Origin of the sequence: Actinacidiphila acidipaludis, from assembly GCF_019890725.1 — a bacterium.
Lineage (GTDB): Bacteria > Actinomycetota > Actinomycetes > Streptomycetales > Streptomycetaceae > Actinacidiphila > Actinacidiphila acidipaludis.
The window spans coordinates 1-57671 of sequence record NZ_JAINZZ010000013.1; the positions used below are offsets into that span (position 1 = coordinate 1).

At 71.5% G+C, this 57671-nt stretch carries 45 protein-coding genes (1 of these 45 running past the window's edge); 33 read left to right on the forward strand and 12 right to left on the reverse strand.

The genetic code is table 11. The annotated features are described in order from the left end of the window. Nucleotides 1-2: 2 nt before the first annotated feature. On the reverse strand, nt 3-272 hold the full coding sequence (locus tag K7862_RS38205; RefSeq protein WP_222962779.1) for a barstar family protein: 270 nt from the start codon (nt 270-272) through the stop codon (nt 3-5). Nucleotides 273-374: 102 nt separating this feature from the next. Here K7862_RS38205 and K7862_RS38210 point away from each other — a divergent pair, with 102 nt between their 5' ends. Continuing rightward, nucleotides 375-947 (forward strand): hypothetical protein, encoded by a 573-nt coding sequence (locus tag K7862_RS38210; protein WP_222962780.1) that lies wholly within the window; start codon nt 375-377, stop codon nt 945-947. A 1268-nt stretch (nt 948-2215) separates the two neighbouring features. Here K7862_RS38210 and K7862_RS13450 read toward each other — a convergent pair. Continuing rightward, nucleotides 2216-2767 (reverse strand): RICIN domain-containing protein, encoded by a 552-nt coding sequence (locus K7862_RS13450; protein ID WP_222962781.1) that lies wholly within the window; start codon nt 2765-2767, stop codon nt 2216-2218. Nucleotides 2768-3465: 698 nt separating this feature from the next. Here K7862_RS13450 and K7862_RS38465 point away from each other — a divergent pair. From K7862_RS38465 to hflX, 4 genes are all read left to right on the forward strand, one after another. Further along, nucleotides 3466-4158 carry a hypothetical protein gene (locus K7862_RS38465; protein ID WP_372461571.1) on the forward strand — a complete coding sequence of 231 codons (693 nt, stop codon included), beginning with the start codon at nt 3466-3468 and terminating at the stop codon, nt 4156-4158. 107 nt (nt 4159-4265) lie between these two features. Next, nucleotides 4266-5180, forward strand: a complete 915-nt coding sequence (gene dapF / locus K7862_RS13460; RefSeq protein WP_222962782.1) for a diaminopimelate epimerase — start codon at nt 4266-4268, stop codon at nt 5178-5180. 264 nt (nt 5181-5444) lie between these two features. Then, complete coding sequence (locus K7862_RS13465; protein WP_222962783.1) at nt 5445-7658, forward strand: RelA/SpoT family protein; 2214 nt, start codon at nt 5445-5447, stop codon at nt 7656-7658. A 255-nt stretch (nt 7659-7913) separates the two neighbouring features. Beyond that, nucleotides 7914-9410, forward strand: coding sequence for a GTPase HflX (gene hflX / locus K7862_RS13470; protein WP_222962784.1), 1497 nt, complete (start codon nt 7914-7916; stop codon nt 9408-9410). 81 nt (nt 9411-9491) lie between these two features. Here hflX and K7862_RS13475 read toward each other — a convergent pair whose 3' ends face one another. Beyond that, the gene (locus K7862_RS13475; RefSeq protein ID WP_222962785.1) at nt 9492-10670 is read right to left on the reverse strand and encodes a trypsin-like serine peptidase; all 1179 of its coding nucleotides are present in this window, start codon (nt 10668-10670) and stop codon (nt 9492-9494) included. A 196-nt stretch (nt 10671-10866) separates the two neighbouring features. Between K7862_RS13475 and K7862_RS13480 the strand changes: the two genes are divergently transcribed. The 5 genes from K7862_RS13480 (at nt 10867) to K7862_RS13495 (ending at nt 17943) form a co-directional block, all read left to right on the forward strand. Further along, a complete protein-coding gene (locus tag K7862_RS13480; protein WP_308011978.1) occupies nt 10867-12273 on the forward strand; it encodes a diaminobutyrate--2-oxoglutarate transaminase family protein in 1407 nt (468 codons plus the stop codon). A gap of 56 nt (nt 12274-12329) precedes the next feature. After that, a complete protein-coding gene (locus K7862_RS37525) occupies nt 12330-14645 on the forward strand; it encodes an IucA/IucC family protein (RefSeq protein ID WP_262413094.1) in 2316 nt (771 codons plus the stop codon). Beyond that, a complete protein-coding gene (locus K7862_RS37530; protein WP_262413104.1) occupies nt 14642-15391 on the forward strand; it encodes a GNAT family N-acetyltransferase in 750 nt (249 codons plus the stop codon). Before K7862_RS37525 ends, K7862_RS37530 begins: the two co-directional genes overlap by 4 nt. Nucleotides 15392-15483: 92 nt before the next feature. Then, nucleotides 15484-17274: an IucA/IucC family protein gene (locus K7862_RS13490; RefSeq protein ID WP_372461573.1), complete on the forward strand. Its 1791-nt coding sequence runs from the start codon at nt 15484-15486 to the stop codon at nt 17272-17274. A 114-nt stretch (nt 17275-17388) separates the two neighbouring features. Then, entirely contained in the window at nt 17389-17943 is a 555-nt protein-coding gene (locus K7862_RS13495; RefSeq protein WP_222962786.1) for an FHA domain-containing protein, read from the forward strand. Between the two features lie 13 nt (nt 17944-17956). On the opposite strand, the gene K7862_RS13500 is transcribed toward K7862_RS13495, so the two are convergent. Together K7862_RS13500 and K7862_RS13505 are read right to left on the reverse strand one after the other, a co-directional pair. Beyond that, nucleotides 17957-19171 carry a serine/threonine-protein kinase gene (locus K7862_RS13500; protein WP_222962787.1) on the reverse strand — a complete coding sequence of 405 codons (1215 nt, stop codon included), beginning with the start codon at nt 19169-19171 and terminating at the stop codon, nt 17957-17959. Nucleotides 19172-19276: 105 nt separating this feature from the next. Further along, the gene (locus K7862_RS13505; RefSeq protein ID WP_222962788.1) at nt 19277-20458 is read right to left on the reverse strand and encodes an FHA domain-containing protein; all 1182 of its coding nucleotides are present in this window, start codon (nt 20456-20458) and stop codon (nt 19277-19279) included. A gap of 134 nt (nt 20459-20592) precedes the next feature. On the opposite strand from K7862_RS13505, the gene K7862_RS13510 reads away from it, so the two are divergent. Beyond that, nucleotides 20593-22599, forward strand: coding sequence for an ATP-dependent DNA helicase (locus K7862_RS13510; RefSeq protein ID WP_222962789.1), 2007 nt, complete (start codon nt 20593-20595; stop codon nt 22597-22599). 224 nt (nt 22600-22823) lie between these two features. Here the strand turns inward: K7862_RS13510 and lexA are convergent, their stop codons facing one another. Beyond that, a complete protein-coding gene (gene lexA / locus K7862_RS13515) occupies nt 22824-23603 on the reverse strand; it encodes a transcriptional repressor LexA (RefSeq protein WP_222962790.1) in 780 nt (259 codons plus the stop codon). A 576-nt stretch (nt 23604-24179) separates the two neighbouring features. On the opposite strand from lexA, the gene nrdR reads away from it, so the two are divergent. The 3 genes from nrdR (at nt 24180) to K7862_RS13530 (ending at nt 28532) form a co-directional block, all read left to right on the forward strand. Further along, nucleotides 24180-24692, forward strand: a complete 513-nt coding sequence (gene nrdR, locus K7862_RS13520; protein WP_222962791.1) for a transcriptional regulator NrdR — start codon at nt 24180-24182, stop codon at nt 24690-24692. Nucleotides 24693-24813: 121 nt separating this feature from the next. Further along, the gene (locus tag K7862_RS13525) at nt 24814-27705 is read left to right on the forward strand and encodes a vitamin B12-dependent ribonucleotide reductase (RefSeq protein WP_222962792.1); all 2892 of its coding nucleotides are present in this window, start codon (nt 24814-24816) and stop codon (nt 27703-27705) included. Between the two features lie 221 nt (nt 27706-27926). After that, nucleotides 27927-28532 (forward strand): YdbC family protein, encoded by a 606-nt coding sequence (locus tag K7862_RS13530; protein ID WP_222962793.1) that lies wholly within the window; start codon nt 27927-27929, stop codon nt 28530-28532. Nucleotides 28533-28649: 117 nt separating this feature from the next. On the opposite strand, the gene K7862_RS13535 is transcribed toward K7862_RS13530, so the two are convergent. Then, the gene (locus K7862_RS13535) at nt 28650-29261 is read right to left on the reverse strand and encodes a TetR/AcrR family transcriptional regulator (protein WP_222962794.1); all 612 of its coding nucleotides are present in this window, start codon (nt 29259-29261) and stop codon (nt 28650-28652) included. Between the two features lie 141 nt (nt 29262-29402). On the opposite strand from K7862_RS13535, the gene K7862_RS13540 reads away from it, so the two are divergent. The 5 genes from K7862_RS13540 to K7862_RS13560 all read left to right on the forward strand — a co-directional run bounded on the left by K7862_RS13540 (nt 29403) and on the right by K7862_RS13560 (nt 33530). Next, on the forward strand, nt 29403-30179 hold the full coding sequence (locus K7862_RS13540) for an SDR family oxidoreductase (RefSeq protein ID WP_222962795.1): 777 nt from the start codon (nt 29403-29405) through the stop codon (nt 30177-30179). An 82-nt stretch (nt 30180-30261) separates the two neighbouring features. Further along, the gene (locus K7862_RS13545; RefSeq protein ID WP_222962796.1) at nt 30262-30924 is read left to right on the forward strand and encodes a histidine phosphatase family protein; all 663 of its coding nucleotides are present in this window, start codon (nt 30262-30264) and stop codon (nt 30922-30924) included. A gap of 167 nt (nt 30925-31091) precedes the next feature. Then, the gene (locus K7862_RS13550; RefSeq protein ID WP_222962797.1) at nt 31092-32000 is read left to right on the forward strand and encodes an ADP-ribosylglycohydrolase family protein; all 909 of its coding nucleotides are present in this window, start codon (nt 31092-31094) and stop codon (nt 31998-32000) included. Nucleotides 32001-32060: 60 nt separating this feature from the next. Continuing rightward, a complete protein-coding gene (gene rnhB / locus K7862_RS13555; protein ID WP_222962798.1) occupies nt 32061-32747 on the forward strand; it encodes a ribonuclease HII in 687 nt (228 codons plus the stop codon). Nucleotides 32748-32801: 54 nt separating this feature from the next. Next, the gene (locus K7862_RS13560) at nt 32802-33530 is read left to right on the forward strand and encodes a hypothetical protein (protein WP_222962799.1); all 729 of its coding nucleotides are present in this window, start codon (nt 32802-32804) and stop codon (nt 33528-33530) included. A gap of 10 nt (nt 33531-33540) precedes the next feature. Here the strand turns inward: K7862_RS13560 and K7862_RS13565 are convergent, their stop codons facing one another. Both K7862_RS13565 and K7862_RS13570 read right to left on the reverse strand, forming a co-directional pair. Next, a complete protein-coding gene (locus K7862_RS13565) occupies nt 33541-34131 on the reverse strand; it encodes a hypothetical protein (RefSeq protein ID WP_308011970.1) in 591 nt (196 codons plus the stop codon). Nucleotides 34132-34329: 198 nt separating this feature from the next. Next, the gene (locus tag K7862_RS13570; protein ID WP_222962800.1) at nt 34330-36510 is read right to left on the reverse strand and encodes a DEAD/DEAH box helicase; all 2181 of its coding nucleotides are present in this window, start codon (nt 36508-36510) and stop codon (nt 34330-34332) included. A gap of 137 nt (nt 36511-36647) precedes the next feature. Here K7862_RS13570 and K7862_RS13575 point away from each other — a divergent pair, with 137 nt between their 5' ends. After that, the gene (locus K7862_RS13575; protein ID WP_222962801.1) at nt 36648-37892 is read left to right on the forward strand and encodes a DUF4192 domain-containing protein; all 1245 of its coding nucleotides are present in this window, start codon (nt 36648-36650) and stop codon (nt 37890-37892) included. On the opposite strand, the gene K7862_RS13580 is transcribed toward K7862_RS13575, so the two are convergent. Beyond that, the gene (locus tag K7862_RS13580) at nt 37804-39114 is read right to left on the reverse strand and encodes an alpha/beta fold hydrolase (RefSeq protein WP_222962802.1); all 1311 of its coding nucleotides are present in this window, start codon (nt 39112-39114) and stop codon (nt 37804-37806) included. The genes K7862_RS13575 and K7862_RS13580 overlap by 89 nt on opposite strands. Nucleotides 39115-39335: 221 nt before the next feature. On the opposite strand from K7862_RS13580, the gene K7862_RS13585 reads away from it, so the two are divergent. The 5 genes from K7862_RS13585 (at nt 39336) to K7862_RS13605 (ending at nt 45771) form a co-directional block, all read left to right on the forward strand. Further along, entirely contained in the window at nt 39336-40070 is a 735-nt protein-coding gene (locus K7862_RS13585) for an NUDIX hydrolase (RefSeq protein WP_222962803.1), read from the forward strand. A gap of 53 nt (nt 40071-40123) precedes the next feature. Beyond that, nucleotides 40124-41935, forward strand: coding sequence for an ATP-binding cassette domain-containing protein (locus K7862_RS13590; RefSeq protein ID WP_222962804.1), 1812 nt, complete (start codon nt 40124-40126; stop codon nt 41933-41935). A 106-nt stretch (nt 41936-42041) separates the two neighbouring features. Continuing rightward, a complete protein-coding gene (locus K7862_RS13595; RefSeq protein ID WP_222962805.1) occupies nt 42042-42959 on the forward strand; it encodes a FadR/GntR family transcriptional regulator in 918 nt (305 codons plus the stop codon). Between the two features lie 255 nt (nt 42960-43214). Continuing rightward, on the forward strand, nt 43215-44783 hold the full coding sequence (locus K7862_RS13600; RefSeq protein WP_222962806.1) for an RNA polymerase sigma factor: 1569 nt from the start codon (nt 43215-43217) through the stop codon (nt 44781-44783). A 133-nt stretch (nt 44784-44916) separates the two neighbouring features. After that, nucleotides 44917-45771, forward strand: coding sequence for a S1 family peptidase (locus K7862_RS13605; protein WP_222962807.1), 855 nt, complete (start codon nt 44917-44919; stop codon nt 45769-45771). Between the two features lie 211 nt (nt 45772-45982). On the opposite strand, the gene K7862_RS13610 is transcribed toward K7862_RS13605, so the two are convergent. Beyond that, nucleotides 45983-46213, reverse strand: a complete 231-nt coding sequence (locus K7862_RS13610) for a DUF7455 domain-containing protein (RefSeq protein ID WP_222962808.1) — start codon at nt 46211-46213, stop codon at nt 45983-45985. Between the two features lie 443 nt (nt 46214-46656). Here K7862_RS13610 and K7862_RS13615 point away from each other — a divergent pair, with 443 nt between their 5' ends. The 7 genes from K7862_RS13615 (at nt 46657) to K7862_RS13645 (ending at nt 55757) form a co-directional block, all read left to right on the forward strand. Next, nucleotides 46657-48777: a DNA gyrase/topoisomerase IV subunit B gene (locus tag K7862_RS13615; protein ID WP_222962809.1), complete on the forward strand. Its 2121-nt coding sequence runs from the start codon at nt 46657-46659 to the stop codon at nt 48775-48777. 252 nt (nt 48778-49029) lie between these two features. Further along, a complete protein-coding gene (locus K7862_RS13620; protein WP_222962879.1) occupies nt 49030-50898 on the forward strand; it encodes a DNA/RNA helicase domain-containing protein in 1869 nt (622 codons plus the stop codon). Between the two features lie 143 nt (nt 50899-51041). Beyond that, on the forward strand, nt 51042-52022 hold the full coding sequence (locus tag K7862_RS13625) for a DUF4129 domain-containing protein (RefSeq protein ID WP_308011971.1): 981 nt from the start codon (nt 51042-51044) through the stop codon (nt 52020-52022). Further along, nucleotides 52019-52555: a hypothetical protein gene (locus tag K7862_RS13630; protein WP_222962811.1), complete on the forward strand. Its 537-nt coding sequence runs from the start codon at nt 52019-52021 to the stop codon at nt 52553-52555. Before K7862_RS13625 ends, K7862_RS13630 begins: the two co-directional genes overlap by 4 nt. Before the next feature lie 213 nt (nt 52556-52768). Beyond that, entirely contained in the window at nt 52769-53776 is a 1008-nt protein-coding gene (locus K7862_RS13635) for an AAA family ATPase (protein ID WP_222962812.1), read from the forward strand. Then, nucleotides 53773-55131 (forward strand): DUF58 domain-containing protein, encoded by a 1359-nt coding sequence (locus K7862_RS13640; RefSeq protein ID WP_222962813.1) that lies wholly within the window; start codon nt 53773-53775, stop codon nt 55129-55131. Before K7862_RS13635 ends, K7862_RS13640 begins: the two co-directional genes overlap by 4 nt. Further along, entirely contained in the window at nt 55128-55757 is a 630-nt protein-coding gene (locus K7862_RS13645) for a hypothetical protein (RefSeq protein WP_262413096.1), read from the forward strand. Before K7862_RS13640 ends, K7862_RS13645 begins: the two co-directional genes overlap by 4 nt. Before the next feature lie 238 nt (nt 55758-55995). Here the strand turns inward: K7862_RS13645 and K7862_RS13650 are convergent, their stop codons facing one another. Then, entirely contained in the window at nt 55996-56874 is an 879-nt protein-coding gene (locus K7862_RS13650) for an RNA polymerase sigma factor SigF (protein WP_372461574.1), read from the reverse strand. Between the two features lie 137 nt (nt 56875-57011). On the opposite strand from K7862_RS13650, the gene K7862_RS13655 reads away from it, so the two are divergent. Further along, a protein-coding gene (locus K7862_RS13655; RefSeq protein ID WP_222962814.1) for a sulfite oxidase crosses the window boundary here: on the forward strand, nt 57012-57671 show its 5' portion. It continues 447 nt past the right edge of the window; the window shows 660 of its 1107 coding nt (coding positions 1-660); the start codon lies at nt 57012-57014; the stop codon falls past the right edge of the window.

Genomic DNA, 57671 nt, shown 5'->3' on the forward strand with positions numbered 1-57671 from the left:
GGCTACACGTACTCGGCGACGAACTCCGGCCGGTACTGGCTCTGGTAGCGGTCCAGTGCTTGTTGGAGCATCGTGGCGCCGTACGGCACATGCTCGCCGAGCTGTGCCCACCCGACAAAGTGCAGGTGGTCCGGGATCTGGACCAAGCCGGTGATCGCATCCCAGAATGCATCCCAGTTCATGCCGTAGAAGCTGGGGAAGCGCAGAGTAACCGCCAGCAGGGCATGCAATTCGCGTTCGTCGCCGACTGCGCCGACATCGATCGTGATCACGCTCACGATCCTTGCAGATGGTGGACTCGGCCACGCCCGCGGCGACGCGAGACGGAAACCGCAAGATGGGCTCAATCTCGCCCTACTACGTTCCGTGGTTGCGTGCTCACACTCGAAGGCATGGGTGGTGGGCGCACCGAACAGCGGCACGTGTGTGAGGAATGCGGCGACCCGAGCCGGCCGGCGCAGGAGCGCGGGGTGGCGATACCGCTTGGGGTGGTGCGGTGCGATCCGTGTTGGGAGCGGCTGGCCAACGAGCTGGCGGAGATCGACGGAGTCACGGACCGCCCGACGCCTGAGCCGGATGCCGAAAGCACCAGGTGGATCGAGCCCGACAACGAGTGCCCACGGTGCGGCATGGAGGTGCGACCTGTGCGCACCAACTACGACCGTTGGGTGAACCTGGCCACCAGCCCGATGCGGGCCAAGGAGGTGCCCCGGCCGTACAGGTGGCGGGTGAGGACACTCACCGCTCGGCATTCCGCGTACCCGATCGGCGTGATCGCGGTGAAGGTCAGCGGGATCGAGCCGCTGCCCGACGACCCCGTGACGCCGGCCCACACCGTCGTCTGCGCGGACCCGGTCGCGATCGAAGAGGTACGACGAGCCCGGCTGGCCGAGGTGGAACGCCAATACCGATTGCCCCCATCCGTCGGGGAGTTCGAGGATGAGTAGCGGGTGTGCCCCGCGTGCCCGCTGTGTGCCCGTCTGACGGGCCAACAAGGGGGAACCACGGGGAACAGCGGGCCGGACGCCCCGAAGGCCCTGGACGGGGCCGTAAGAGGTCACCACGGGAGCACCGCACTGGTCTTCCAAACTAGGGTCCGGTGACGGGTGTTGGCTGACCAGCCCGGCCGAGCCGATGCTGGAGCATTGCGCCCCGCCGAACAGCAAGAGGAGCACGTCGCGCCGTGCTGCTCCTCTTGCTGTTCGGCGGGGCGTCGGACGCTTGAGCCGGACGTGAGCCAGGCGTGAGCCGGACGGATTTGATCGTTTACAACGCTCTGACCTGCACTGAGACGGGCTGAGCCGCTTGAGCCGCGATATTTTGAAAAGTAGCCTGCTTGGGAGTTCAGATGTCCAGGGCAGGGGCGGCCGTTGGAGCACCACCGCGGGTTGCTCTGGTGTAGGCCGATAGAGTTACGGCCATGTGGAGCATGGTTGGCCGCTTCGGCCGCCGGCCGCGCCAGGACCCTGCGCGTCCGGTGAGCCTCCAGAAACAGCCCGGGGGGCAGCCGCCTGCACTGCCAGCCAGCAACAGCGCCCAGCGCCTCTCCCGGCGGGAAAGGGCGGCGCGTGTTTTTAAGGGTCTCCGGGCGGCCTCTGCCAGCGTCCCTCCTCTGCTCTGGTTCGCCGTGACAGCGAGCACCCACCACGGTGGCGCGCGAATCCTCTCTGCTTGTGCGGCGACAATCCTTCTGACACTCGGGGTCATGGGCTTCGTTGAGCAGGTCCGTCCTGGCCCCAAGAGGCGCAAGTCAGGCGAGCGAGACGGCCTCAGCTAGTCCACCTATCCCTGCCTAGGAAGCTCCCGCCGACACGTGGCTGCACTCGGGCTCAGGCTGTGCCCGGGCCTTGCTGCCCCGTGCTGAAACGCCCCACGGACACCCCCGGGCCCGCTGTCGCGGTCCGGGCGCCACTGGTACGGCGGACTCGCGACCGAAGGGCGTCCGCCCGTGGGGCGTCCTTCTTGTCTTGCGTTTCAGGTGTGGGCTAGCAACGGGTGGCAGTACGCCCTCCGCGGGCCGTTTCGGGCGTTTAAGGGCGACCGTCGCAGTCGCTTTCATGCAGATAGCGATGGTTTCCCCGGTGGTGAGATCGCTAGCGGTAATCAGCGGACAGTCCGCTGTGCACGGAGAGACCACCCCGGTGTCCCGAAGGGGCCTCTCCGTGGGATCGGGCGGGAAAGCTAGTTATTCGTGCGTCGGTTTATCCAGTGCGCGTCAGGGGGCGGAGACCCAGTTCCAGCGCGTATAGTTGCCACTGTTCTCGTAGCAGTACGGCACAGTGTCGGTCGACGCATAGTGTCCGATGTAGCAGATGGGACTGCTGTTCCCGATCGGATAGCTGGAGCCAACAGCAGTGTTCTCGTAGATGTTGTACGGCAGTTCGGTGGTGCAGCTCACTGTCACTACATCATGGGGGATGTCGCCTGATTCCTTGGGTACGCCAAGGCATGTTGTGGCTAGTCCACTGAAGACGAGAGCCACGTGTCCCTGCGTCCGGCCCCATTTCTGGTAGGCGTTGCTTGAATCACAGGTGACCATTCTGACCAGCACCGGTTTTCCCGTTGTGCTGCCTTGGATGCATTTTCCGGTGGCCACGTTCTTAAGGAGGTACGAGTCGCTGGCGGCGGCAGGCTGCGCGCCCAGCATTACGGATGATCCGGCTAGCAGAGCCAAAGTCCCCAAAGCGGTCCCGAGGGCTCGTCTCATTTGTTTTTCCTCTCGCTCGTGTGTAGGGAAATTATCGTCCTCGATCGTGGACGCCGCCATCGGAATGTTCCATTCCGTGCTGCGATTTCTGCGATTTTCACCAAACCTTCACGAGAGTGGATTCGAAATGCCATTTTTACGCGAGATCATGATCTTTGTACCCTTGGTGCCACGTCGGTTATGGCAGCGCGAGCCCTGGACGCTGCGCACCACCCTTGCCGGGCGGCGAGCAAAGCGTGGAACTTGGCCCGGGGCCGGCGGCTCCCGGGGTTCGAACGCCATCGGTACGGCAGGGTGGCGACCGAAGGGCGTCCGCCGTAGGGCGGTCCTCCGTGTCTTGCGTTTCAGGTGGGGGCAGCGATGTCCGGGGGCGGCAGAACCCCCTCTGCGGGCCGCTTCGGGCATTCCTAGACCGGGGTGCTAGCTGCTAGCGTGCAGGTCAGGGGGCATTTGCGTCGCTAGCGGGGTCGCTAACGCTAGCGACGTGGGTCGCTAGCGTTAGCGACCCAGGAGGACTCGTGCTGGGCCGTCTGTGGGCCGTCAAAGGGTCGCCAGTGACGCCGAACAACGACCATCAACGACTGATCTTGAGGCGACACGCGGCAGGTCAACTCTGTTACGCCTGGGACCGGCAGGGATCCGATTACAGCCTGATCACGTGATGGCATCGGGAGGCTCTGTCGTCCCAGACGTGCCCTCCGGTCATGCCATCATCAGGATCTAGCTACGGTGTCGGAGACTTGGGAGGGCGCGTGGCGATGGCAGCCGGCCCACGCGACACCCCCCAGGGACGCGACACGGCGACCGGTTCGGGCACGTCCCGGGCGTCGCACGAGTCACACGAGCGCCACGCCTACCCGGACCCGCGTGTGCCGCGAGAGCCGGTCGACGCCAGGGATGCCGACGATCCCGCCGATCGGCCCGGCCCGGCCGCCGACCGGGCGGGCCGCACCGACCGGCACGGCCTCGACGAGCACGGCGGCGCCGCGGACCGGAACGGCTCAGGCGGCCTGGCCGGACCTGACGATCCGGTCCGGCCGCTCGAACCCCTGCCTCTGCTCGACGAGCTCGAACCGCTCGACTCCGCCGAGCCGTTGCCGTCCATGGAGGCGGGCCAGTCCTTCCGCGAGCTGCGCCCGGCCCGGCTGCTGCGCATCTGGCAGCTCGCACCGATCACGGCCCTCGCGGTCGGCGGATCGCTGATGTTCGCCTTCCCGCTGGCCTTCGAGTCGGGCGACGCCGGGCCCGTCGTCGCGATGCTCGGGCTGCTGCTGTGCCTCTGCGCGGCCGGCTGGGGTCTGATGGCCGCACGGCGCGCCGGGCAGACCTGGCCCGGACTGCCCCCGCGCGGTTCGGGCGCGCGCCCCGACTGGCGGTACGTCGCCGGGTACACCGTGGTGATCGCGCTCCTCGCCCTCCTGGCCGTCTGGCGCGTGGCCCGGCTGCGCTAGGGCCCACTCCGCGGCCCGGTACCCGCCGCCGGCCCGCTCGCGGAGGTTGTCCACAGGTCACCGGGCTATCCCGGCGGCCGACCCGCCCCGCCGCGTACGATCGACTCGTGACTGAAGCGCACCACGGCACCCCTGACGCGTCCTCCCCGCTGCCCTTCCTGAAGGGGCACGGCACCGAGAACGACTTCGTGATCGTCCCCGACCCGGACGGTCTGCTCGACCTGTCCGCTTCCGACGTGGCCCGGCTGTGCGACCGCCGCGCCGGCATCGGAGGCGACGGGGTGCTGCGCGTGGTCCGCTCGTCGGCTCACCCCGAGGCGGCAGCCCTGGCCGCCGAGGCCGAATGGTTCATGGACTACCGCAACAGCGACGGCAGCATCGCCGAGATGTGCGGCAACGGCGTACGGGTCTTCGCCCGCTACCTGCGGCACGCCGGACTGGCCGAGGCCGGCGATCTGGCCGTGGCCACCCGTGCAGGCGTGCGCCAGGTGCACATAGCCAAGGACGGCGACGGCGGGACGCCGGGCCCGGTCACGGTCCGGATGGGCCGCGCGGTGTTCCCGGGTGACCCGGTGACGGTGGCGGTCGGCGACCGAAGCTGGCCCGCCGTGCACGTCAGCATGGGCAACCCGCACGCCGTCGCGTTCGTGGACCACCTCGACGAGGCCGGCGCCCTGCTCGAAGCGCCCTCGGTGAGCCCGCAGTCGGCCTACCCCGACGGCACCAATGTGGAGTTCGTGGTGGACCGGGCCCCGCGCCACGTGGCCCTGCGCGTCCACGAGCGGGGCTCGGGCGAGACCCGCTCCTGCGGCACCGGCGCCTGCGCGGTGATGGTCGCCGCGGCCCGCCGCGACGGACTCGACCCCGCGGCCACGGGCAGCCAGGTGACCTACACCGTGGACGTTCCCGGCGGCCGCCTGGTCATCAGCGAGGACACCGACGGGATGATCGAGATGACCGGCCCGGCCGTGATCGTCGCGGAAGGCGTCATCGAGCGCGGCTGGCTCGCGGGCGGTCGCTGACCCCCCGGGGGGCCTCTCGCGTTCGCGCGGGCTTGCTCCGCCGGTCCGGGGCCGTTCACCGACGGCCCCCACCCACGGGTGGGTGGTCGGATCGGGACGTATGCGGGCATGATCCCCGTCCGGCTGTCCCTCGAACGGGTGATGGGAATCACTCTCGGCGAGAGCTCGACTGCCGCACGTGGTGGGCTCGATAGCATCAAGCACCGGCGCGGCCTCACCGGTCGTGGAGGGCTCCCGCAGCCGGTCCACGCTGCCGGAGGGCCGATGAGCGCACACAACGCGGTGGACGCGGAACCGACCGCGGGGGAACCGCGGCGCAGTCTGCGCCGCATCGATCTGCGCCGCCTCAGCCGCGTGGCACTTCTGGGCGCGGGCGGCGGCAGCCGGGTGACCGACGCCATCGAGCACCTGGTCAAGGTCCATCGCGGCCGCCACCCGGAAGCCGGGGCTCCCGCCGTCGAGCAGCTGCGCAAGGCGTATGTGCTGGCCGAGTCCTCGCACCGCGGCCAGATGCGCAAGAGCGGCGAGCCGTACATCACGCACCCGCTCGCCGTGACCCTGATCCTGGCCGAACTCGGTGCAGAAACGACCACTCTGACGGCGTCCCTGCTGCACGACACGGTCGAGGACACCGAGGTGACGCTCGATCAGGTCGAGCGCGAGTTCGGCGCCGAGGTGAGCTATCTCGTCGACGGCGTCACCAAGCTGGAGAAGGTGGACTACGGGGCCGCCGCGGAGCCGGAGACGTTCCGCAAGATGCTGGTCGCGACGGGCAACGACGTCCGGGTGATGTCGATCAAACTCGCCGACCGGCTGCACAACATGCGCACGCTGGGCGTGATGCGCCCGGACAAGCAGGCGCGGATCGCCAAGGTCACGCGTGATGTGCTGATCCCGCTCGCCGAACGGCTCGGGGTGCAGGCGCTCAAGAGCGAGCTCGAGGACCTGGTCTTCGCGATCCTCCATCCCGAGGAGTACGCCCGGACCCGCGCCATGATCGAGGAGAACGCCGCCCGGCCGGACCCGCTGGCCGGAATCGCCGAGGAACTCAGGGGAGTGCTGCGGGACGCCGGGATCACCGCCGAGGTCGCCATCCGGCCCCGCCACGCCGTCTCGGTCCACCGCCTGATGCTGAAACGTGGGGTCACCCGGCTCGGCGGCTGCGACTTCGGGCGCCTGCTGGTGGTGGTCAACGAGAACGCCGACTGTTACGCGGTCCTCGGCGAACTCCACACCTGCTTCATCCCGGTGATCGCCGAGTTCAAGGACTTCATCGCCGCGCCGAAGTTCAACCTGTACCAGTCGCTGCACACCGCGATCGCCGACCGCGAGGGGCGGATCGCCGAAGTGCTGGTGCGCACTCGGCGCATGCACCGCGTCGCCGAGGCCGGAGTCATCGCGCTCGGCGACCCGCACGCCGCCACCGAGGCCGCACAGGCCGCCGAACCCGAGCGCGCCGAGACCGCCACCGGTCACGGGGGCGGGCAGGGCGGCGGCTCCGCGAGCGACAGCCTGGGCGGTTCGGACCCGACCCGTCCCGGCTGGCTCGCCCGGCTGCTGGACTGGCAGCGCTCCGCCCCTGACCCCGACACCTTCTGGAGCGCCCTGCGCGACGACCTCGCCCAGGACCGCGAGATCACGGTGGTCACCGCGCAGGGCGAGGAGGCGTCCGGCACGCTGCGGCTGCCGGCCGGCGCGAGCTGCGTGGACGCCGCCTACGCCATGCACGGTGAGGCCGCCCACGCCTGCGTCGGCGCGCGGGTCAACGGCCGGCTCGCGCCGCTCGGCACCCGGCTGCGCGACGGCGACACCCTCCAGCTGCTCATGGACGACAGCGCCACCTCCGGGCCCGACCGCGACTGGCTGGAGCACGCCGCGACGCCCGGTGCGCGCATCGCCATCACTCGCTGGTTCAGCCAGCACCCGGTGGGTGAATCCCAGGACGCCCGGGAGGACGAGGCCCGGGCGATGCGGCCCGTGCCGGTCGCCGGGGCCGTGGTCGCCGCCGATCCCCTGGCGCTCACCGACCTGCCGGGCGCGGCCGTGCGACTGGCCCGCTGCTGTACGCCGGTGCCGCCGGACCACGTCATCGGGTTCGCCATCCGCGGCGGCACGGTCGCGGTGCACCGGGTGGAGTGCCCGTCAACCGGCCGGATGACCGCCGGCGGGCGGGCGCCGGTCCTGGTCCGCTGGCGCGAGGACCCGCCCGCGAGCGGCTACCGCGCCACTGTGCTCGCGGAGGCGCTCAGCCGGCCCCGGCTGCTCGCCGACCTCACCGAGGCCATCGCAGGAGAGGGCGTCGGCATCGTGTCGGCGGCCGTGGAGCCCCCGCAGGAGCACCGGGTCCGCCACACCTACACCGTGGAGCTGCCGGACGCCGACGCGCTGTCCGCGCTGATGCGGGCCATGCGGGCGGTGCCGGGCGTCTACGACGTGTACCGGGCGCAGCTCGCTGTCACCGGCGTGACCCGGTACTGAGCGCACGGTACCGACCCGTCCGGTTCCGCCGCTCCGGGTCCTGGGCGGTCCGTGCCCGGGCGCCCGCGTGACCACCGGGAATGCGACAGGCCGCCCCGGCGTTGTCACTGTCAGCGAGCCTTGCGCCTCCAGGTGCGGCTCGCGTTCGCGGACCGCCCGGGAAACCAGGTGACCGCTCCGGGAAGGCGTGCGACCATCGACAGTAACGGTGCGCAAGCGCGCCGCCCGACTCTGACCGAACGACCAAAGGATCCAATGACCTCCAATTCTTCATCCTCTTCGGACGACCGCCAGCGCCTCCCCGAGTCCTTTCGGGCCGACGCCCTGATGGAAGAGGAGGTCGCCTGGAGTCTTGAGATCGACGGTGAGCGGGACGGCGACCAGCTGGACCGCACGGACCGCGCCTCCCTGCGCCGGGTCGCCGGGCTCTCCACCGAGCTCGAGGACGTCACCGAGGTCGAGTACCGGCAGCTCCGCCTGGAGCGTGTGGTGCTCGTCGGCGTGTGGACCTCGGGGACCGCGGACGACGCCGAGAACTCCCTGGCCGAGCTGGCCGCCCTCGCCGAGACCGCGGGCGCCCTCGTCCTCGACGGTGTCGTCCAGCGCCGCGACAAGCCGGACCCGGCCACGTACATCGGCTCGGGCAAGGCCCAGGAGCTGCGTGACATCGTGCTGGAGACCGGTGCGGACACCGTGGTGTGCGACGGTGAGCTGAGCCCTGGCCAGCTCATCCACCTCGAGGACGTCGTCAAGGTCAAGGTGGTCGACCGGACCGCCCTGATCCTCGACATCTTCGCCCAGCACGCCAAGTCCCGTGAGGGCAAGGCACAGGTGTCGCTGGCACAGATGCAGTACATGCTGCCGAGGCTGCGCGGCTGGGGTCAGTCGCTGTCCCGGCAGATGGGTGGTGGTGGCTCCGGCTCCTCGGGCGGCGGTATGGCCACCCGTGGTCCCGGTGAGACCAAGATCGAGACCGACCGGCGGCGCATCCGCGAGAAGATGGCCAAGATGCGCCGGGAGATCGCGGAGATGAAGACCAGCCGCGACCTCAAGCGCCAGGAGCGCAAGCGTCACAAGGTGCCATCGGTGGCGATCGCCGGCTACACCAACGCGGGCAAGTCGTCGTTGCTCAACCGCCTGACCGGGGCGGGGGTGCTGGTGGAGAACGCCCTGTTCGCCACCCTGGACCCGACCGTGCGCCGGGCCGAGACGCCCAGCGGGCGGCTCTACACCCTGGCGGACACCGTCGGATTCGTCCGGCACCTGCCGCACCACCTGGTGGAGGCCTTCCGCTCCACGATGGAGGAGGTCGGTGACGCCGACCTGATCCTGCACGTGGTGGACGGGTCGCATCCGGTGCCGGAGGAGCAGCTCGCGGCGGTGCGCGAGGTGTTCCGTGACGTCGGCGCGCTCGACGTGCCGGAGATCGTCGTGGTGAACAAGGCGGACATCGCCGATCCGCTCGTGCTGCAGCGCCTGCTGCGCAACGAGAAGCACGCCGTCGCGGTCTCGGCCCGCAGTGGCATGGGGATCGACGAACTGCTGCGGATCATCGACGACGAACTCCCGCGGCCGGACGTCGAGGTGGAGGCACTCGTGCCGTACACCCACGGCGGTCTCGTGTCCCGTGTGCACGCCGGCGGCGAGGTGCTCTCCGAGGAGCACACCGGCGACGGCACGCTGCTGAAGGTGCGGGTGCACGAGGAACTGGCTGCCGAACTGGCGCCGTTCACCCTGGCCAGCCGTCACTGACACCGGGCTCGCGCCCGAAGCTCAGGTAAGGACCCGCCTCCTTGAGGCGGGTCCTTACCTGTGTGCCCCGCTGGGGCGCCTTCAGCGGAACTTGGCACTCACCCCGTCGAACACCTTCTTCGCCTCCGCGCCCAGCCGCGGTCCCGCGAGCCAGGTGGCGGTCACCGGACCGATCGAGGTGTTGCTGACCAGTGCCGTCTTGCCGTTCGGCATGGTCGCGAACCAGCCGCCGCCGGAGGCTCCACCGGTCATGGTGCAGCCGATGCGGTACTCGGTCGGCTCCTGCGCGTTGAGCGACAGCCGGCCCGGCCGGCCCGTGCAGGCGTACATCCGCTGACCGTCGTACGGCGGGGCGGCCGGGTAGCCCCAGGCGCCCATCACCGGGATCCGCGTCGCCGACGGGGCGTCGAACCAGACCGGCATCGCCGCGCCCACCGTCTCCTGGAGCGACTTGCCGCCCGCACCCTTCTCCGGCGCCACGTGAAGCACCGCGAAGTCGTACGGCGAACCGTTGCCGCCCTTCTCGGAGCCGTCGGCGATCCACTCGTCCGAGGTGCTCGCCCAGTCCGCCCAGAACACCCCGTACGGCGCGAGGGTGCCGCGGGTGGCGCCCTTCAGCGCGGCGGCGCTGCGGCCGCCGTCGTTGTAGGCCGGCACGAACGCGATGTTGCGGTACCAGCCGCCGTCCTTGCCCGCGTGGACGCAGTGGCCGGCCGTCCACACCAGGTTGGACTTGCCCGGGTGCGCGGGGTCCTGGACCACTGTCGCGGAGCAGACCATCGCCCCCTGGGGGCCGTCGAAGAACAGCTTCCCGACGCCTGCCGCGTTGCGGTGGTAGGGCGTGGTGACCTGGCGCGCGGGCACCGGCGAGGGCTCCGGATCGGTCTGGCCCCGGTCGGCCGGTATGTCGGCGGGGACCTGCTTGTCGCTCTGGTCCGCCTGCCGCATCCGGTCCTCGCTCCACAGGCCGTCGATGACAGGGTTGACGAAGTCCTTGGCCTTGCGCAGCCAGGTGGCGCGGTTCCAGTTGTGCCAGGCGCCGTCCTTGTACGCCTGCTCCCACTTCTTCAGGTCCTTCAGGCTGGTCGGGAACGACGTGGGGAGCCGCGGTGCCGGGGGAGTGGAGCGCGTGGTTCCGGCCGGCCCGGCGGACGGCCGGGCGTCCGACCCGCCGCCGGACGACGAGCCGCACGCGGTGGCCGTGCCGGCCAGGAGCACCGCGGCGGCCACGGCGGCCAAGGGCCTGCGTATGGATGGCATGAAGGTCTTCCCCCTGGGATCTCCACTCGGGCGGCGTCGCCCTGCTTCCGTCGGTGTCAGGGACGGCCGCCCACCCGTGACGGTTCCGTCCCGAAAGTCTTGACGACTGACCGTGATCGGTTCGTCACACCGTCGTTAGTACGGACGGGGGACCCATGTCGGAACGCCGATCCGGAGGAGAGAGCACGTGGCGGCCATTTCGAGCGCGCCTGGTCAACTGGCGGCGCCTGCCGACGACTTCGGTGCGGGAGAGGCGATCCTGCGCAGGCAGTCACAGCGCGAGTCCGCGGCCCGCGCCTATGCGCGGTCGCTGCCCGTGGTGCCGGTGCGCGCCCGTGGCATGACGGTGGAGGGCGCCGACGGCCGCCGCTATCTGGACTGCCTGTCGGGCGCCGGGACCCTCGCCCTCGGCCACAACCACCCGGTGGTCCTGGAAGCCGTCAGACAGGTCCTCGACTCCGGGGCGCCGCTGCACGTCCTGGACATGGCCACACCCCTCAAGGACGCGTTCACCACCGCTCTGTTCGAGACGCTGCCCCGCGAACTCGCCGAGCACGGCAGGATCCAGTTCTGCGGGCCGGCCGGCACGGACGCGGTGGAGGCGGCGATCAAGCTCGCCAGGACGGCCACCGGCCGCGGCGGACTGCTGGCGTTCTCCGGCGCATACCACGGCATGACCTCGGCCGCGCTGGCCGCGACCGGGGACACCGCCGTCCGCGCCAGCGTGGACGCGGACGCCCGGATCACCCGGCTGCCGTACCCGTATGACTACCGCTGCCCGTTCGGCACCGGCGGCGAGCGGGGCGCCGAACTGTCCGCGCGCTGGACCGCCCATCTGCTGGACGACCCCAAGGGCGGCGTGCAGCCGCCCGCCGCGATGCTGCTCGAACCCGTGCAGGGCGAGGGCGGCGTCATCCCACCGCCCGACTCGTGGATGCGGCGGATGCGCGAGATCACCGCGGCACGCGACATCCCGCTCATCGCCGACGAGGTGCAGACCGGCGTGGGCCGGACCGGCACCTTCTGGGCCGTGGAGCGCAGCGGCATCGTCCCTGACGTCATGGTGCTCTCCAAGGCCATCGGCGGGAGCCTGCCGCTCGCCGTGATCGTCTACCGCGAGGAACTCGACGTGTGGCGCCCGGGTGCGCACGCGGGCACGTTCCGCGGCAACCAGCTCGCGATGGCCGCGGGCACGGCCACCCTGCGGTACGTCCGCGAGAACGCCCTCCATGTGCGGGCCGAGACCGTCGGCACCCGCATGCTGTGCCGCCTGCGCGGACTGGCCGCGCATCACGCGTGCGTCGGCGACGTGCGCGGGCGCGGTCTGATGATCGGCGTCGAGCTCGTCGACGCCGAGGCGGAGCCGGACGAGTTCGGGGCCCTGCCCGCAGCCCCGCACCTTGCGGCGCGCGTCCAGCAGGAAGCCCTGCGTCGCGGTCTGATCATCGAACTCGGCGGCCGGCACGGCAGCGTCGTACGGCTGCTGCCGCCGCTCACCATCACCGACGAGCAGGCGCAGGCCGTGCTCGACCGGCTGGCCGAGGCCATCGAGGCGGCCGCGGTCGCCACGGCTCACACTCCGGCACGGGGAGGCACGGGGTGAGCCAGGCGACCGACCGGACCAGCCGTCCCACAGAACCAAGCAGGGGAGCCCCTGGCATGAGCACATCCGCAGCACCCTCCCGCACGAACGAACTCGGCCCGGTGGGGGGCTGCGTGGCGGAGCCCGCTCGGCAGCACCCCGGTTCCGAGGGCGAGCCCGCCGTTTCCGCGCAGCCGGTCCACATCCCGGCAAGGCCAGTGGCGGCGTCCGCAGCGGAGCCGGCGCGTCCGGCGCCCGGGACGACCGGTTCAGCCGATGCGGGCGCCGGGCCGGCGGCCGGGCCCGCCGGCGAGGATGCCCCCGCTGCCGACTCCGCCGGGACCGCCGCCACGGACGCGGACTTCGAAGGGGCGATCGCCGCCACGGACGCGGACTTCGAAGGGGCGACCGCCGCCACGGACGCCGACCCTGCCGGGAAGGCCACCGCCGCGTCCGCGTGGAGGGGCGCGACCGCCGCGTCCGCGGGCACGGACACCCCGAGGACGACCACCGCCGACTCCGCCACGACGGCCCCCGCCCCCGCCGACTCCGCCGCGCCGAGCGTTCCGCTCCAGCGCGCGAGCAACGCGGCACCGGTACCCGCCCCGCCGACCGGTCACCCCGTCCTGCGGGAAGCGGCGGCCGGCACCGGCCACGACCCCGGCCCCTTCGCCCTCGCCGACGCAGCCGGCACGGACGCCCTGCTGCGCTGCTGGGTACGCGAGACCGGTGTGGCGCGTCCGGACAACGGCGTGCTGCGCATCCCGCTGCCCGCCTCCGGCGCCGAGCTGCGGACCGCCGTGGACCACTGGTCGGCGACCGGGCAGCATCGCTTCGGACCCGCCTACCTCGGCGCGGCCGGGGCCAAGGGCCCCTCCGGACGGCCGCTGACCGCCGTCGAACTGGCCGCACTGCTGGCTCGGGAGGGGAGCGACTCGGGCGCCGATCCCGCCGAGGGCACCGACCTGGTCGCCCGCGTCGCCGACTCGGTGCGGCGGACCGCCGGGTTCCTGGCCGACCGGCGTGAGCGGCCCGGACCCGAGACGCCCGAACTGCCCTTCCTGGACTCGGAACAGGCGCTGGTCCTGGGACACGCACTGCACCCCACGCCCAAGGGACGCGAGGGCCTCTCGGAAGGCGAGAGCACCGCGTACTCGCCCGAACTCCGCGGCCGTTTCCCGCTCCACTGGCTGGGCGTCGACCGCAGGCTGCTCGCGACCGACTCCGCCTGGACCGAACGCGGCCGCGCCGTGGCGGCCGCCGACGTGCTCGCCGCTCTCGCCGGGCCGGGCCTGCGCCTCCCGGAGAACGTCGCGCCCCTGCCGCTCCACCCGTGGCAGGCCCGCGACATCCGCCACCGCCCGGCCGTAAAGGCCCTGTTCGACGCAGGGCTGCTACGTGACCTGGGACCGCTGGGCGAGCCCTGGCATCCCACGTCGTCGGTGCGCACGGTCTACCGTCCGGGCGCGGCCGCCATGCTCAAGCTGTCGCTCGGCCTGCGGATCACCAACTCCCGCCGGGAGAACCTCCGCAAGGAACTGGCGCGCGGCACCGAGGTGCACCGGCTGCTGCGCAGCGGGCTCGCCACGCAATGGCAGGCCGTCCACCCGGGCTTCGACATCGTCCGCGACCCCGCCTGGCTCGCCGTCGACGACCTCGACGGAGAGCCGGTGCGCGGGCTCGATGTCGTGCTCAGGCACAGCCCCTTCGGCGTCGGGGACCGGGCGCACTGCGTCGCGGGGCTCGTGTCGCCACGCCCGTGGCCCGGCGTCGCCGCGCCGGAGCTGCGCTCCCGGCTGGCGGCCGTCATGGGACGGCTCGCCGAGCGCACCCGGCGTCCCTGCGCGGCCGTGGCCGCCGAGTGGTTCCTGCGGTACCTCGAAGCGGTGGTCCGGCCGGTGCTGTGGCTGGACGGCCAGGCGGGCATCGCCCTGGAGGCGCATCAGCAGAACACGCTCGTGCTCCTGGACGCCGACGGCTGGCCCTGCGGCGGACGCTACCGGGACAACCAGGGCTACTACTTCCGCGAGTCGCACCGTGCCGCACTCGACCGCCGGCTGCCCGGGATCGGCTCCGCCAGCGACACGTTCGTGCCCGACGAGGTCGCGGACGAGCGGTTCGCCTACTACGTCGGCATCAACAACGTCTTCGGCCTGATCGGCGCCTTCGGTGCACAGGGCCTGGCGGACGAGGAACTGCTGCTCGCCGGGTTCCGCCGCTTCCTGGGCACCGCGACCGGACACGGCAGCAGCCTTCCGGAGCGGCTGCTGACCAGCACCCACCTGCGCAGCAAGGCCAATCTGCTGACCCGGCTGCAGGGCATGGACGAGCTGGTCGGCCCGGTCGACACCCAGTCGGTGTACGTCACGATTCCCAACCCGCTGGCCCGCTGAGCACGGACCGGCCAGGAGAGGAAGGAGACCCGTTGCCCCCCGCAGACTCCGGCACCGAGGACACGCTCGACCTGAAACTGCCCCCCGAGATCCTCGCCCTCTTCGCGACCGCGCCTGCCGGCGCCGAGGAGGACGCAAGCGGGAGCGTCCACATCGTCGATCCGGCCGACCACTCCGACCTGCTCGACCGGCTCGACGACTGGCCCCCCGCCGAGACGCCCGCCGGGCTCTTCCAGCTCGTCCCGGTCGCACGCGACCGGGACCTCGACCTGATCACCCGCTGGATGAACGATCCGGCGGTCGCCGAGTTCTGGGAGCTGGCCGGGGACGCGGACGTCACCGCCAAGCACCTGGAACCGCAGCTCGACGGCGACGGCCGCAGCGTTCCCTGCCTGGGCGTCCTGGACGGGGTGCCCATGAGCTACTGGGAGATCTACCGCGCCGACCTCGACCCGCTGGCCCGCTACTACCCGGCCAAACCGCAGGACACCGGAGTCCACCTGCTGATCGGCCAGGTCGGCGACCGGGCCCGGGGGCTGGGCGGGACGCTGCTGCGCGCGGTGTCCGACCTCGTCCTCGACAACCGCCCGGGCTGCTCGCGCGTCGTCGCCGAGCCCGACCTCCGCAACACCCCTTCCGTGTCGGCCTTCCTGACCGCCGGTTTCCGCTTCTGCCTCGAACTCGACCTCCCGGAGAAACGCGCCGCGCTGATGGTCCGCGACCGCGCGCTGCGTCACCGCCTCTGAGCCGCCGATCGCCGCGTCCCCGCCCCGTCCCGCCCTGTCCCCCTCCCGGTTTCCCCGACCGCCAGCCACCGTTCCCCGCGCAGGAGCCCACCGTGATCGCCCCGCCCCCGTACGACTCCGCCGCCTGGCGGCACGCGTCCCGACGCCTGCTGGCCAAGATGCTCGCCGAGTTCGCCTACGAGGAGGTGATCCTGCCCGAGCCGGACCCGGAGGCCGAGGACCCCGGGCGCGAGCACGCCGACGGGACGGCGCCGTACCGCATTCCGCTGGCCGAGGGCGTCACCTACCGCTTCCGCGCACGCCGCGGCGCGTACGGGAGCTGGCAGGTGGACCCCGCGACCATCACTCCGGCCACCGGCGACCCGCTGGACTTCCTCGCGCACGGGCACGCCTCCGTGCTGGGCCTGAGCGGGGACACCACCGGCCACCTGCTCAGGGAACTGCTGGCGACCCTCTGCGCCGACGTGCGGCTGGACAGCGGCGCGCTGACGGCCGCCGAACTGGCCGACCTGGACTACGCGGAACTGGAGGGGCACCAGACCGGCCACCCGTGGCTCGTGGCGAACAAGGGGCGTATCGGGTTCTCGGACACGGACGCCGCCCGTTGGGCGCCCGAGGCACGCCGGCAACACCGGCTGCCCTGGCTCGCCGTCCACCGTGATCTCGCCGAATACCGCGGCGTCTCCACCCTGGCCACCCCCGTGATCCTCTACGAGCAGGAACTCTCGCCCGACACGCTCGACACCTTCCGCCACGCCGTCGCCGACCTGGAACGCGACCCGGACGACTACCTGTTCCTCCCCGTCCACCCCTGGCAGTGGGACCAGGTCGTCGCCCCGCTGTTCGCGCCCGCGATCGCCGACGGATCCATCATCCACCTGACCACTGACAGCGACCTGAGGCTGCCCCAGCAGTCGATCCGCACCTTCCTCAACACCACCCGCCCCAACCGGCGGACGGTCAAACTGCCGCTGTCCGTCCTCAACACCCTCGTCTACCGCGGCCTGCCCACCGAGCGCACCCTCGCGGCGCCCGCCGTCACCGCGTGGGTGCACGGCCTGCGGGACCACGACCGATTCCTGCGGGACGAGGCGCGGGTGATCCTGCTCGGCGAGGTCGCCTCGGTCAGCGTCGCGCATCCCCAGTACGACTCGCTGCCGACCGTCCCCTACCAGTACCGCGAACTGCTCGGCTGCATCTGGCGCGAGCCCATCGGGCCGCACCTGGACCCCGGCGAGCGGGCTCGCACCCTCGCCTCCCTGCTGCACGTGGACCCGGACGGGCGGGCGTTCACCGCCGAACTCGTCGAGCGCTCGGGACTGGCGGCGCAGGTGTGGCTCCGCCACCTCTTCGCGGCCGTGCTGCCGCCGCTGCTGCATTTCCTGTACCGCTACGGCACCGTGTTCTCCCCGCACGGCGAGAACGCCATCGTGGTGTTCGACGAGAACGACGTTCCGGTGCGGCTCGCGGTCAAGGACTTCGTCGACGACATCAACGTCAGCGCTGAGCCGCTTCCCGAACTGCGCATCATGCCGACGGAGGTCCGCGAGGTTCTCCTCACCGAACCGCCTGAATTCCTCACGCAGTTCATCCATTCGGGGTTGTTCGTCGGTGTCCTGCGGTATCTCGCGCCGCTCTGCGAGCGTCAACTCGGAGTCGCGGAGAACGACTTCTGGATCCTCGCCCGCGAGGAGATCCTGCGTCACCAGGAGCGTTTTCCCGAACTCAAGGAACGCTTCGCGATGTTCGACCTGCTCACCCCGCGCATCGAGCGGTTGTGCCTGAACCGCAACCGTCTGCACCTCGACGGCTACCGCGACCGTGCCGAGCGCCCCCACGCCGCCGTCCACGGCACCGTTCCCAACCCGCTGCACATCCCCTGAGCGGGGCCGGCGGCCCCGATACGATCTCCCGCGGGGCCGGGTGACAAGCGCCCGGCTGTCCGGGTGCCGACTGCCGGGCGGCGGGTGCCGGCGAGGGAGAGGTACGGGGGCGGAATGCGTGGGGAAAGGGTGGCCGGGCCGTGCCCGGAATGCGGCACGACGGGTGCCCATCCCGGGCAACTGGTCTGCCAGGGCTGCTTCGTGCCCTTCGCCCTGATGCGGCCGGTGCGCGACGCGGCCGGGGACGAGGACGCCACCGACGCCCTGCCGCAGGTCGCTGAGGACGACGGGCGCACCCGGGTCATCCACCTCATACCCGGCGCCCTGCCGCGCACCGCGCAGACCCGCAGGGACGTCCCCAGCCAAGCCCTGCGCCTGCGGTTCCCCGGCGACGAGACGGTCACCGTCGAGCCCGGCGTGCGTATCCGCATCGGCCGCGACCCGCGCCTGTGCCCGGCGGTGCGGTTCCTCGCCTCGCGCGACAACCTGTCGCGGCTGCACGCCACCTTCGGGGTGGAGGCGGACGGATCCGCCTGGATCACCGATGAGGGATCCACCAACGGCACCTTCGTGCACGGCTACCGGCTCGCGCCCATGGAGCCCGCGGCCGTGCGGCCGGGCGACACGGTGCGGCTGGCCGCCGACGTCACGATCAAGGTGCTGCTCTGATTCCCGGACGCCGTCACCCCTGCGGCTCGGGCCTCTCCGCCGCATAGGAGGCGACGCACCGCGCCAGGGGATGGCCGGAACCCAGCGCGGCGGAGGTCTCCTCGGTCAGCTGCCGCAGACGCCGGACCACCGCCGCCTCGCCGTTCAGCCCCTGCAGAGCGCGGGCCCGGCCGAACTGAGCGGCGAAGGAGGCGGGTTCCCGGTCGGCGCCCTGACGCGAGATCTGCTGCAGCGCCTGCCAGTAGCGGCGGTCGGCCTCCGCGAACCTGCCTCCCCGCAGCAGTCCCTCGCCCTCCTCCAGCAGCGTCCACACCAGGTGCCGCGCGCCCTGGTCGAGGGCGGTCGGACTGCGCGGCACCGGCACCGCTGCCGCCGCCGCGGGGTGCGCCATGGCCCGCAGACGGGCAGCCACCTCGCCCGCGCTCGCGGGACGCTCCGCGGGGTCCTTCGCCAGCATCTCGTGCACCAGCCGGGCCAGGTCGCCAGGAACGTCCGGGCGGCGGTTCCCCAGCGGTTCAGGCGTCTCGTGGACGTGCAGATAGGCGTAGCCGACGTAGGTGGAGGAGGAGAACGGCGGCCCCTCGGCCAGCAGCGCGTACAGGACGCAGCCAACCGAGTACAGGTCGGACCGTCCCGTGACCTCATGGCCCCGCGCCTGCTCGGGGGAGAAGTACGCGGGGGAGCCCATGACGGCGTGCGGGTCGGTGTAGCGGGTCACCGTCGCGTCGCGCTGGGTGACCAGACCGAAGTCGAGGATCTTCACCACCCCGTCGGGCAGCAGCATGAGGTTCTCCGGCTTGATGTCCCGGTGGACCAGGCCGTGCTCGTGCGCGTGCTGCAGTCCGGCGCAGATCTGCGCGCCGTACGTCAGGACGTCGCCGACCGGCAGGCCGCCGCGCTCCAGCAGCACACGGCCGAAGTCCGTACCGCGCAGCAGCTCCATCACGATGAACGGGCGGCCGTCGTGATCACCCGCGTCGTGGACGGTGGCGACGTTGGGGTGGCTCAGCGCCGCGGCCGCCACGGCCTCGCGCCTGAACCTGCCCTGCCGTTCGCTGCGTTCACCCGCCGCCCACTCGTCGCGGAGGGTGAGCACCTTGACGGCGACCCGTCGCCCGAGACCCAGGTCCGAAGCCGCGTAGACCTGCCCGAAACCGCCGCCGCCGAGCGGCTCCTCCAGCCGGTACCGGCCGCTGAGGACCGCCCCCACCCCGATCGCGTCCGCCACGGCGTGCCCGTCCCCCCGATCCCGTCGTCCTCGGCAGGCCCGGCGCTCTGCCGCCCCCGCCCGTCCTGATGCCCGGCCGTCCGCAGCGTCATGCCCGCCGCGCGGTCAGCCCGCGCCGCCCCCGGGGCGGTCGTGTCCCGCCGGGAGACGCACCCCGAGCATGGTGGGAGCGGCCACGATGTCCTGCCGTGGACCGACCGTACCGTCCGTCGTGTCCTCGTCGAAGACGAACTGCCGTCCGCTGGGCAGCAGTTCGAGGCGCTCGTGCAGCACGACGGCGTCGCCGCGGCGCAGCGTCCAGGTCATCCCCCGGTGCAGCGGCACCAGTTCGTCCCCGGTGGGACGCCGGCACCGGATGCGGGTGCCGTTGGCACTGCGCTCGTCGACCACGGTCATCGCGCCCTCCTCGTAGGCGAGGACCACATGGGTGCGGCTGACCGACTCCACCGCCTGGTCGTCGACCCAGGCGCCCAGCGCGACGCCGCCCTCCGCGGGCGCCCGGCCCACGGCCAGCGGCTCGCCGGCCGTCACCATGAAGCGGCCCCGCACGATGCCGTCCATGACGACCTTCACCTGCGCGCGGCGCGGCAGCGGCCCGGTGTCCGTGAGCGGCACACCGTGCGTGGGACACAGCACCCGGTCCTTGCGCCGGCGCGGCAGCGCGGTGCTCGGCCGGTCGCCGCCGCCGAAGAGGGGACAGGTGGTCTCCGGGCAGCGCCAGTCCCGGCTGAGCACCTTCACATGGCCGTTCGGGGCCCAGCGCCGCAGCACGCCCGCCTCCAGGAGCAGGCCCTCCTCCTCCTTGCGGGAGACCTGCCACTCGGGCGGCACCGGCATGATCCGCGGGCGGACGCCCACCACGCCGTCCTCACCCAGGAACGGCCGCAGAAAGCGCTCGCGATCGCCCGGGATCCACGGGTAGGCGCGGTGGAAGTCCAGGAAGTTGTCGCCGCTGACGACCCGGAGTTCGAGGGTGTCGGCCAGCTCCAGGATCCGGTCGTCGGCCCGGGGCAGCACCTCCAGCAGCCCCTCGCGGAACCAGTCGTCCAGGCGCTCGCGCTCCTGTGGGGTCAGGCGGCCGTCGGTGAGCAGCGAGCGGTCGGTGATCGCGTAGACCTGTACCGCCGGGTCGCGGGCGAACTCCGCCAGGGCGTCCAGCAGTGCCTCGAAACGGGTCAGGTCGGCCGCTCTCCCGCCGCCGAGCGCCGGCTCCCTGACGACATTGGCCACGTCGACGACGTAGTCCGCGGCGGAGGCGTCAAGCGTCAACCGGCTCTCGCACTGCATATGACCAGAAGCTAGCACCGGCGGAGCGGACCGGTCCCGCGAATGATCGGCATCCCCGCCCGAGGGGGCCGGAACCGGTCCGGTCACGGACGCGGCACGTCACTGTCAGTGCCGCGCCGTAGGCTGGCCCCCCTATGGACGACTCATCCCGCCCCCTGTCGCCGGCAGAGGGACCACCCGCGCTCACCGACCTGCTGCACGCCGCCGTCACCGCCGTCGGCGGTGTCGAGCGGGAGGGCCAGGTCACCATGGCCAGAGCCGTGGAGACGGCCGTCGACGACCAGTCGCACCTGCTCGTCCAGGCCGGCACCGGCACCGGAAAGTCGCTCGGCTACCTGGTGCCGGCCCTCGCCCACGGTGAGCGGGTGGTGGTGGCCACCGCCACGCTCGCGCTGCAGCGCCAGCTCGTGGAGCGCGACCTGCCGCGCACGGTCCAGGCGCTGCGGCCGCTGCTGCGCCGGGAGCCGCAGTACGCCATGCTCAAGGGCCGGTCCAACTACCTGTGCCTGCACCGGCTCCACGAAGGAGTGCCGCAGGACGAGGAGGACGGCCTCTTCGACCCGTTCGAGGCGGCCGCGCCCACGAGCAAGCTCGGGCAGGACCTGCTGCGGCTGCGCGACTGGGCGGACGAGACGGAGACCGGCGACCGTGACGGCCTGACCCCCGGCGTCTCCGACCGCGCGTGGAGCCAGGTGTCCGTGACGTCCCGCGAGTGCCTGGGCGCCACCAAGTGCGCCTACGGCGCCGAGTGCTTCGCCGAGGCCGCCAGGGAGCGGGCCAAGCTCGCGGACGTCGTGGTCACCAACCACGCGCTGCTGGCCATCGACGCCATCGAGGGCGCCCCCGTGCTGCCCAGCCATGAGGTGCTGATCGTCGACGAGGCCCATGAGCTGGTCTCGCGCGTCACCGGCGTCGCCACGGGTGAGCTGTCCCCGATCGGCGTCAACCGCGCGGTCAAGCGCGCCGCCAAACTGGTGAACGAGAAGGCGGCGGACGCCCTCCAGAGTGCCGCGGAGGGCTTCGAGCGCCTGATGGAGCTCGCCCTTCCCGGACGGCTCGAGGAGATCCCCGAGGACCTCGCCTATGTGCTGGCCGCGCTGCGCGACGCCTGCCGCCAGGTGATCACCGCGATCGGCGACACCCGTGACAAGTCCCTGCAGGACGAGGACGCGGTCCGCAAGCAGGCCCTCGCCTCGGTCGAGCACATCCACGGGGTCGCCGAGCGCCTCGTCCAGGGCTCGGAGTACGACGTGGTGTGGTGCGAGCGGCACGACCGCTTCGGCGCCTCCCTCCGGGTCGCGCCGCTGAGCGTGTCCGGCCTGCTCCGCGAGAAGCTCTTCACCGAGCGGTCGGTGGTCCTGACCTCGGCGACGCTCAAGCTGGGCGGCGACTTCAACGGCGTGGCGGCATCGCTCGGCCTGGCGCCGGAGGGCACCGAGGGCGAGGACGTGCCGTCCTGGAAGGGCATCGACGTCGGCTCGCCGTTCGACTACCGCAAGCAGGGCATCCTCTACGTCGCCCGGCACCTGTCCCAGCCCGGGCGGGACAGCGGGCGCGAGGACATGCTCGACGAACTCGCCGAGCTGATCGGGGCGGCCGGCGGGCGCACCCTGGGGCTGTTCTCGTCCATGCGCGGCGCCCAGGCGGCCGCCGAGGCCATGCGCGGGCGTCTGGAGTACCCCGTGCTGCTGCAGGGCGAGGAGACCCTCGGCGAGCTGATCCGCACGTTCTCCCAGGACGCGCAGACCTGCCTGTTCGGGACGCTGTCCCTGTGGCAGGGCGTCGATGTGCCGGGTGTGAACTGCCAGTTGGTGGTCATGGACCGGATCCCGTTCCCGCGCCCGGACGATCCGCTGATGAGCGCCCGGCAGAAGTCCGTCGAGGAGCACGGCGGGAACGGCTTCATGGCCGTCGCGGCCACGCACGCCGCGCTGCTCATGGCCCAGGGCGCCGGCCGGCTGGTCCGTGCGAGCGGGGACCGCGGCGTGGTGGCGGTCCTGGACCCGCGGCTGGCCACGGCCCGCTACGGCAGCTTCCTGCGGGCCTCGATGCCGGAGTTCTGGTACACCACGGACCGCAACCAGGTGCGGAAGTCGCTCGCCGCGATCGACGCGGCCGCGAAGGTCATGGCGGAGGTCTGAGCGACAGCCTCTGAGGAGGTCTGAGGCGGAGGTCCGGGCGGTGGTCGCTGCGGAGGTCTGATGAGACGATCTCGGCCGAGGTCCGCACGACGGCCTCGGTGCAGGTCCGAGCGGAGGCCGCGAGGCGGGGCCCGGACATGGGAGGCCCCCGGGCATGGCAGGACCCCGGAACCGGCGCAGTGGTTCCGGGGCCCGGATGGGGTGGCCGGGTCGGCCGTGAGCCGTCAGACCCGGCGCAGCACGGCCACCACCTTGCCGAGGATGGTGGCCTCGTCACCGGGGATGGGCTGGTACGCCGAGTTGTGCGGCATCAGCCAGACATGGCCGTTGTCCCGCTTGAAGCGCTTGACCGTGGCCTCGCCGTCGAGCATGGCGGCCACGATGTCGCCGTTCTCGGCGACGGGCTGCCGCCGCACGGTGACCCAGTCGCCGTCGCAGATGGCCGCCTCGATCATCGAGTCACCGACGACTTTGAGGACGAACAGCTCGCCGTCGCCCACAAGCTGGCGGGGCAGCGGGAACACGTCCTCGACCGACTCCTCGGCGAGGATCGGGCCACCGGCGGCGATCCGGCCGACCAGCGGCACGTACGAGGCGGAGGGCTTGCCCGTGGTGTCCGTCGGCTGCGGCGACCCGGCGTCCGAGGCGCGGACCTCGTAGGCGCGCGGGCGGTGCGGGTCGCGCCGCAGGAAGCCCTTGCGCTCCAAGGCCATCAGCTGGTGCGCCACCGAGGAGGTGCTGGACAGGCCCACGGCCTGGCCGATCTCCCGCATGGACGGCGGATATCCGCGCCGCTGCACCGAGTCCCTGATCACGTCGATCACGCGCCGCTGCCGTTCGGTCAGGCCGGAGCTGTCCGCGCGAATACCGGGGGGCCGTCCGGGAAGCGCGCGTGCGGGCTTGGGGGCGTTCTCTTCGTTCATCACGTCCAACGGGCCGATTCGATCCGGGGAGCGGTCATGGGCGGTCATTGTGGCGGTCGCACTCTCTGCGGCGGTGGTCACGGCGGCCCCTTTCGAGATGTTCTCCACCGCATGGACTGCGGTCGGCCCGCTCGCGGCACGGGCAGTTAGTACAACGGTAGTGGGTTTCGAAAGGTTGCGCCAAACACACGTTCGAGTGAATTTGCATAAATCCGCTGACGTGATCAAGGTACCGGGTGTATTGATCGAATGGAAGTTCGATTCGGGATTCGCTGGATCCGGGTGCGCGGACGGCCGCCGGGCGCCCCGAGATCGCCCCCGCGGCCGTCTCGGAAACACCCCCTGCGGTCGCCTCCGGGGCACCCCTTGTGGCAGTCTGCCACCCGCCCTCCGCGACGCGCCCGGAATCGCCGTTGCTCACCCTGTGGGGTGTCCCGGAACCCCTCCGTGGTCGCGGCCGCACGGGCGACACGCGGGTGACACGCGAGTTCGCCAGGATGGTGAGCGGACACCAGATCTAGTGGTTGGATAGACCCCGGCCACCACAACTTGTGGTTCGCGTGGCTAGTATGGAGACCGTTCCGGCGGCCCGTGAGGGCCTGCGCGGGCGTCGTTGTCGTGCGCTCACCCCCGGGTGAGGAAGGGAGGGAGGAAGACATGCACTGCCCCTTCTGCCGACACCCCGACAGCCGCGTCGTGGACAGCCGCACCACCGACGACGGAGCCTCGATCCGTCGCCGGCGCCAGTGTCCCGACTGCGGCAGACGGTTCACGACCGTCGAGACCGCGTCCTTGATGGTGATCAAGCGCAGCGGCGTGACCGAACCCTTCAGCCGTGACAAGGTGATCGCCGGCGTGCGCAAGGCGTGCCAGGGCCGCCCCGTCACCGAGGACGCACTCGCCCAGCTCGGGCAGCGCGTCGAGGAGGCGGTCCGGGCCACCGGCAGCGCCGAGCTGTCGACCCACGACGTGGGGCTGGCCATACTCGGTCCGCTCCAGGACCTCGACCTGGTCGCCTATCTGCGCTTTGCCTCCGTGTACCGCGCTTTCGACTCGCTCGAGGACTTCGAGAGGGCCATCAGGGAGCTGCGCGAGCAGCTCCCACCCCAGACTCCTGGCGGGCTCGACGAGGACCTCGGAGTCCCCGCGTCCGCGGCCGCCGCCGACTGACCGGCGCGCGCAGGACCCGATTCAGCCGGAGCGCCCTGGGGGGTGCCGAGGCGGCAGACAACACCGTGTTGCGGGAAGAACCGCGCACATCAGGGCGTTTTCGCCCGTATAGGGAGGCGGAATGACAGAGACGACGAGCGGCCCGGCGCGCGGTTCCCGTACCAAGGGGGCGAAGGCGAGCAAGGGCCTGCGTATCGAGCGCATCCACACCACCCCCGGCGTACACCCGTACGACGAGGTGGTCTGGGAGCACCGTGACGTCGTCATGACCAACTGGCGCGACGGCTCGATCAACTTCGAGCAGCGTGGCGTCGAGTTCCCCGACTTCTGGTCGGTGAACGCGGTCAACATCGTTACCAGCAAGTACTTCCGCGGCGCGGTCGGCACCCCGCAGCGCGAGCAGAGCCTGAAGCAGCTCATCGACCGTGTCGTGCTCACCTACCGCAAGGCGGGCGAGGACCACGGCTACTTCTCCTCCCCGGCGGACGCCGAGATCTTCGAGCACGAGCTCACCTACGCGCTGCTGCACCAGGTGTTCAGCTTCAACTCGCCGGTCTGGTTCAACGTCGGCACCGCCCAGCCCCAGCAGGTGTCGGCCTGCTTCATCCTGTCCGTCGACGACTCCATGGAGTCCATCCTCGACTGGTACAAGGAAGAGGGCATGATCTTCAAGGGCGGTTCGGGCGCCGGCCTGAACCTCTCCCGGATCCGCTCCTCCAAGGAACTGCTCTCCTCCGGCGGCAACGCCTCCGGCCCGGTCTCCTTCATGCGCGGCGCCGACGCCTCCGCGGGCACCATCAAGTCGGGCGGCGCCACCCGCCGCGCCGCCAAGATGGTCGTGCTGGACGTCGACCACCCCGACGTCGAGGCGTTCATCGAGACCAAGGTCAAGGAGGAGGAGAAGATCCGCGCCCTCCGTGACGCGGGCTTCGACATGGACCTCGGCGGTGACGACATCACCTCCGTGCAGTACCAGAACGCCAACAACTCGGTCCGCGTCAACGACGAGTTCATGAAGGCGTACGAGTCCGGCTCGAACTTCGGCCTGCGCGCCCGCATGACCGGCGAGGTCATCGAAGAGGTCGACGCCAAGGCGCTGTTCCGCAAGCTCGCCGAGGCCGCCTGGGCCTGCGCCGACCCCGGCATCCAGTACGACGACACCATCAACCACTGGCACACCTCGCCGGAGACGGGCCGCATCACCGCCTCCAACCCCTGCAGCGAGTACATGCACCTGGACAACTCCAGCTGCAACCTGGCCTCCCTGAACCTGCTGAAGTTCCTCCGCCACGACGACGCGGGCAACCAGTCGTTCGACGCCGAGCGCTTCGCCAAGGTCGTCGAGCTCGTCATCACGGCGATGGACATCTCCATCTGCTTCGCCGACTTCCCGACCGAGAAGATCGGCGAGACCACCCGCGCCTTCCGTCAGCTGGGCATCGGCTACGCCAACCTCGGCGCCCTGCTGATGGCCACCGGCCACGCCTACGACTCGGACGGCGGCCGCGCTCTGGCCGGCGCCATCACGTCGCTGATGACCGGTACGTCCTACCGACGGTCGGCCGAACTCGCCGCCGTGGTCGGCCCGTACGAGGGGTACGCCCGCAACGCGGACGCCCACAAGCGGGTCATGAAGCAGCACTCCGACGCCAACGGCGCCGCCAAGCGCATGGACGACCTCGACACCCCGGTGTGGGCCGCGGCCACCGAGGCGTGGCAGGACGTCCTCCGCCTCGGCGAGAAGAACGGCTTCCGCAACGCGCAGGCCTCGGTGCTCGCACCGACCGGCACCATCGGCCTGATGATGGACTGCGACACCACCGGCGTCGAACCGGACCTGGCCCTGGTCAAGTTCAAGAAGCTCGTCGGCGGCGGCTCCATGCAGATCGTCAACAACACGGTGCCGACCGCCCTCAAGCGGCTCGGCTACCAGGAGGAGCAGATCGAGGCGATCGTCGCCCACATCGCCGAGCACGGCAATGTGGTCGACGCACCCGGCCTGCGCCAGGAGCACTACGAGGTCTTCGACTGCGCGATGGGCGAGCGGGCGATCTCCGCCATGGGCCACGTGCGGATGATGGCAGCGGCCCAGCCCTTCCTGTCCGGTGCCATCTCCAAGACGGTCAACCTGCCCGAGTCGGCGACCGTCGAAGAGGTCGAAGAGGTCTACTACGAGGGCTGGAAGCTCGGCCTGAAGGCCCTGGCGATCTACCGCGACAACTGCAAGGTCGGCCAGCCGCTGTCCGCAAAGAAGAAGGAAGCGGCGAAGACCGAAGCCGTCGCCGAGGCGCCCGCGGCGGTGGAGAAGGTCGTCGAGTACCGCCCGGTCCGCAAGCGCCTCCCCAAGGGCCGCCCGGGGATCACCACCTCCTTCACGGTCGGCGGTGCCGAGGGCTACATGACGGCCAACTCCTACCCCGACGACGGTCTGGGCGAGGTCTTCCTGAAGATGTCCAAGCAGGGCTCGACCCTCGCGGGCATGATGGACGCCTTCTCCATCGCCGTCTCGGTCGGTATGCAGTACGGCGTTCCGTTGGAGACCTACGTCTCGAAGTTCACCAACATGCGCTTCGAGCCGGCCGGTCTGACGGACGACCCGGACGTGCGGATGGCGCAGTCGATCGTCGACTACATCTTCCGACGCCTGGCGCTGGACTTCCTGCCCTTCGAGACCCGTTCCGCGCTGGGCATCCACTCCGCGGAGGAGCGGCAGCGGCACCTGGACACCGGCTCCTACGAGCCGGCCGAGGACGAGGTGGACGTCGAGGGCCTGGCCCAGTCGGCGCCGCGCGAGGTGGAGTCCCGCAAGCCGCTGTCGGTGGCCAAGCCCGCCGAGTCCGAGGTGGCTCCCGCTCCGGCGCCCAAGGAGGCGCACAACTCCACGGAGCTGCTGGAGATCCAGCTCGGTCTCAACGCCGACGCCCCGCTGTGCTTCTCCTGCGGCACGAAGATGCGGCGCGCCGGGAGCTGCTACCTGTGCGAGGGCTGCGGCTCGACCAGCGGCTGCAGCTGACGTCCGACGGATCGTTCACTGATCCGGACGTGATCAACCTCAGGTGATCACCGTCCGACCGGAAACGATCGGCATCTGTCCGCACCGAGGGTGCCGGCCCCGCAGGGGGCCGGCACCCTTCGTCGTTCGGGCGTGTGTCACGGCCGGACCGTGCGCCTCCGGGCCGGACCCGGGATCGGGCGCGGGCCGTGGCACGGCGCCAACGCCATTACGATGGCGCGGTGTTGGTGAAGTGGATACGGTGCGGCGTCCTGGATCGGCCGGGGTTCGAGCGCGGACAGCGCCGATGGGCGGCCCTTCGGGAGCAGCCCGGATTCCGGGGTCAGGGTGGTGGCTGGAGCAGGTCGCAGCCGGGCGTGGCGCATCTCTTCGCCTTCTGGGACGGGCGTCGGTCCTACGACGCCTTCATGGCCGGGCCGCACGACGGCATGGTCTCCGCGCAGCACGGGACTTTCGAGACGCTCGCGGTCCGGCTCTTCGAGCACCGGCTCGACGTCAAGGTCGGCTTCGAGCCGCTGTTCGGCGACGCCGACCTGCTGCGCGTGGCGCTGTGCAAGGTGCGCCCTGACCGCATCGACCACTTCACGCTCATGCAGCAGCGCGTCTGGAACCCCGCCATGGCCGGTTCGCCGGGCATGCTGCGCGGGGTCTTCGGCCAGGGGGACGCGTCCGACTTCCTGGTGCTGTCCATGTGGGACAGCGCCACGGAACACGGCAAGTACCGGGAAGGGGCGGTGTCCCGCCTGTCCGAGCGCGCGGAACTGGAGGACGACGTGGTGTCCGTGGCCGGGGACGTGGTGGACGTGGTTCCCGCGTGGACGGTTTGACGCGGAGCCTGTCGCGACGGTCGGCCCGGCCCTGGCGCCGGGCGCTTTCTGACGCTTGACCGGTCCTGGTGCCGGGCTGTTGCCGACGTCGGCGCGGGAGCGCCGTGCTCGGGAGGGTCAGCCGGACTCGGACACTCCGGGCAGCGGCCGCAGCAGGGTGGCCAGCGCGGCGCTGATCTGGTCGGCGAGTTCGTCGTCGACCGGGGCGTGGTGGCTGATCAGGCGGTACCACATCGTGCCGAAGGCGAAGTCGACGGCGAGGTCGAGCGGGACGCGTTCGGCCAGTTCACCGCGCTCCACGCCCCGGGCCAGGACGAGACGCAGGGCATGGCGCCGGGGGCCGATCACCGTTGCCTGCAGCCGGTGTGAGAGGTCCGGGTCGTGCTGGGCCTCGGCCATCAGGCCGACCAGCGCCTTGCCCGTGAGCCGGTTGGCGAGGGCGAAGGTGGCCGTCAGCAGCGTGCGCAGATCCTCCAGCGTGTCGCCGCTGTCGGGGTCCAGGTGCTCCGACGCGCGCAGCCGCAGGTCGCGCAGCGCGTCGATGAGGACGTCCTGCTTGGCGGGCCACCAGCGGTACACCGTCTGGCGTCCGACCCCCGCCGTCTCGGCGATGGCCTTCATGGTCAGCGCCTGGTAGCCGCCCTCCTGGCAGAGCTCCAGCGCCGCGTCCAGCACCGCACGCCGGGCGGTCTCGCTGCGTGGCCTGCCCCGAGCGGGTGAATCGTCCATGGGCTCACTTTACAGGACACGATGTCTCGCATATATTTAACGAGTCACGGTGTCCCGTAAAGGGGGGCCGGTGTCAGGTCGGCGTCGGTCGGTACAGAGGTACGACGCGCAACACGCGCAGACAGAGGGTGGGGAACGGACATGGATACGCAGCGGACGGCAGCGGCCGCGCCGGAGCAGGGAGAACGCCGGGCCGCGACGGAACGTGTGGTCATCATGGGTGGCACCTCGGGCATCGGCCTGGCCACCGCCGAACGCGAGCTGAGGGAAGGCCGCGAGGTGATCGTGACCGGCCGGGACAAGGGCCGGCTGGACGCCGCACTGGAGCGTCTGGGGGAGGGTGCCTCGGGTGCCTCCCTGGATGCCGGGGACGAGAACGCGGTGAAGGCCTTCTTCGAGTCGATCGGCCCGATCGACCACGTCGTGGTCGCCGTGACGGGCAACACGGCCGCGGGGCCGTTCGGCTCCCTTGCGCTGTCCGACCTGCGGGCGGCCACGGAGGGCAAGCTGATCGCGCAGGCCGCCACGGCGCAGGCCGCGCTGAAGAGGCTGCGGCCCGGTGGATCGCTCACCTTCGTCACCGCGGGGTCGTCCGGTGCTGCGATACCGGGGACGGCCGGCCTCGCGGCGGTCAACGCGGCCGTGGAGGCGATGGTCCCGGTCCTGGCGGTCGAGCTGGCGCCGACCCGGGTGAACGCCGTGTCCCCGGGCATCGTCGACACCCCGTGGTGGGACTGGCTGGACGCGGACGCCCGCCGTCGGACCTTCGATGCCTACGCCGAGGCGGCACCGGCCGGGCGGGTCGGACGCCCTGAGGACGTCGCGCAGGCGATCGGGTACCTCATCGCCAGCACCTTCACCACCGGTGTGGTGCTGCCGGTCGACGGGGGATCCCGGCTGCGGCCCGCCGGCCTCTGAACGGGCGCGGCCCGGTTCGGTGAAGGCGTCGGTGCTGGTCCCCGCCGCGCTCCCGGTCGAGCGTGGCAATAGGCTGACTCCCATGGGACGTCCTCGCCGCATCGTGCTCATCCGGCATGGCGAGTCCCAGGGCAACGCGGACGACACGATCTACGCACGAGTGCCGGACCACGCCCTGGAACTCACTGACCTGGGGATGCGGCAAGCGCGGCGCAGCGGCCAGGACCTCCGGAAGATCTTCGGCGAGGAGCGCGTCCAGGCGTTCGTGTCGCCCTATCGCCGCACCTGGGCGACCTTCCGGGCTCTCGGTCTCGATCCATGGCTCGTCCAGGCCCGCGAGGAGCCCAGGCTGCGCGAGCAGGACTGGGGCAACTGGCAGGACCTGGAGGACATCCAGCGGCAGCGCAAGGCCCGGGACGCCTACGGGCACTTCTTCTACCGCTTCGCCATGGGGGAGAGCGGAGCCGACGTCTACGACCGGGTCGGAGCCTTCCTGGAGACGCTCTACCGCGCTTTCGACAAGCCCGACTTCCCGCCGAACGTGCTGATCGTGACGCACGGGCTGACCATGCGCCTGTTCTGCATGCGGTGGTTCCACTGGACGGTCGAGGAGTTCGAGACGTTGTCCAACCCCTCCAACGGCGAGTCACGGACGCTCATCCAGGGCCGCGACGGCCGGTACTCGCTCGACCGGCCCTTCGAGCGCTGGGGCACCCCGGGGCCGCCCGGCGGGGGCTGTCTGTGAGACCGGCAGTCGCCCTGCCGGGAAGTGTCCGGAGGGACCGTCCATGGCACTCGGGCACTCGTTCGCGCCGAGTCATGACCTGAAACGGCCGGAGAACCCAGCAGCCAGGTGAGTTTGGGCACATGGAGATTGACCCGGATCACGTGCGATGTCAGAGTTTTCGCGCCATGACCGCGCACACCACCGACTCCGACCGGCTCGCCCGTGCCGTGTCCAGCCTCCAGGGGCTGGCCGTGGGCGACGCACTGGGATCCCAGTTCTTCGTCCCCGCCAACTACACCGCCCTCCAGATCGGCGAACTGCCGCCCGGGCCATGGCGATGGACCGACGACACGGAGATGGCGTGCTCGGTGCTGGCGATCCTGGCCCGGCACGGCCGCATCGACCAGGACGCCCTGGCGATGTCCTTCGCCGAGCACCATGACTTCGACCGGGGTTACGGGCCCGCCGTGAACCGCATGCTGCGCCAGATCCGCCAGGAAGGCGCCGACTGGCGCGAGCTGGCCGCCGCGCTGTTCAACGGCCAGGGCTCGTGGGGCAACGGCGCCGCGATGCGTATCGCCCCGCTGGGCGCCTGGTACGCGGGCGACCCGGTGCAGGCCACGCACCAGGCGGAGATCTCCGCGTACCCCACACACCAGCACCGTGAAGCCGTGGTCGGGGCGATGGCGGTCGCCGCGACCGCCGCCATCGCGGCCGATCCGGAGACCTGCCCGGAGGATCCGGCCGACCTGCTGGCATCCGTCCTCGAGCTGGTGCCGCGCAGCGCCGTGCACGCCGGTATCCGGCGGGCACGGGACATGCTCGACTACGGCGACGTCGGCACCGTTGCCGCCGTCCTCGGCTGCGGCCGGCGCACCACAGCCCATGACACCGTCCCGTTCGCCCTCTGGTCCGCGGCCCGCCATCTCGGCGACTACGAACGGGCCTTCTGGACCACGGCCCGTGCCGGCGGGGACATCGACACCACGTGCGCCATCGTCGGGGGGATCCTCGCGTCCTGTCCCGGCGGCGGACCGCCTGCCAGCTGGACCGAGCGGACCGAAAGCCTCCCCGATTGGGCCGTCCCGGCCTGATCGCCCGTCTCTCCGACCCTCCGGAGAGGCCGGTTTGCCGCAGAGTAGGCTGGAGCCGCCATGCCGTACGAACCACCCACTCACAGCGTCGAACGCTCGATGCGCGCCACCATGGGCGTCCGGACCGTTGCCGGTGTCGACGAAGTGGGACGCGGGGCCTGGGCCGGGCCGGTCACGGTGTGCGCGGCGATCACCGGTCTGCGCCGCCCGCCCGAGGGCCTGACCGACTCCAAGCTGATCACCCCCAAGCGCCGGACCGCACTGGCGGGGATACTGACCGGCTGGGTCACCTCCTACGCGCTCGGGCACGCCTCGAACGAGGAGATCGACGAGCTCGGTATGACCGCCGCCCTGCGACTGGCCGCCGGCCGTGCGCTGGACGCGCTGCCGGAACGCCCCGAGGCGGTGATCCTCGACGGCAAGCACAACTACCTCGGTGGCTCGTGGCGCGTGCGTACGGTGATCAAGGGTGACCAGTCCTGCGTCGCGGTGGCCGCCGCCTCTGTCATCGCCAAGGTGCACCGTGATGCGGCTATGGCCCAACTCGGCCTGGAATACGAGCCGTTCGCATTTCAGGAGAACGCCGGTTATCCGTCGCCCGTCCACCGGGCGGCCCTTGAGGAGTTCGGGCCGACCGGTCACCACCGCCTCTCATGGTCCTACCTGGACGCGATGCCCCGCTGGCAGCACCTGAAGAAGGTGCGCGAGGACATCGACACAGGGGAACAACTCGGTTTCGATTTCTGATCCAGGAGCCACCCCCCGCTGCGCATTCCGACCACGTTTGATAGACATCAACTCATGCCTCTCACCCCCGAGGAGCCTCAGATTCACGAGAGCGTCCCGGGTCCCCGCACTGCTCAGGCCGCCGGCCGAAGTGCGTCGACCCCCCGTCCTGTACCCGGCCCGCCGCGTCCCGCGGCGCCGCGATCCTCAGCCCCCCGACCTTCCGCGCCGCGTCCCGCGCCGCCGAGGGAGCCCGCTGCCGCAGGCGTCGGCTCCGGCCGTTCCGTTTCCGGCCGCAGCGCCGGCGTTACGGCTGCCACCCCGACCCCGGCCACCCCGGCAACTCCTGCTCCGGAGCAACGAGCCGCCGTCACCGCGCAGTCCACGGTGCCCAAGCAGCGTGAGGGCGGCAGTGGCGGCACCCAGATCCAGCTCATCCCCGCCCCGGCCGACGGCGCGATCGACGCCGCCGACGAGACGGTGGATCTGCTGCTGGACACCGGGCGCGCGCCCGGGGAGATCCTGGTGCTGACCTCCGGCGAGCGACACCCGTGGGCCGCCCACGAACTGACCTTCGGCGAGGAGTCCTACTGGGCCCAGTACGACGCCGCCGACGATGTCTTCTACGCGGACATCGCTGCCGACCGTGCGAAGGGCCGTCCGGTCGTCGTCGTCGCGGTCAACGGCGGGAATGACGAAACGATGCCTCAGGCACTGGCAGGCGCTCTCGAGCGGGCCGGTGCACTGCTGATCGTCTGCGGCGACCCGGCGCGGATCAACACGCTGCTCGGCGCGAACGCCTGACCGCTGCCCGTCACCGGGCGGCGGCCGCCCGGGGCAGCGGTTCCCGCGTCTCGCCGGGCAGCGCGGGCGCGTTGCCCGAATGCCGGGACCGCGGGTCCGAGTTGGGCGTCCGGCCCGTCCGGTTCTCGCCGATGACGTTCCAGCCCTCGCGGGTGAGCGTCACATAGGAACCGCAGCGCAGGCCGTGCAGGCCGCAGGCGTCGCGCAGCCCCCACATCCACGCCCCGTCCTCCGGGGTCCACCCGGACTCGCCGTCCCGGCAGACCATGAGGACCGCGGTCCGCACCGGGTGGCGCAGCCGCAGGTCGTGGGGGATGACCCGGCGGAGATGGGAGAGCAGGGCGTTCCGCCGCTCCCAGCCGTCGAGGACACCGAGCCGTCCGGAGAACGAGGCGCTCGCCCGCAGCCGTCCGTCCGGGTCGTACACCGCGACGACCGCGGTGGACGGGGAGGGCAGATGCCGGGCGTGCAGGTCCTTGATCACGTCACGCGGGTTGGCCAGCAGTGGGACGAAGACGTCGGCCCACTCCGCGGCCTCCAGGTTTCTCGTGGTGAGGGAGGAGGTGGCGGTGGACGACGCCGCAACGAAGCCTATGGTCACGGTCCTCCCTTCCACGGATACACCCGTTGGACCGGGCGCGGGCGCACTCCGGTCAGGGGGCTCCAAGAGCCGAACGGGGATCCGAGGCAATTCTTCCCTTCGCAACTCCGTGCGGCAACGGGCAATTGACCGACCGGACCGGTATGGACCTGTCCGCCGGATAGATCCCTTCCGGATACAGCTACGTGTCACCACCGGTCACCCCTGGACCGCCAGGACCAGCGGGAACACAGCCGTCGCTCCTGCCCGGCGCAGCATCCTGGCCGCGATGGCGAGCGTCCAGCCGGTGTCGGCGTAGTCGTCGACCAGCAGAACAGGCCCCGGGTCCGCCTGCAATGCCGCGACCAGGTCCGCGGGCAAGGTGAACGCGTCATGCAGTGTGCGCACGCGCTGCGCGCTGTTGCTGCGCGGCACGCCCCCAGGGCTCTCGCCGGGCGCGTACTCGATCCTGCCGAGGAGCGGCATACGTCCGACCTGGGCGAGCCGACTGCTCAGGGACTCGATCAGAACGCCGCGCCGCCGGGACGCCAGACTCACCACGCCGACCGGACGGCTCGGGGCGTCCGGCTCCCCGCTCGCCCAGCCACCCGGCCCCTTGGCCCAGTCGGCGAGCACCTGCACCATCGCGTCGACCGCCTCGGGCGGCACGGGCTGGTCGGCGGCTCCCTCCGTGAACAGTGGTCGCAGCCGGTTGCCCCAGCCGATGTCGGAGAGCCGGCCGAGAGCCCGGCCCGATTGGGACTGTTCGGCCGCGGCGATACGGCCCTTGAGAGCGACACCCATGGCGTCCAGGCCGGTGGGCCACATCTTGCGCGGCTCGATCTCCACACCGGGGCGGCCGAGCGCGGCCCGTGCGGCGTCCAGCGCCGCGGACGACACCTCCGGCGAGTAGCGGGCGCCGGCGCAGTTGTCGCAGCGGCCGCAGGGTGCCGCCTGCTCGTCGTCCAGTTGACGGCGCAGGAACTCCATCCGGCACTGGGTGGTGCCCGCATACTCGCGCATGGCCTCCTGTTCGGCCTCACGCTGCCGGGCCACCCAGGCATAGCGGTCGGTGTCGTAGGCCCACGGCTCGCCGGTCGCGGTCCAGCCGCCGCGGACCCTGCGCACCGCACCGTCCACGTCGAGGACCTTGAGCATGATCTCCAGGCGGGAGCGGCGCAGATCGACACGCGCCTCGAGAGCGGGTACCGACAGCGGCCGGTCGGCCGTCTCCAGGATCTCCAGCGTGCGTCGCACCTGTTCTTCCGGAGGGAAGGCGAGGGACGCGAAGTACCGCCAGATCGCGGCGTCCTCGGGCCCGGGGAGCAGCAGCACGTCGGCGTGGTCGACGCCGCGTCCCGCCCGTCCGACCTGCTGGTAGTACGCGATCGGTGACGAGGGCGAACCGACGTGGACGACGAAACCCAGGTCCGGCTTGTCGAACCCCATACCGAGCGCCGAAGTCGCCACCAGTGCCTTGACCCGGTTGGCCAGCAGATCCGCCTCGGCGGCCTGGCGATCGGCGTTCTCTGTCCGGCCCGAGTACGAGGCCACCGCATGACCGCGCTGCCGGAGGAACGCGGTGATCTCGTCGGCGGCCGCGACGGTGAGCGTGTAGATGATGCCGGAGCCCGGAAGGGACTCCAGATGGTCGGCGAGCCAGGCCAGCCGGTGCGCGGCGTCCGGCAGGCGCAGGACCCCCAGGGACAGGCTCTCCCGTTCCAGCGGTCCGCGCAGGACCAGGGCCCCTTCCCCCTCGCCGCCGCTCAGCCCCGTGCCGAGCTGCTCGGCGACGTCCGCCGTCACGCGTGCGTTGGCCGTCGCGGTGGTCGCCAGCACCGGCACGCCCGGTGGCAGATCCGCGAGCATGGTGCGCAGCCGCCGGTAGTCGGGACGGAAGTCGTGTCCCCAGTCCGAGATGCAGTGCGCCTCGTCGACCACCAGAAGGCCGGTGGTGGAAGCGAGTTTGGGCAGCACCTGATCACGGAAGTCCGGGTTGTTCAGCCGCTCCGGACTGACGAGCAGTACGTCGACCTCGCCGGCCCCCACCTCGGCCTGGATGCCCTCCCACTCCTCGGCGTTGGACGAATTGATCGTGTGCGCGCGGATGCCCGCGCGCGCCGCGGCCTCCACCTGGTTGCGCATGAGCGCCAGCAGCGGCGAGATGATCACGGTCGGTCCGGCGCCGCGGCCGCGCAGCAGGGCCGTCGCGACGAAGTACACGGCCGACTTCCCCCAGCCGGTGCGCTGCACCACGAGGGTTCTGCGGCCGTGCGCGACCAGCGCCTCGACGGCGCGCCACTGGTCCTCGCGCAGCCGCGCGGTGCCCTCTTCGGCGCCGACGAGTCGGCTCAGTACGGTGTCGGCCGCGCTGCGCAGCGCGGTGGTGTCCTCGGTCATGTCCCCCATGCAACCCGATCGCACCGACATTCCGCCAACGGCACGGGCCGAGCCTGTGGACAACGCGGAGTCCAGAGTTATCCACAGGCATTCGGGGGGTCTGGTGCGAAACGTGTGCAATGCGTCATCGTCGAGTCATGACTCAGAGCAACCGAATTCACCACGGAAAGTCACCGGACGCGTCCGAAGAAGTCAAGGTCACCTTGCGTGGCCCTGACGAACTCGCCGACGCCCTGCCGTACCTGATGGGCTTCCATCCCAACGACAGCATCGTGCTCGTCGCCCTGCACGGCGAGCACGGCCGGTTCGGCGGGCGGGTGCGTCTCGGCCTGCCGCACGACCCGGGCGAATGGCCCGAAGTAGCGGCGCACCTCGCAGGGTGCCTGGTCAGGAACAGCGCCCAGCGCGGTGCCCCGCCGGACGCCGTCGTCGCCTTCGTCTGCGAGGACCCGGATGACGGAGAGGGTGCGCCGGAGGTCATGGAGCGGTTGCGGCCCCTCGTCCAGCACCTGCGGCTGGCGTGCGGAGCACTGGAGGTGCCCGTCGTCGAGGCGCTGTGCGTGTCGGCGGGCCGGTGGTGGTCCTACGTGCGGCCGGAATCGGCGCCCTCGCCGAAAGAAGGGGACGCTCTGCCGCCGCCGGGCAGCACCACGATGGCGGCGACCGCCGCGTATCTGGGCCTGCCCTCACCTTCGTCCTTGCGGGACATCGAGTCGCGGCTGAAACCGAGGGAACCGCGCGATCGTGAACACGAGATCGCGCTCGACACCGCCTCCGCGGAACTCGTGCCGCGCATGCTCGCCGACGGCGACACCAGCGAGGACATCAGGAACCGCACCATCACGCTGGCCCGCGGCGCGATGGCGAAGCTCCGCAAGGCTCCCGTGATCAACGACCCGGCGCGCGCCGACCGGCGGGACGACAGGCTCCTCGCCGACGACGAGGCCGCGATGATCATCCTCGGGCTCCAGGACCGGGACACCCGCGACCGCGCGGCGGAGTGGATGGAACCGGCCCAGGCCGACGCGGCGCTCCGACTGTGGCGGGCGCTGGCCCGGCGGTGCGCCGGCACCTACGCCGAGCACGCGGCGGCGCCGCTGACCCTCGCCGGCTGGGTGGCGTGGTCGTCGGGGGACGAGGCCGAGGCCCGCGCCGCCCTCGGGCTGGCGCTGGACCTCGAACCCACCTACACCTTCGCCCGCTTGCTCCACCACGCGGTCAACGCAGGCATGGATCCCGAGCTCTTGCGCAGCTCCCTGCGACGGGAGCGCCGCCGCAGGGTCATCGCCGCCTCTAGAGCTCGCCGCGGACCAGCCGGATCAGCCGGTCGAGCACCTGGCCGCCACTCATCCGGAGGCCGTCGTGCTCGTACTCGTCGGTGACCCAGGTCCGCAGGCCCCGCACCGCCCGTGCGGTGGCGAGGGAGTCGGCGGTGTCGACATACATGTCGTCGTGGTAGACGGCCGACGCGACGGGGACCTCGTTGCGGGCCAGGCGTTCGGTGTCGTACAGGTCCGGCCACTGCTGGCGCTCGGCCAGCAGCTCCGCCGTCTCGCGCAGCGACTGAAGAGCTGGATCCGTGGCGAACATCCACGGGTGGATGGTCTCGCCGGTGAAGAGCACCGGCCGGCCGTCGGCCAGCGCGGCCCCGGCGTCGAACTGCGGGAACTCCGCCCGGACGCGTTCCGCCGCCCACCGGGTACCGGCCGGGGAGACGGAGAGCTGGCCGTAGATGGCCTCGTGCAGCACCGCGTACAGCGGGTTGGTGGCGAAGGACAGGTGCCCCTGCGCCTGGGAGAGGAAGGTGTCGGAGAGTTCGGGGCCGGCCGGGGTCGTGACGAAGGCGTCCTCGATCAGATAGTGCAGGGTGTGCGAGCCGTTGCCGGACCCGAGCATCAGGCCGAGCGCCTGGAAGGCCTCCGGGGTGAGCCGGCCGCCGTCCGGCAGGGTCACCTCCCGCGTGCTGAGGTGACGTACGATCTCGCGCACCGCGGCCACGTCCTCGGGGTATCGCGCGTAGTGGGCCAGGTTCTTGCGCTCGATCCGGGGATAAGCGGCGCGGTAGACGTCCTCCGCGCTGCTGTGCAGTCCCGCCAGACCGCCGGTGATCATGACCTCGCGCAGTGCCTCGGGTGCGAACGACAGATAGGTCAGGGAGCAGAACCCGCCGAAGCTCTGGCCGAGCACGCTCCAGCGGCCGTCCTCGCCCAGCAGCGCCCGGCGGATGACCTCGCAGTCCCGGACGATGGAGTCGGCCCGGAAGTGCGCGAGGTATCGAGCCTGGGCGGCGGCGTCACCGCGGGCCGGGAGGGTCTGGCGGGTGGCTGGCGTGGACCGCCCGGTACCCCGCTGGTCGAGGAGCAGGACGCGGTAGTCGTCCAGGGCGCGGGTCAGCCAGCTGTCCCGGCCCAGCGGCCGCGGGGAGCGCCCGCCCGGCCCGCCCTGCAGGTACAGCAGCCAGGGCAGATGCTCCCGCTCCTTGCCCGTCGCGACGACTTCTCGCGCGTACACCTCGATCTGCTCCCCGCCGGGGTCGGCGTGGTCCAGGGGGACGGTGAAGGTGTGGTCGGTGATGACGGTGCCGGGCTGGCGGTGGACGGCCATGGGTGGAGTCTCCGGAGGTACGCGAGGTGGTGCGAAGGGGCGCGGGAGCCGTAACTCCCGTGGTGGAACGGTAGACGGGAGGTGATCAGCCCGCTCGGCGGGGTGGGTGTCGCCGGACGGGCCGCGCCCGGTGGGGCACGGCGGGAAAATTCGGTCCGACCTGATCGCCAAGAGATGCGATCCTGCTGATTATCGTCAGGCAGACGACTAAGATCACGGGCATGTCGCCCTACGACCCGTCGGCCTTCCCGCCGTTTGCCGTCACCGTCGACCTGGTCGTGCTCACGGTGCGCCACCACGCACTGTGCGCGCTGTCCGTGCGGCGGGGTGAGCCGCCGTTTCAGGGCCGGTGGGCACTGCCCGGCGGGTTCGTGCGGACCGACGAGGACCTCTCGCAGGCTGCCGCGCGCGAGCTGGCGGAGGAGACCGGGCTGCGGGCTCAGAACGGCGCCCACCTGGAACAGCTGGCGACCTACGGCGACCCGCAGCGCGACCCGCGGATGAGGGTGGTAAGCGTCGCTCACCTGGTCCTGGCGCCCGATCTGCCCGCGCCCCGGGCCGGCGGCGACGCCCGCAGCGCCCGCTGGGCGCCCGTGGGCACCCTGCTCGGGGAGAACGGCCAGGACCACGGTGGGGACACGGCGCCGCTCGCCTTCGACCATGGTCAGATCCTGGCGGACGGCGTGGAGCGCGCCCGTTCCAAGATCGAGTACTCGTCGCTGGCCACGGCGTTCTGCCCGCCGGAGTTCACGGTGGGGGAGCTGCGCAGGGTCTACGAAGCGGTGTGGGGCGTCGCCCTCGACCCGCGGAACTTCCACCGCAAGGTCACCGGCACGGTCGGGTTCCTGGTGCCGACCGGAGGGACGACGACGCGTCAGGGTGGTCGGCCGGCTCAATTGTTCAGGGCCGGGGGAGCGACGCTGCTCAACCCGCCGATGCTGCGGCCGGAGGTCTGACGCCCGGCGGATTGTTGTCCGGTTTCCTTACTTTTGGGCGTTAAGGTGCTGGGGTGATCCAGGCCATCGGATTGACCAGCGTGTCCCGCCGAGACGCCCGGCCCGCGGTCGCCGACCTGTCGTTCGAGGTGCGGCGCGGCGAGGTGACGGGCCTCCTCGGACCTGCCGGTGCGGGCAAGTCCACGGTCCTCCGCCTGCTGCTGGGTGTGGAGGCGGGCCGCGGCGCCACCCTCGTCGACGGCCGTCCCCTGCAGGAACTGGCCAAGCCGGCCCAGGAGATCGGCGCCCTGATCGGCGACGTCCCGGCGCATCCGCGACGTTCGGCCCGTGGGCATCTGCGGATGCTCTGCCCGGCCTTCGGGGTGCCGCTGTCCCGTGCGGACGAGGTGCTCGACCTCGTCGGCCTCGAGCCGGTGGCCGACGAACTCGTCGGGACCTACTCGCTGGGCATGGACCGGCGGCTGGGCTTCGCCGTCGCGCTGCTGGCCAGCCCCCGCGCCCTGATCCTCGACGACCCCGCCCGCGAACTCCCTCCGACGGAAGCGGCATGGGTCCACGACCTGGCACGCCGCCACGCCGCCGCCGGGGGAGCGGTGCTGCTGGCCGGCCGGGACGCCCGCGCCCTCGCCCGCACCGCTGACCGCGTGATCGCGCTCGACCGGGGGCGGATCGCCGCCGACGAGCCGGCTGAGCACTTCGCCCGCTCCCGGATGCGTTCCTACGTGGCGGTGCGCTCCCCCTACGCCCAGCGGCTCGGCGAACTGCTGGCCCGGGAGGGCGCGGAGGTCGTACCCACCAGCGGCAGCCGGATCGCCGTCTACGGCGCCACCTCCGCGGTCATCGGTGAGACCGCCTACCGCAACGGCATCCTGCTCCACCAGCTCGCCGACCGCACCGCCGAGAGCCCGGCCCCGGAGGCGACCGAGACGGCGTCGGCGGACCCGGTCCCGGCGGAGAACGCCGAGCCGCGGCGCGACCGGCACCGCCGGTTCGTCGTGCGGCCGCCCCGGCCCCCGGCCCGCGTCGGGCACCGCGACGGTCCCGCCCGGCCCTTCGGCTACGAGGTGCGGCGCGGGTTCGGGGTCCGCACCCCCTGGATCGCCGCGGCAGTCGCACTGCTGTGCTCGGCGGTCGGCACCATTCTCATGGCCCGCTACGGCAGCACCCCGCGCACGCCGCTGCGCCTGCTCTCCGGCTGGTCGTCGGAACTCCCGCTTCCCGGCGCCGCGATCGGGGCCGGCGGGCTGGGCGCGCTCACCTACGGGCAGGAGTACCTCTACCCCGCGCTCGCCCCCGGATACGGGCCCGAACCCCGCAGCTCCCGGCTGCTGGCGGCCAAACTCGCGCTCAGCGGCGGCGCGGCCCTCGTCCTGGCCGCTCTCGCCGCCGTGGTGGACGTCGCCCTGCTGCACACCCCGATCGCCGGAAGCCACGCGGCCGGGGGACTCGGCTCGCCCGCCGTGCTCGGCGGCTGGGCCGCCCTGGCCGTCGGCTGCGCGTGGGCCGGGGTGCTCGCCGCCGCCGTCTTCCGCACGACCGCGCTCGGCGTGGCGGCCGTGCTCGCCGTGCCGCTGCTGGCCGTACCCGCCGCGCGGGCACTGCTCGGTGAGCAGACGGCCCGGGAACTCCTGGACGCCGGCGGTGCGTTGTGGTCGATCGTCGGCGGCGTCCCGCAGGGCGACGGCAGCGCGGTGGCCACCGCGCTGAAGTTCGTCAGCCAACCGTTCGTTCTGGCGCTGGGGTTGTCGCTGACCGCGCTCCTCGGTGCCTACACGGCCAGCGCGTTGCTCGGCCGGCGTCGCGCACGCCGCTCAACTCCCCTGCCCGAGAGCCCAAGTGCCCCGCTTACCAGCAAGAAGGGATGATTCCTCCGGAAAACCCCGTCAATGATCAGGTGATGAGCGCTCACCCTTTCGTGTGCTTTTCAGCAAAGCCCTCAAGGCCCGCATCCGCATGGCCGACAAAGGATGCGTGAGTACCCTTGCGCATTCCATGATGACCGCGGCCCGCTCCGCAGATTCCGGCATCGCCGGTCCGGGCGAGCTGGACCGCTATCCGTACGCCGATGCCCCCGGCACCGAACGACCCGGACCCGCGCCGTCCTGGGAGGGCGTGGAGCCGGACATGGGCCGGGCCGGCCGCCGGGCGGGCGGCAGTCGCGGCCGGGGACTGCACGGCCAACTCGTCCAGCAGCTCGGTCAGATGATCGTCTCCGGCGACCTCGGTGCCGACCGCCCGCTGGTGCCCGAGGAGATCGGCCAGCGCTTCGAGGTCTCGCGCACCGTGGTGCGCGAGTCGCTGCGCGTGCTGGAGGCCAAAGGTCTGGTCAGCGCCCGGCCCAACGTCGGCACCCGGGTCCGCCCGGTCAGTGACTGGAACCTGCTCGACCCCGACATCATCGAGTGGCGGGCGTTCGGGCCGCAGCGCGACGAACAGCGCCGCGAGCTCCAGGAGCTGCGCTGGACCATCGAGCCCCTGGCCGCCCGGCTCGCCGCCGGCCACGGCCGCGACGACATCCAGCAGCGGCTGTCCGACATGGCGGAGATCATGGCCCACGCCGCCGCCCAGGGCGACGCGCTCACCTGTGGCCGTGCCGACTCCGAGTTCCACACCCTGCTGCTCCAGGTCGCCGGCAACAAGATGCTGGAGCACCTGTCGGGCATCGTCTCGTCCGCCCTGCACGTCTCCGGCGGGACGGTCACCGGATGCGAGCGCACCGGGGACGCCGCCATCGGGCTGCACCATCGGATCGTCGACGCCCTCGCAGGAGGAGACGGGGCCACCGCCGAAGCCGCGATGCGCGAGCTGCTGGCCGTGCCCGCGGGCCGTCCGGCCGCCGGCGCCTCGGGCGCCCCGGACCACGTGGTCCCCGCGCCGCGCGAGCACTGATCGCGCCTTCCGGCCGCCGCGGGTCCCGGACCGTCGGGACCAGCGGCGGCCCCGCGCGTGGCAGATGCCCGGCTTTGCTGCAGATCGGTGCGATTTGGGGTGTGACTCGGGCCACGTAAGCTGGGCGTAACGCTTGGCGAGGCAGTGCGATGACTTAAGAGGTGGTGGCCGCGCGAGGCATACCCGGTGTCGGGATCGACGCTGAGTCGCGGTGCGGTACCACCCAGTCGTTCCCATCGTTCCGAGAGGTTGTTCGTGTCGGCCAGCACATCCCGTACGCTCCCGTCCGAGATCGCCGAATCCGAGTCTCTGATGGCGCTCATCGAGCAGGGTAAGGCCCAGGGCCAGATCGCCGGCGACGACGTGCGTCGGGCGTTCGAAGCGGACCAGATTCCGGCAACCCAGTGGAAGAACGTTCTGCGCAGCCTCAACCAGGTCCTCGACGAGGAGGGTGTGACGCTGATGGTGACTGCCGCTGAGGCGCCCAAGCGCACCCGGAAGAGCGTCGCAGCCAAGAGCCCGGCGAAGCGTACTGCCACCAGGACGGTCGCCACGAAGGCGGCCCCTGCCAAGAAGACCGTAGCGCCGACGGCCCCCGCCCCCGAGGCGGTGACCGAGGCCGAGACCACGGTGGAGCCATCGGTGGAGGCGGAAACCCCAGCCAAGAAGGCGCCCGCGAAGAAGACCGCCGCCAAGAAGACGGCTGCCAAGAAGGCCCCCGCGAAGAAGGTGGCGGCGAAGAAGACCGCCGCCGCTCCCGGCGAGGACGAGGCAGTCGAGGCGGAGGACCTGCTCGAGGACGCCGCGCCCGGTAAGGGCGGAGACGAGGACACGGAGAAGGCGGAGTCCGAGAGCTTTGTGCTCTCCGACGACGACGAGGACGACGCGCCTGCCCAGCAGGTCGCCGTCGCCGGCGCCACCGCCGACCCGGTCAAGGACTACCTGAAGCAGATCGGCAAGGTCCCGCTGCTCAACGCGGAGCAGGAGGTCGAGCTCGCCAAACGGATCGAGGCCGGCCTGTTCGCGGAGGACAAGCTCGCCGCGGCCGACAAGCTCGCCCCGAAGCTCAAGCGCGAGCTGGAGATCATCGCCGAGGACGGCCGCTGGGCCAAGAACCACCTGCTGGAGGCCAACCTCCGTCTCGTGGTCTCGCTGGCCAAGCGCTACACCGGCCGCGGCATGCTCTTCCTCGACCTGATCCAGGAGGGCAACCTGGGCCTGATCCGTGCGGTCGAGAAGTTCGACTACACCAAGGGCTTCAAGTTCTCCACGTACGCCACCTGGTGGATCCGGCAGGCGATCACCCGCGCCATGGCCGACCAGGCGCGCACCATCCGCATCCCCGTCCACATGGTCGAGGTCATCAACAAGCTGGCCCGCGTCCAGCGCCAGATGCTCCAGGACCTTGGCCGCGAGCCCACCCCGGAGGAGCTGGCCAAGGAACTCGACATGACCCCCGAAAAGGTCATCGAGGTCCAGAAGTACGGTCGCGAGCCCATCTCGCTCCACACCCCGCTGGGTGAGGACGGCGACAGCGAGTTCGGTGACCTGATCGAGGACTCCGAGGCGGTCGTGCCGGCCGACGCGGTGAGCTTCACGCTTCTGCAGGAGCAGCTCCACTCCGTCCTCGACACCCTGTCCGAGCGCGAGGCGGGCGTGGTCTCCATGCGGTTCGGCCTCACCGACGGCCAGCCCAAGACGCTGGACGAGATCGGCAAGGTCTACGGCGTGACCCGTGAGCGGATCCGCCAGATCGAGTCGAAGACCATGTCCAAGCTGCGCCACCCGTCGCGGTCCCAGGTCCTTCGCGACTACCTGGACTGATCTTCACAACAGCAGCGTGATCAGATGCCCGGCCGGGCCATCCGGCCGGGCATCCGCGCGTTCTGCGGATGCGGCCTCCGACCCTATCGGTGACTCTGGGTGTCCAGACAGATCCGCAAGGTCAGGAGGTCCTATGCGTTCCCTTTTCCGTGCCGTGCTGCGATCCCGAGCCGTGATCGCCGGGGTGGTGGCCGTGCTGCCGGCCCTGGCCATACCGCTGGCCGCCCCTGCCACCTCCGCCTCGGCGAACGAGGTCGTGGTGGGCGGCGCCCCGACCAGCACCGATCAGCAGCCCTGGGTGGTCGCCCTCGGCAGCCGGTCCCGTTTCGGCGCGAGCCGGTCCGGGCAGTTCTGCGGCGCCGTGGCCGTCGGACCGCGCACCGTCGTGACCGCGGCACACTGCTTCAGTACCGAAGCCCTCGGTGTCAGCGACTGGCACCAGCTGACCGACCTCCGTCTGATCGTCGGGCGGACCGACCTGACGAGCACCAGCGGCGAGGAGCTGCCGCTGGCCGACGTCTGGGTCAACCCCGCTTTCGACCCCACGACCAACGCGGGGGACGTCGCGGTGATCACCCTGGGGCACTCGCTGCCGAGCGGCGCGTCCATCCCGATGGCCCAGCCGTCGGACAGCGCCGACTACGCGCCCGGCACCCAGGCCCAGGTCTACGGCTGGGGTGACACGACCGGCCACGGCGACTACGCGACCTCGCTGCGTACCGCGCCGGTCACGATCTTCTCGGACACGACCTGTGAGAAGGCGTATCCGGGGGGTGGCGACGGCACCTACGAGTCGTCCACGATGCTGTGCGCCGGCGCGCAGGGCGGCGGCAAGGATGCCTGCCAGGGGGACAGCGGCGGGCCGCTGGTCGTGGCGGGCCGCCTGGTGGGGCTGGTCTCGTGGGGGAACGGCTGCGCGCTGGCGGACTACCCCGGTGTCTACACGCGGGTCTCCGCCGTGGCCTCGCTCGTCGCTCAGCACATGTGACGGCCAGTCAACCCACCGTGGCCGACTGCGACAGGACGACCCCAAAGAAATGAGCAGTGCGTGACGGCTTCATCGCTCACCGTCTCCGCACTGCTCGTTGGTCGTGATGATCGCAGGTGGTCTCAACCGGTTCGGAGAGACACCTGCGGGCGGACACCCCCTCAAGGGGTCCATCCGCCCGCGGGTCCGAACTCGTCGCTGGTGCGATGTGTCAGCGCTCGTCGTCTCCCGCCGAAGCCGGGGTCTCGGTGAGCCTGCCGGTCTCGTCCTGTATTTCCGCTGCGATCTTCTTGAGTTCGGGCCCGAACTTGCGGCCGTGGTGGGCGCAGAAAAGCAGCTCTCCGCCGCTGATGAGGACGACACGCAGGTAGGCCTGAGCGCCGCACCGGTCGCAGCGGTCGGCCGCCGTCAGCGGATTCGCGGGGGTCAGAACAGTAGTCACGTCGCCTCTTCTCTAGCTCGACGAGGGGTCGTACCAGGGTCAACATCCAACCAGGCCGAAAACGTTCCCGCTTCCGGCTTTTCCTTGGAACCGACTTCGGAGTGACTGGGCGTTACCGATGGACGGCGAAAAGGAGTCAGTTGCGTCGGATGTCGCGGTATGGAGCTGTTGTCCCACTTCGCCCCGGCTGGCTGTCGGGTTGTTGGAGAGGACGTGCCCGGAGCCTAAATGGTTCATGCCTCTTTGGGAACGTGACATGTGTATCACTCGTGCGAGTTATCGAACGCCTGCTCGATAAGAGCTAGTATGGGCATCCCGGAAACCGGGTCGTGGCGCAGGCTCCACGCCCGGCATCGGTACCCTCGTCACCGACATGGCCGTCGTCCGCCGACGAAAGCCGCGGTAGACGAACGTCACACCATCTGGAACGAGGAGCTGCCCGCGTGACCGCCGAGACATCCGTGCCGTCCTCCGCGCTGCTGGCCGGCGCGGATCGCGACGGTTCCAACTACACCGCGCGGCACCTGCTCGTCCTCGAAGGCCTCGAAGCCGTGCGCAAGCGCCCCGGTATGTACATCGGCTCGACCGACAGTCGCGGCCTGATGCACTGCGTGTGGGAGATCATCGACAACGCGGTCGACGAGGCGCTGGCCGGCCACGGCGACCGCATCGAGGTCGTCCTCCATGACGACGGCTCCGTCGAGGTGCGCGACCAGGGTCGCGGCATCCCGGTCGACGTCGAGCCGAAGACCGGTCTGTCCGGCGTCGAGGTCGTCATGACCAAGCTGCACGCCGGCGGCAAGTTCGGCGGCGGCTCCTACGCGGCCTCCGGTGGTCTGCACGGCGTCGGCGCGTCCGTCGTCAACGCCCTGTCCTCCCGGCTGGACGTCGAGGTGGACCGCGGCGGCCACACCCACGCCGTCAGCTTCCGGCGCGGCGTGCCCGGCATCTTCACCGAGTCCGGCCCCGACGCCCCGTTCGACCCCAGCGGCGGCCTCACCAAGATCAAGAAGGCGCCGCGCGGGCGCACCGGCACCCGCATCCGCTACTGGGCGGACCGCCAGATCTTCCTCAAGGACGCCAAGCTCTCGCTGGAGAACCTTCACCAGCGCGCGCGGCAGACCGCCTTCCTGGTGCCCGGCCTCACGATCGTCGTGCGCGACGAGCGCGGCATCGAGTCGGAGAAGCCCGTCGAGGAGGTCTTCCACTTCGACGGCGGCATCAGCGAGTTCTGCGAGTACCTCGCGCCCGACAAGCCGATCTGCGACGTGCTGCGCCTCAACGGCAGCGGCACCTTCAAGGAGACCGTGCCGGTCCTCGACGAACTGGGCCACATGACGCCCACCGAGGTCACCCGCGAACTCGGCGTCGACATCGCGCTGCGCTGGGGCACCGGCTACGACACCACCCTCCGCTCCTTCGTGAACATCATCGCCACGCCCAAGGGCGGTACCCATGTCGCGGGCTTCGAGCGGTCGGTGGCGCGCACCGTCAACGAAGTCCTGCGCGCCACCAAGCTGTTGCGCGTGGCGGAGGACGACATCGTCAAGGACGACGCGATGGAGGGCCTGACCGCCGTCGTCACCGTCCGCCTGGCCGAGCCGCAATTCGAGGGCCAGACCAAGGAGGTGCTCGGCACCTCCGCGGCCAACCGCATCGTGGCCGCGGTGGTCACCAAGGAGCTCAAGGAGTTCCTGACCTCCAACAGGCGCGACACCAAGGCCCAGGCACGCGCCGTGCTGGACAAGGCCGTTGCCGCCGCCCGCACCCGCATCGCCGCCCGCCAGCACAAGGAGGCCCAGCGCCGCAAGACCGCGCTGGAGACGTCCTCGCTGCCGGCCAAGCTAGCCGACTGCCGCAGCGACGACGTCGAGCGCAGTGAACTCTTCATCGTCGAGGGCGACTCGGCCCTCGGCACCGCCAAGCTCGCCCGCAACTCGGAGTTCCAGGCGCTGCTGCCGATCCGCGGCAAGATCCTCAACACGCAGAAGTCGTCCGTCTCCGACATGCTGAAGAACGCCGAGTGCGGCGCGATCATCCAGGTCATAGGAGCCGGGTCCGGGCGGACCTTCGACATCGACCAGGCGCGCTACGGCAAGGTCATCTTCCTCGCCGACGCCGACGTGGACGGCGCCCACATCCGGTGCCTGCTGCTCACCCTCTTCCAGCGCTACATGCGCCCCATGGTCGAGGAGGGCCGGGTCTTCTCCGCGGTGCCGCCCCTGCACCGGATCGAGCTCGTGCAGCCCAAAAAGGGCCAGGACAAGTACGTGTACACGTACTCGGACAACGAGCTGCACCAGACGCTGATGGACCTGCAGCGCCGCAACGTCCGCTACAAGGACAGCATCCAGCGGTACAAGGGCCTCGGAGAGATGGACGCCAACCAGCTGGCCGAGACCACGATGGACCCCCGCCACCGCACCCTGCGCCGCATCAACATCAGCGACCTGGAGGCCGCGGAGCAGGCGTTCGACCTCCTGATGGGAAACGAGGTCGCCCCGCGCAAGGAGTTCATCACCAACTCCGCCGGCACCCTGGACCGCTCCAAGATCGACGTCTGATCCGCCCCGACGGCTGAGCGGACCGCCCGGGCGAACCCGTGCGGTCCGCGACTGTGGCTGTCGGTGGCTGACCCATCGCCACGTGGGCATTGCACCTGTCTCATGGCCGAACGCTCTACGCCTTCTCCACGGCGTGGGTACTCTGGATCACATCGTTGACGCGGCCCGACGGGCTTCCGCTCCACATCGGTGGAGTCTCGAAGGACATGCCCCCACCCGCACGAGTTGTTTCGTGCTGCCTGGGGGATGTTCTTGCTGTTCCGTTCGTCGGCCAGGTCGGTTGCCGTCAAGGCCTCCGACAAGTCGCTCTTCCCGCATCTCGCCGAGCAGTTTGTCCATATGCGTGGTCATCATCCAAGCGCGTCGGAAAGCCGTTCATGGGAGCGCAGCATCCCCGAACTTGCCGCCGCGCTCACCGACGCGGGCCTCGGGGACGTGGAGGTCATGCTGGAGTACGCCCTGCCGCTGAACAGCAAACGGGCGGATGTGGTGCTCGCAGGTGTGCATCCGGTCAGTGGGCAGCCGTCGTACGTCATCGTCGAACTCAAGCAGTGGAGTCAGGCGAGCCCTCACGACGACGATCCGCAGCTCTGTCACATCGATGCCTATGCGCAGCCCGTGCTCAATCCGATCGAGCAGGTACGGCGCTACTGCGAATACCTGGTCAACTTCAACGGGGCCCTCGCCGGGCACCCGAAGCGACTGAGCGGCGTGGCTTACCTGCACAATGCCACCGAGTTCGGCGTCAGCGGTCTCCGCGAGGTGGAGGTCGACAACTGGGGGCAGTTGTTCACTGCCGACAGGCGCGGAGCCTTCCTCGACTACCTCCGTTCCAAGTTGAGCGACCGGCACCCAGGAGCACGGGCGGCCGACGAACTCCAGGCTGGACGCACGGTCCCCTCGAAGCAGCTGATGGCCGTAGCGGCTCAGGAGGTGCGCGACCGCGAGCAGTTCGTGCTGCTTGACGAGCAACAGGTCGCCTATCGCATGGTCCTCAACGCGGTCCGCAAGGCAAGGCGGTCCGACCACAAGGAAGCGTTGATCGTCACGGGTGGTCCCGGAACCGGCAAAAGCGTCATCGCTCTCTCGGTCCTCGGTGAGCTGTATCGCCAGGGCGTTCCGGCTCTGCATGCGACCGGTTCTCAGTCCTTCACGAAGACCATGCGTAAGGTGGCGGGCGCCCGGAAACGCGAGGTCCAGGACCTCTTCAAGTACTTCAACAGCTTCATGGTCGCCGAGAAGAACACGCTCGACGTCCTGATATGCGACGAGGCGCACCGCATCCGCGAGACGTCCGCCAATCGCTACACCTCCGCCGCCCAGCGGACAGGCCGACCGCAGATCGACGAACTCATCGACGTCGCTCGCGTTCCCGTTTTCCTCCTCGACGAGCATCAGGTGGTGCGCCCCGGTGAGATGGGCACGGTGGCCGAGATCGAGGAGGCGGCCGCTCGTAAGGGCATTGCCTGCCACGTCGTTCAATTGGACAGCCAGTTCCGCTGCGGGGGCAGCGACGCCTACCTGCGATGGGTGGTGCGGCTTCTCGGCCTCGAACCCGGAGGGCCGATTCTCTGGGAGCCCGACGACCGCATGCACCTGCGCATTGCTGACAGCCCGGAAGAGATGGAGGCTCTGCTCCAGAGTCGCCGGATCGAGTTCAGCGCCTCGGCTCGCATTTCGGCGGGCTACTGCTGGCCCTGGTCAGCAGAGCCCAAGCCCGGTGAACCGCTGCCTGCGGACGTGACGATCGGCAGCTGGGCCCGCCCCTGGAACCTCCGCGGCGACCGAGCCGTCTCCGGCGCTCCTCCGTCCGCCCTGTGGGCCACTGACCCGGCCGGATTCGGGCAGGTTGGCTGCGTGTACACGGCGCAGGGTTTCGAGTACGACTGGTCAGGCGTCATACTCGGCCCTGACCTGGTCTGGCGCTCGGATCGCTGGGTTACGGACCGCACGAAGTCCAAAGACCCGGTCTTCAAGAAGTCCACATCGGACTACGACGTCGACCGTCTGATCCGCAACACCTACAAGGTCCTGCTGACACGAGGCATGGTCGGCACGGTGGTGTACTCGACGGACCCGGAAAGTCAGGAGAAGCTGCGCGATTTGGTGCAGGCGCGGTAACGGGTCGCTGCCGCGAGTGCCCGGGGTCGAGCTGGACCCGTTCGAGTCCGCGCACCGTGAGGTGTGTCGCACCCCGGTGAGGCGCTGCTGACACGCGGGGAGGGGTGTGCGAAGCTGCCGATCGCGAGGGAGGGGCGTTGGGCGTGGGGCGGGAGCGTACGGCGGCGGGTGGGCGGCGGAACGGCACAGTCGGGGCTGCGCGCGTCGCACTGGCGGTGCTGGTCGTGGGCGGGGTGGCCCTCGGCGCCCTGCTGCTGCGCCCGGGCACGGGCCTGTTCGGCAAAGGCCGCGGCCCGCTCGGCGGCAGCCCCCTGCTCGTGGCGGGCCTCGCCCTGCTCTCCCTCCTCGGCGGCCTGGCGCTCCGTGAGAAGTACCTGAGCCACGTCGACCCCGGACAGGAACGCGACCCGGTCGAACAGCGGCTGGTGGACACCGTGAGCCGGGTCCTGATGGCCGCCCCCGTGGCCGTCCCCTTGCTCGCCCTGGCTCTGCACCGCTTCGGCGCGATCGGCGTAGGACATGGACACGTCCAGGCGCCGAAGCTCCAGGATCCCAGCCTGCGGCGGAACCAGGTGCGCAAACCGCACCCTGTCGACCACACCCGTCACCACGAATCCGCCCTGCACTTCGGGCTGCTGCGCATCCTGCTCGGCATCGGCATCGCCCTGCTCGTCCTCGCCGTCGTCATCGCCGGAGTCCACCTGTGGCGGCACCTGACCCGGCCCCCGGCCCCCGCGGAGCCGGCCACCTACGGGACGCTCGACGACGAGCAGGAACGCCTGGCCCAGGCCGTGGACTCCGGGCGCCGCGCCCTGTCGGACGCCGAGGACGCCCGCATGGCCGTCATCGCCTGCTACGTCGCCATGCAGGAGTCCCTCGCCGAATCCGGCGTGGCCCGGCATGCCTCGGACAGCCCGCAGGACCTGCTGGAGCGGGCCGTTCGCGACGGACTGCCCGCGCAGGCCGCGGCCGCCGAGCTCACCGCCCTGTTCCGCGAGGCCCGTTACTCCACCCACCCGATGAACAGCGCGCACCGCGACCGGGCCGCTGCCGCGCTCGCCGAGATCGCCGACGGCCTCGACGCGCGGGCCTCCGGGGCCGGCACCGTGGCGGGCGTCGCATGAGGGCGCCGAAACGCATCCGGGCCATCGTGGACTCGGTGCTGCAGGCACCGGGCTCGGTACGGCACTCCGTCGCCGTCCTCGCGGCCGTCGCCGTCGCGACCGAGGCGCTGCTCGCCCTGACGGACGGAGCCGTCGCCGCCGCCACCGGCTTCACGGTCATCGTCGCCCTCGCGCTGGCCCTCGCTCGCTATGCCGCGGGCGGCGGCGCCCAGGACAGCGGCTACCGCAGATCGGTGCGCCTGCTGGGCGGCCGGGCCCCCGCGCTCGGCGGCTGGCAGCACATCGTGGCCAAGACGCTCGGCGACGACAGCGAGGTGCACCTGCGGACCGTCATGCGGCCCCAGTTGCAGCGCCTCTTCGCCGCCCGGCTGGCCGAGCGGCACGGCGTCGAGCTGTTCCGCACCCCGCAACGTGCCCGGGTCCTGGTCGGCGCCGAACTCTGGCCGTGGATCGATCCCGAGGCCGGCGCTCCCCAGCCGGCGCTTCCCGAGCCCGTCCTGCGCGCCCTGCTCGACCGGCTGGAAACGCTGTGACCGGTCGCGGAGAGGCCCGCCGCACGGCACCGTCCCGAGCGGCCACGAACACGAGCCGCCGGCCCGCCACCTCCCGCACCCGGGCCCCGGGCACCTCCCGCACCCGGGCCCCGGGCACCTTCCGCACCCGGGCCCCGGGCACCTCCCGCGCATCCCGACACCCCGTGCCCGCATCCCGACACCCCGCCCACCCCGCCCCGTGAGGATCCGACCGTGACCAGCCCGCAGCCCACCCCCGACCACGACACCCTGACCCCGCGCCAGGCGGGCGAACGGGCCGCGGCCGTCCTCGACGAGATCCGCACGGCCGTGGTCGGCAAGGCGGAACCGCTGGCCCTGGTGATGCTCGGCATCCTGGCCGGCGGCCACGTCCTCATCGAGGACCTGCCGGGACTCGGGAAGACGCTGCTGGCCCGCTCGTTCGCCACCACCCTCGGGCTGGACTTCCGCCGCATCCAGTTCACCCCCGACCTGCTGCCCTCCGACGTCACCGGCGCCCCGTTCTACGACCAGCGCACCGCCGACATGGTCTTCCGGCCCGGCCCGGTCTTCACCCACCTGCTGCTCGCCGACGAGATCAACCGCACCCCGCCCAAGACCCAGGCCGCGCTGCTGGAGGCGATGGCCGAGGCGCAGGTCTCCATCGACGGGAGCACCCGGCCCCTGCCGGAACCCTTCGTGGTCGTCGCGACCGCCAACCCCGTCGAGTACGAGGGCACGTACACCCTGCCCGAGGCCCAGCTCGACCGGTTCCTGCTGCGGGTGCGGATGGGCTACCTGACGGCCGCTCAGGAGACCGGCATGCTGCGGGCACGTCTGGACCGGGCCGCCCCCGAGGCCGTGCTGCGCACGCTCAGCGGGCCGGGGGAGGTGCTGGCCATGCGCGCCGCCGTCGAGAGCGTGGAGGTGGACGACGATCTGCTGGAGTACGTCGTCGCACTGGTCGGCGCGACCCGCGAGCACCCGCACATCCAGGTCGGCGCCTCGCCGCGCGGCGGCCTGGCCCTGGTACAGCTCGCCCGTGCCCGCGCCGTGCTGGACCTGCGGGACTACGTGACGCCGGAGGACGTGAAGTCCGTCGCGGTGCCGGCGCTCGCCCACCGCGTCACCCTGAAGCCGGAGCTGTGGGTCCGGCAGATCGACGGCGACGACGTGATCCGCGAGATCGTGCAGAGCGTGCCGGCCCCGCAGACCCTGCCGCGCACACCGGTCGCCTCATGACGGAGGCGGTGCGGTCCCCGAAGACGGACGCCCGGGCGGCCGCCGCCGTCCGGCGGGCCCTGAACGGCCGGCAGGACGTGAGCGCCGAGCCCCCGGCACCGGCCCCGCCCGGCCGGCGTGCCGGTGAACGCGCCCTGCGCCTGGGCACGCTGGCCGTCGTGGCGCTGGTCGCCGCGCTGGTCACCGGCCATGCCTGGGTGCTGGCCCTCGCCGCCGGGCCGCTGGTGCTCCTCGCGCTGGCGCTGCCGGACGGAGCACCCCCGGACGCGGTGACGGCCGAGGCCCGGGTGGAGCCGCGGCGGTGCTTCGAGGGCGAGCAGGTGCGGGTGTCGATCGCGGTGGCCCACGACGGTGAGACCGGGCGTCTGGACCCCGGCGTCACGCTCGGCCACGGCGTCCGGCTCGACCACCTGGCCGTCGGGCCGCACCGCGTCGACCTCGTTCTGACGGCACAGCGCTGGGGCCGCTGGACGCTCGGCACGGTCGACGTCGACGTCTACGACACCGGCGGGCTGGCCCGGACCACCGTGCGGGCCGCCCTCGGGGAGATCGACGTCTTCCCGGTGCCCGAGCACGCCGGGCTGACGCCCATCCCGGTCCGGCTGCCGCAACGGCTGGGCGAGCACACGGCCGTGCAGCGCGGCGAGGGCGTCGAGGTCACCGGCGTGCACCCGTACGTGCGCGGCGAGCGGCAGCGGCGGATCCACTGGCCGGCCACCACCCGCCGCGGCAGCCTCCAGGTCCACCAGTTCGCGGCGGAGCGCACCGCCGACACCGTGGTGCTGCTGGACGTGCTGGCCGACGTGGTCGACCCGCTCACCGGCGCCTCCTCGCTGGACGAGACGTTCCGGGCCGCCGCCGGGCTGGTCCGCGCCTACCTGCGTACGCACGACCGGGTCGGCGTCGTGTCGGTCGGCGGCAGCACCCGCTGGCTTCAACCGGGCGGCGGGCAGGGGTACTTCTACCGCATCGTCGAGAGCGTGCTGGAGGTCCGCAAGGACCTCGCGTACCGCGCGGCGGGGCTCAGCCTGCTCCCACCGCCCGCGCTGCCCGAAGGGGCGCTGGTGTACGTCATCACCCCGCTGACCGACCAGCGGATCCTCGACGTCCTGCACCAGGTCCGCGGGCGGGCCAACCCGATGGTCGTGGTCGAGATCCCCAGTGGGGACCCGGTCGTGGAGCCCGGCGACACCGAGGGCGAACTCGCGCTGCGGCTGTGGCGTGCCGACCGCGACGCCATGCGCTTCGCGCTGGTGGAACGCGGCATCGCGGTCGTCGCCCACCGGCCGGGGGAGACGCTCGACCTCGCCCTCGCACCGCTCCTGCGCACCCGCATCCACGGGGGGACCCGATGACCACCGTCCCCAGCCGGCCGAGCTCCCGGTCCACCGACCCGCACGCCGCTCCGTCCCCGCCCGCCGCTCCGTCCAGCCGAGGTGCCCTGCTGGTCGCCCGCCTCACCTCCCGCCTCACCGACCGGCTGCTCGGAACGGCGCTGGCGCTGGCCGCCTGCGACCCGCCCGCGGCCGTGCACGCGCGCCTGCCGGTCAAGGCGCTGGTGATCGGGGTGGCCGCGGCCGCGTGGTGGGCGGCTCCGATGGTCGACGCGCGTCCGGTCCTCACCTCCATGCGCAGGAGGACCGTCCTGTGCCGCCGCCGGACGACCGTCCTGCCGGCCGCCGCCATCGTGCTCGCCGCCGTCACCGGGCCGCCGCTCTGGGCGGCCGCCTGCGTGGCCGCCCTGCTGCTCGCGTATGTGATCGTCACCGACGCGTGGACGGCCGGGGTGACCGCGCCGCCCGGGCAGCCGCGGGCGACCCCCGCGGTGGCGGCTGCCGGCGCCACCGCCGTCGTCCTGCTCGCCGCGCGGGCGCCGGTCGCGGGCAGTTCGTGGGCGCGGCTGCCCGCGGCCCTGGCCGTCGCGGCGGCCGTGGTGTGCCTGGCTCTGGCGCTGCGCGCCCGCAGGCGCCCACCCGGCTGACCGGCCGCTCACCCGGCTGACCGGGCCGACCGAGACCACGACCCGACCGTGGTGAGCCCGGACCGGCAGGGGCCGCACCCCGGCGGCCCGCGCACGACGGCCGGCCGGCCCCGCTCGCGGAAGCACCACTGCGACACGGCCGTCACACGACGGCCGGCCCCGCCGGCCGAACCGACGCGGACGCGGTGGTCGCGCGGGTTCGGACGGCGGGGCCGGCCGGGTGAGGTACCGGGTGGGGTCAGTGCTCGGCGAGCATCCCCGCGCGGAGCTTGGCGAGTATGCGGGACAGCAGCCGGGAGACGTGCATCTGGGAGCAGCCGATGGCCGCGCCGATCTCGGCCTGCGTCATCTCCTGGCCGAACCGCAGCTCCAGCAGCAGGCGCTCACGGTCGTCGAGCCGGTGCAGCATCGGCGCGAGGGTGTGGAAGTCCTCCAGCAGCTCCATCGCCGGGTCCTCGGCGCCGAGGGTGTCGGCGTAGGAGCGGCCGTCGTCGTCCTCGCCGTCGCCGGACGGCAGGTCGATCGAGTCGGCGGTGTAGCCGTTGGAGGCGATCAGGCCCTCGATCACCTCGTCCTCGGTGATCTTCAGGTGCGCGGCCAGCTCGCCGACGGTCGGCGGGGCGCCATGGGCGGCGGTGAGGTGGTCCCGGGCCTTGGCCAGTTCCACCCGCAGCTCCTGCAGCCGGCGCGGCACGTGCACGGCCCAGCTGGTGTCACGGAAGAACCGCTTCATCTCCCCGACGATGTAGGGGACGGCGAAGGTGGTGAACTCCACCTCGCGACTCAGGTCGAACCGGTCGATCGCCTTGATGAGGCCGATGGTGCCGACCTGGATGATGTCCTCCATCTCCTCCGGGCCGCGGCTGCGGAAGCGCCGGGCGGAGAAGTGGACGAGGGACATGTTCATCTCGATGAGGGTGTTGCGCGCGTAGGCGTGCTCGCGCGTGCCCTCCTCCAGGGTCTGCAGCCGGTCGAAGAAGAGCTTCGACAGGGCACGGGCGTCCTTGGGTGCCAGCTTGTCGGCGTGCTCGATCCACGGCAGCTCAGCCGTCTGCCCCTCCTGCCGCCGGTCGGACGTGACCTTCTCACTGGTGCTCACGGACATCTGCGTGGACATCGACGCCTTCCCCACCTCTGTTTCGCTTCACTGTCCAGCGCCGCCTGCCCACCTTCCCGGGATGTATGCGCGCCAATTTCGCCGCGTTCTCCGGGGTGTGACGGTTGGGGCGCACGTGGTCGGGAAACCCGTCCTTCATGAACATGTGGGACAAAAGGGACGACATGGTGGTGCACGAGCGGGAGCCGTTCAACGCCGAGCCGCCGCGGACGGGGCTGGCCGGACAGCTGCGGACGCCGCTGGACACGTTCTACAGCCGCAACCACGGGCCGATCCCCGACCCCGACCCCGACACCTGGCGGCTGGCCGTCGACGGTCTGGTCGAGCGGCCCCTGGACCTGTCCCTGGCGGACCTGCGCGAGCGCTTCCCCGCGACGGAGGTGACGGCCACGCTGCAGTGCGCCGGCAACCGCCGGACGGGACTGATCGAGGTCCGCGACATCCCCGGCGAGGCGGCCTGGGGATCCGGCGCCACCTCGACCGCCACCTTCGGCGGGGTCAGGCTCGCGGACCTGCTCGCCGCGGCCGGCCTGAAGGACGGCGCCGCGCACATCGCCTTCACCGGCATGGACGTCTCACCCCTGCCCGACCCGCCCGAGCGGTACGGCGGCTCCATCACCACCGGCAAGGCCCTGCGCCCCGAGGTGCTGCTGGCCTGGAGCATGAACGGACGGCCGCTCCCGCGCGTGCACGGCGCACCGCTGCGCGTCGTCGTCCCCGGCTGGATCGGCGCGCGCAGCGTCAAGTGGCTCACCCGCGTCACCGCGCGCGCCGCGCCGTCCGACAACTACTTCCAG

Coding starts and splice junctions, on each gene's coding strand:
- K7862_RS13540 (WP_222962795.1), top strand. CDS start 29,403: ATGGATACGCAGCGGACGGCAGCGGCCGCGCCGGAGCAGGGAGAACGC.
- K7862_RS13575 (WP_222962801.1), top strand. CDS start 36,648: ATGACTCAGAGCAACCGAATTCACCACGGAAAGTCACCGGACGCGTCC.
- K7862_RS13510 (WP_222962789.1), top strand. CDS start 20,593: ATGGACGACTCATCCCGCCCCCTGTCGCCGGCAGAGGGACCACCCGCG.
- K7862_RS13560 (WP_222962799.1), top strand. CDS start 32,802: ATGCCTCTCACCCCCGAGGAGCCTCAGATTCACGAGAGCGTCCCGGGT.
- K7862_RS13650 (WP_372461574.1), bottom strand. CDS start 56,874: ATGTCCACGCAGATGTCCGTGAGCACCAGTGAGAAGGTCACGTCCGAC.
- K7862_RS13630 (WP_222962811.1), top strand. CDS start 52,019: ATGAGGGCGCCGAAACGCATCCGGGCCATCGTGGACTCGGTGCTGCAG.
- K7862_RS13465 (WP_222962783.1), top strand. CDS start 5,445: ATGAGCGCACACAACGCGGTGGACGCGGAACCGACCGCGGGGGAACCG.
- K7862_RS13585 (WP_222962803.1), top strand. CDS start 39,336: ATGTCGCCCTACGACCCGTCGGCCTTCCCGCCGTTTGCCGTCACCGTC.
- K7862_RS13525 (WP_222962792.1), top strand. CDS start 24,814: ATGACAGAGACGACGAGCGGCCCGGCGCGCGGTTCCCGTACCAAGGGG.
- K7862_RS13605 (WP_222962807.1), top strand. CDS start 44,917: ATGCGTTCCCTTTTCCGTGCCGTGCTGCGATCCCGAGCCGTGATCGCC.
- K7862_RS13640 (WP_222962813.1), top strand. CDS start 53,773: ATGACGGAGGCGGTGCGGTCCCCGAAGACGGACGCCCGGGCGGCCGCC.
- K7862_RS13450 (WP_222962781.1), bottom strand. CDS start 2,767: ATGGCGGCGTCCACGATCGAGGACGATAATTTCCCTACACACGAGCGA.
- K7862_RS37525 (WP_262413094.1), top strand. CDS start 12,330: ATGAGCACATCCGCAGCACCCTCCCGCACGAACGAACTCGGCCCGGTG.
- K7862_RS13495 (WP_222962786.1), top strand. CDS start 17,389: ATGCGTGGGGAAAGGGTGGCCGGGCCGTGCCCGGAATGCGGCACGACG.
- K7862_RS13535 (WP_222962794.1), bottom strand. CDS start 29,261: ATGGACGATTCACCCGCTCGGGGCAGGCCACGCAGCGAGACCGCCCGG.
- K7862_RS38465 (WP_372461571.1), top strand. CDS start 3,466: ATGGCAGCCGGCCCACGCGACACCCCCCAGGGACGCGACACGGCGACC.
- hflX (WP_222962784.1), top strand. CDS start 7,914: ATGACCTCCAATTCTTCATCCTCTTCGGACGACCGCCAGCGCCTCCCC.
- K7862_RS13580 (WP_222962802.1), bottom strand. CDS start 39,114: ATGGCCGTCCACCGCCAGCCCGGCACCGTCATCACCGACCACACCTTC.
- K7862_RS13570 (WP_222962800.1), bottom strand. CDS start 36,510: ATGACCGAGGACACCACCGCGCTGCGCAGCGCGGCCGACACCGTACTG.
- K7862_RS13545 (WP_222962796.1), top strand. CDS start 30,262: ATGGGACGTCCTCGCCGCATCGTGCTCATCCGGCATGGCGAGTCCCAG.
- K7862_RS13475 (WP_222962785.1), bottom strand. CDS start 10,670: ATGCCATCCATACGCAGGCCCTTGGCCGCCGTGGCCGCCGCGGTGCTC.
- K7862_RS13550 (WP_222962797.1), top strand. CDS start 31,092: ATGACCGCGCACACCACCGACTCCGACCGGCTCGCCCGTGCCGTGTCC.
- rnhB (WP_222962798.1), top strand. CDS start 32,061: ATGCCGTACGAACCACCCACTCACAGCGTCGAACGCTCGATGCGCGCC.
- K7862_RS13645 (WP_262413096.1), top strand. CDS start 55,128: ATGACCACCGTCCCCAGCCGGCCGAGCTCCCGGTCCACCGACCCGCAC.
- K7862_RS13505 (WP_222962788.1), bottom strand. CDS start 20,458: ATGCAGTGCGAGAGCCGGTTGACGCTTGACGCCTCCGCCGCGGACTAC.
- nrdR (WP_222962791.1), top strand. CDS start 24,180: ATGCACTGCCCCTTCTGCCGACACCCCGACAGCCGCGTCGTGGACAGC.